General features: G+C 58.6%; 47 protein-coding genes and 1 other annotated feature (1 of these 48 cut by a window edge). Of the genes, 30 read left to right on the top strand and 17 right to left on the bottom strand.

All coding sequences use genetic code 11. The features are described from left to right. The first annotated feature begins 69 nt into the window (after nt 1-69). Nucleotides 70-312 (top strand): IS3 family transposase, encoded by a 243-nt coding sequence (locus BM063_RS17840; protein ID WP_092040967.1) that lies wholly within the window; start codon nt 70-72, stop codon nt 310-312. A gap of 494 nt (nt 313-806) precedes the next feature. Here the strand turns inward: BM063_RS17840 and BM063_RS07335 are convergent, their stop codons facing one another. The 5 genes from BM063_RS07335 to BM063_RS07315 form a co-directional block, all read right to left on the bottom strand. Next, on the bottom strand, nt 807-1682 hold the full coding sequence (locus BM063_RS07335; protein WP_143085268.1) for a hypothetical protein: 876 nt from the start codon (nt 1680-1682) through the stop codon (nt 807-809). A 683-nt stretch (nt 1683-2365) separates the two neighbouring features. Continuing rightward, on the bottom strand, nt 2366-3493 hold the full coding sequence (locus tag BM063_RS07330) for an ABC transporter ATP-binding protein (RefSeq protein WP_092037411.1): 1128 nt from the start codon (nt 3491-3493) through the stop codon (nt 2366-2368). Further along, nucleotides 3490-4389 carry a carbohydrate ABC transporter permease gene (locus tag BM063_RS07325; RefSeq protein ID WP_092037408.1) on the bottom strand — a complete coding sequence of 300 codons (900 nt, stop codon included), beginning with the start codon at nt 4387-4389 and terminating at the stop codon, nt 3490-3492. Before BM063_RS07325 ends, BM063_RS07330 begins: the two co-directional genes overlap by 4 nt. A 14-nt stretch (nt 4390-4403) precedes the next feature. Continuing rightward, nucleotides 4404-5315, bottom strand: coding sequence for a carbohydrate ABC transporter permease (locus tag BM063_RS07320; RefSeq protein WP_092037406.1), 912 nt, complete (start codon nt 5313-5315; stop codon nt 4404-4406). A gap of 63 nt (nt 5316-5378) precedes the next feature. Then, the gene (locus BM063_RS07315) at nt 5379-6743 is read right to left on the bottom strand and encodes a sugar ABC transporter substrate-binding protein (RefSeq protein WP_245752140.1); all 1365 of its coding nucleotides are present in this window, start codon (nt 6741-6743) and stop codon (nt 5379-5381) included. 284 nt (nt 6744-7027) lie between these two features. Here BM063_RS07315 and BM063_RS07310 point away from each other — a divergent pair, with 284 nt between their 5' ends. Further along, a complete protein-coding gene (locus BM063_RS07310; protein WP_092037404.1) occupies nt 7028-7426 on the top strand; it encodes an IolE/MocC family protein in 399 nt (132 codons plus the stop codon). A 160-nt stretch (nt 7427-7586) separates the two neighbouring features. Beyond that, nucleotides 7587-8069 carry a hypothetical protein gene (locus tag BM063_RS07305; protein ID WP_092037402.1) on the top strand — a complete coding sequence of 161 codons (483 nt, stop codon included), beginning with the start codon at nt 7587-7589 and terminating at the stop codon, nt 8067-8069. Nucleotides 8070-8297: 228 nt separating this feature from the next. On the opposite strand, the gene BM063_RS07300 is transcribed toward BM063_RS07305, so the two are convergent. The 4 genes from BM063_RS07300 to BM063_RS07285 all read right to left on the bottom strand — a co-directional run bounded on the left by BM063_RS07300 (nt 8298) and on the right by BM063_RS07285 (nt 11819). Beyond that, nucleotides 8298-9110: a sugar nucleotide-binding protein gene (locus BM063_RS07300; protein ID WP_092037400.1), complete on the bottom strand. Its 813-nt coding sequence runs from the start codon at nt 9108-9110 to the stop codon at nt 8298-8300. Between the two features lie 25 nt (nt 9111-9135). Then, nucleotides 9136-10293, bottom strand: coding sequence for an acetoin utilization protein AcuC (locus BM063_RS07295; protein ID WP_092037398.1), 1158 nt, complete (start codon nt 10291-10293; stop codon nt 9136-9138). Continuing rightward, nucleotides 10290-10943, bottom strand: coding sequence for a CBS and ACT domain-containing protein (locus tag BM063_RS07290; RefSeq protein WP_092037396.1), 654 nt, complete (start codon nt 10941-10943; stop codon nt 10290-10292). Before BM063_RS07290 ends, BM063_RS07295 begins: the two co-directional genes overlap by 4 nt. A gap of 243 nt (nt 10944-11186) precedes the next feature. Next, nucleotides 11187-11819 (bottom strand): GNAT family N-acetyltransferase, encoded by a 633-nt coding sequence (locus BM063_RS07285; protein WP_092037394.1) that lies wholly within the window; start codon nt 11817-11819, stop codon nt 11187-11189. 181 nt (nt 11820-12000) lie between these two features. On the opposite strand from BM063_RS07285, the gene acsA reads away from it, so the two are divergent. Beyond that, nucleotides 12001-13722: an acetate--CoA ligase gene (gene acsA / locus BM063_RS07280; protein WP_092037392.1), complete on the top strand. Its 1722-nt coding sequence runs from the start codon at nt 12001-12003 to the stop codon at nt 13720-13722. Between the two features lie 333 nt (nt 13723-14055). Here acsA and BM063_RS07275 read toward each other — a convergent pair whose 3' ends face one another. Next, a complete protein-coding gene (locus tag BM063_RS07275) occupies nt 14056-16341 on the bottom strand; it encodes a transglycosylase domain-containing protein (protein WP_092037389.1) in 2286 nt (761 codons plus the stop codon). A gap of 99 nt (nt 16342-16440) precedes the next feature. Beyond that, nucleotides 16441-16660, top strand: a binding site (T-box leader). Between the two features lie 96 nt (nt 16661-16756). Between BM063_RS07275 and tyrS the strand changes: the two genes are divergently transcribed. The 18 genes from tyrS to BM063_RS07180 all read left to right on the top strand — a co-directional run bounded on the left by tyrS (nt 16757) and on the right by BM063_RS07180 (nt 35404). Then, the gene (gene tyrS, locus BM063_RS07270) at nt 16757-18013 is read left to right on the top strand and encodes a tyrosine--tRNA ligase (protein WP_092037447.1); all 1257 of its coding nucleotides are present in this window, start codon (nt 16757-16759) and stop codon (nt 18011-18013) included. 59 nt (nt 18014-18072) lie between these two features. Further along, nucleotides 18073-19041 carry an SDR family oxidoreductase gene (locus BM063_RS07265; RefSeq protein WP_092037388.1) on the top strand — a complete coding sequence of 323 codons (969 nt, stop codon included), beginning with the start codon at nt 18073-18075 and terminating at the stop codon, nt 19039-19041. A gap of 169 nt (nt 19042-19210) precedes the next feature. Next, on the top strand, nt 19211-19390 hold the full coding sequence (locus BM063_RS07260) for a hypothetical protein (RefSeq protein ID WP_143085267.1): 180 nt from the start codon (nt 19211-19213) through the stop codon (nt 19388-19390). 826 nt (nt 19391-20216) lie between these two features. Continuing rightward, nucleotides 20217-20627 carry a G protein-coupled receptor family protein gene (locus tag BM063_RS07250; RefSeq protein WP_092037384.1) on the top strand — a complete coding sequence of 137 codons (411 nt, stop codon included), beginning with the start codon at nt 20217-20219 and terminating at the stop codon, nt 20625-20627. Between the two features lie 21 nt (nt 20628-20648). Continuing rightward, complete coding sequence (locus BM063_RS07245) at nt 20649-21323, top strand: PspA/IM30 family protein (RefSeq protein ID WP_092037382.1); 675 nt, start codon at nt 20649-20651, stop codon at nt 21321-21323. 216 nt (nt 21324-21539) lie between these two features. Beyond that, entirely contained in the window at nt 21540-22412 is an 873-nt protein-coding gene (liaG, locus tag BM063_RS07240; RefSeq protein WP_092037380.1) for a LiaG family protein, read from the top strand. 28 nt (nt 22413-22440) lie between these two features. Beyond that, the gene (gene liaF / locus BM063_RS07235; RefSeq protein ID WP_092037378.1) at nt 22441-23235 is read left to right on the top strand and encodes a cell wall-active antibiotics response protein LiaF; all 795 of its coding nucleotides are present in this window, start codon (nt 22441-22443) and stop codon (nt 23233-23235) included. Beyond that, on the top strand, nt 23232-24293 hold the full coding sequence (locus BM063_RS07230; RefSeq protein ID WP_092037376.1) for a HAMP domain-containing sensor histidine kinase: 1062 nt from the start codon (nt 23232-23234) through the stop codon (nt 24291-24293). The genes liaF and BM063_RS07230 overlap by 4 nt, the downstream gene beginning before the upstream one ends. After that, nucleotides 24290-24922 (top strand): response regulator transcription factor, encoded by a 633-nt coding sequence (locus BM063_RS07225; protein WP_092037374.1) that lies wholly within the window; start codon nt 24290-24292, stop codon nt 24920-24922. Before BM063_RS07230 ends, BM063_RS07225 begins: the two co-directional genes overlap by 4 nt. A gap of 197 nt (nt 24923-25119) precedes the next feature. Next, a complete protein-coding gene (locus tag BM063_RS07220) occupies nt 25120-25791 on the top strand; it encodes a futalosine hydrolase (RefSeq protein ID WP_092037372.1) in 672 nt (223 codons plus the stop codon). Next, nucleotides 25788-26618: a 1,4-dihydroxy-6-naphtoate synthase gene (locus tag BM063_RS07215; RefSeq protein ID WP_092037370.1), complete on the top strand. Its 831-nt coding sequence runs from the start codon at nt 25788-25790 to the stop codon at nt 26616-26618. The genes BM063_RS07220 and BM063_RS07215 overlap by 4 nt, the downstream gene beginning before the upstream one ends. Nucleotides 26619-26839: 221 nt before the next feature. Beyond that, complete coding sequence (locus tag BM063_RS07210) at nt 26840-28954, top strand: multicopper oxidase family protein (RefSeq protein WP_092037445.1); 2115 nt, start codon at nt 26840-26842, stop codon at nt 28952-28954. A gap of 159 nt (nt 28955-29113) precedes the next feature. Beyond that, nucleotides 29114-29512, top strand: coding sequence for a hypothetical protein (locus tag BM063_RS07205; RefSeq protein ID WP_092037368.1), 399 nt, complete (start codon nt 29114-29116; stop codon nt 29510-29512). Nucleotides 29513-30060: 548 nt separating this feature from the next. Then, complete coding sequence (locus tag BM063_RS07200; RefSeq protein ID WP_092037366.1) at nt 30061-31611, top strand: ABC transporter substrate-binding protein; 1551 nt, start codon at nt 30061-30063, stop codon at nt 31609-31611. An 87-nt stretch (nt 31612-31698) separates the two neighbouring features. After that, nucleotides 31699-32646 (top strand): ABC transporter permease, encoded by a 948-nt coding sequence (locus tag BM063_RS07195; protein ID WP_245752138.1) that lies wholly within the window; start codon nt 31699-31701, stop codon nt 32644-32646. A 34-nt stretch (nt 32647-32680) separates the two neighbouring features. Further along, nucleotides 32681-33520 (top strand): ABC transporter permease, encoded by an 840-nt coding sequence (locus BM063_RS07190; protein ID WP_092037364.1) that lies wholly within the window; start codon nt 32681-32683, stop codon nt 33518-33520. Next, nucleotides 33517-34515, top strand: a complete 999-nt coding sequence (locus BM063_RS07185; RefSeq protein WP_281246687.1) for an ABC transporter ATP-binding protein — start codon at nt 33517-33519, stop codon at nt 34513-34515. The genes BM063_RS07190 and BM063_RS07185 overlap by 4 nt, the downstream gene beginning before the upstream one ends. Nucleotides 34516-34615: 100 nt before the next feature. Beyond that, a complete protein-coding gene (locus tag BM063_RS07180; protein WP_092037362.1) occupies nt 34616-35404 on the top strand; it encodes a DUF1028 domain-containing protein in 789 nt (262 codons plus the stop codon). A gap of 72 nt (nt 35405-35476) precedes the next feature. Here the strand turns inward: BM063_RS07180 and rpsD are convergent, their stop codons facing one another. After that, the gene (gene rpsD / locus BM063_RS07175; protein ID WP_092037360.1) at nt 35477-36076 is read right to left on the bottom strand and encodes a 30S ribosomal protein S4; all 600 of its coding nucleotides are present in this window, start codon (nt 36074-36076) and stop codon (nt 35477-35479) included. A 237-nt stretch (nt 36077-36313) separates the two neighbouring features. Then, the gene (gene trmB, locus BM063_RS07170; RefSeq protein ID WP_092037358.1) at nt 36314-37066 is read right to left on the bottom strand and encodes a tRNA (guanosine(46)-N7)-methyltransferase TrmB; all 753 of its coding nucleotides are present in this window, start codon (nt 37064-37066) and stop codon (nt 36314-36316) included. A 467-nt stretch (nt 37067-37533) separates the two neighbouring features. Between trmB and BM063_RS07165 the strand changes: the two genes are divergently transcribed. The 6 genes from BM063_RS07165 to BM063_RS07140 all read left to right on the top strand — a co-directional run bounded on the left by BM063_RS07165 (nt 37534) and on the right by BM063_RS07140 (nt 44373). Beyond that, complete coding sequence (locus BM063_RS07165) at nt 37534-38502, top strand: sugar phosphate isomerase/epimerase family protein (protein ID WP_092037356.1); 969 nt, start codon at nt 37534-37536, stop codon at nt 38500-38502. A 117-nt stretch (nt 38503-38619) separates the two neighbouring features. Continuing rightward, nucleotides 38620-39651: a Gfo/Idh/MocA family protein gene (locus BM063_RS07160; RefSeq protein WP_092037354.1), complete on the top strand. Its 1032-nt coding sequence runs from the start codon at nt 38620-38622 to the stop codon at nt 39649-39651. A 22-nt stretch (nt 39652-39673) separates the two neighbouring features. Beyond that, nucleotides 39674-40729: a Gfo/Idh/MocA family protein gene (locus tag BM063_RS07155; RefSeq protein WP_092037352.1), complete on the top strand. Its 1056-nt coding sequence runs from the start codon at nt 39674-39676 to the stop codon at nt 40727-40729. A gap of 78 nt (nt 40730-40807) precedes the next feature. Then, complete coding sequence (locus tag BM063_RS07150) at nt 40808-42082, top strand: ABC transporter substrate-binding protein (protein WP_092037437.1); 1275 nt, start codon at nt 40808-40810, stop codon at nt 42080-42082. Between the two features lie 145 nt (nt 42083-42227). Continuing rightward, nucleotides 42228-43532, top strand: coding sequence for an ABC transporter permease subunit (locus BM063_RS07145; RefSeq protein WP_092037434.1), 1305 nt, complete (start codon nt 42228-42230; stop codon nt 43530-43532). A 13-nt stretch (nt 43533-43545) separates the two neighbouring features. After that, nucleotides 43546-44373 (top strand): carbohydrate ABC transporter permease, encoded by an 828-nt coding sequence (locus tag BM063_RS07140; protein ID WP_092037350.1) that lies wholly within the window; start codon nt 43546-43548, stop codon nt 44371-44373. A gap of 127 nt (nt 44374-44500) precedes the next feature. Here BM063_RS07140 and BM063_RS07135 read toward each other — a convergent pair whose 3' ends face one another. From BM063_RS07135 to spoVAC, 5 genes are all read right to left on the bottom strand, one after another. Beyond that, nucleotides 44501-45109, bottom strand: coding sequence for a GNAT family N-acetyltransferase (locus BM063_RS07135; RefSeq protein WP_092037348.1), 609 nt, complete (start codon nt 45107-45109; stop codon nt 44501-44503). A 184-nt stretch (nt 45110-45293) separates the two neighbouring features. Then, nucleotides 45294-46574 carry a Glu/Leu/Phe/Val family dehydrogenase gene (locus BM063_RS07130; protein ID WP_281246686.1) on the bottom strand — a complete coding sequence of 427 codons (1281 nt, stop codon included), beginning with the start codon at nt 46572-46574 and terminating at the stop codon, nt 45294-45296. A 578-nt stretch (nt 46575-47152) separates the two neighbouring features. Beyond that, the gene (spoVAE, locus tag BM063_RS07125) at nt 47153-47503 is read right to left on the bottom strand and encodes a stage V sporulation protein AE (protein ID WP_092037344.1); all 351 of its coding nucleotides are present in this window, start codon (nt 47501-47503) and stop codon (nt 47153-47155) included. 12 nt (nt 47504-47515) lie between these two features. Next, nucleotides 47516-48517 carry a stage V sporulation protein AD gene (gene spoVAD, locus BM063_RS07120; RefSeq protein ID WP_092037342.1) on the bottom strand — a complete coding sequence of 334 codons (1002 nt, stop codon included), beginning with the start codon at nt 48515-48517 and terminating at the stop codon, nt 47516-47518. Then, nucleotides 48518-48994, bottom strand: coding sequence for a stage V sporulation protein AC (gene spoVAC / locus BM063_RS07115; protein ID WP_092037340.1), 477 nt, complete (start codon nt 48992-48994; stop codon nt 48518-48520). Between the two features lie 353 nt (nt 48995-49347). Here spoVAC and BM063_RS07110 point away from each other — a divergent pair, with 353 nt between their 5' ends. Continuing rightward, the gene (locus BM063_RS07110) at nt 49348-49782 is read left to right on the top strand and encodes a YhcN/YlaJ family sporulation lipoprotein (protein ID WP_177199037.1); all 435 of its coding nucleotides are present in this window, start codon (nt 49348-49350) and stop codon (nt 49780-49782) included. A 1123-nt stretch (nt 49783-50905) separates the two neighbouring features. Beyond that, nucleotides 50906-51052, top strand: partial view of a histidine phosphatase family protein gene (locus tag BM063_RS07095; protein ID WP_177199036.1) — the beginning only. It continues 453 nt past the right edge of the window; 147 of the gene's 600 nt are visible here — the first part of the coding sequence; the start codon lies at nt 50906-50908; its stop codon lies off the right edge, out of view.

The raw sequence follows: 51052 nt of genomic DNA, 5'->3' as shown, positions 1-51052 counted from the left end.
GCGGACGTGTCTGGAACCATCCTTCACAGTGACCGTGGTTTCCAGTACACGTCCCATGACTACCATCACATGCTAGCTCAGTTTGGCCTCAGATCCAGCATGTCAAGAAGAGGCAATTGCTTGGACAATGCCCCAATCGAGAGCTTCTTCTCCCACTTAAAGACAGAAGCTCTCCAACACCATCATATCCAAGATACTGAGCAGGCTCAAATCCTAATTCAAAGGTATATTCGTTTTTACAACGAGGAGCGGCTTCAACTGAAATTAAACAAGCTGACGCCTGTAGAATACAGGCGTCAGCACGCCGCATAAGCCGGGTGTTTTTACGTGTCTACATTTTTGGGGCTTGACCAGTATGGGCGAGGGGTTGTTTTCCCCTCTGCTCGGTGTTTTCAATGCTCGGGGCGGGGGTTTGACGCCGACCGGACCGGTGCAGCCGATTTCAAGCGGTGTGGGAGCATCTCCCGGGAGGGATGACTCCTTGCCCCGGAATCAGCCCGGTGGGCGTCGGTCGGAAATCCTTTGGTCCTTTTCCGCATCGTTGGCGTGAAGAAGATACGCGTTCGGGCGGATGCCAACCGATCATATCCGCCGGGGGAAAAGCGTTTTCCCGCCGGATGGTTTTGGCCGCATTTTTGCCGTGCCCGGAATGAGGAATCTTCAAAGTCCGCTTACACACCGCGTTTTTTCGCCGGAGCCGCATGAGGTCGGCTTCCCGCCGAGGGAGATTTCCCCGCAACGGACCAAACCGGGTCCCCGGGCCCGCAGGCCGGCGGAAGCCCATTCCTTTTTTCGATCCGTGCTTATTATGATCCGCGAAGGGCCCTGTGGGCGCGGTTCGGCCATTCCATTTTGGGATGAAAATTGTAATGCAAGGCTTGCGTAAACAGTGCCGCATTCGCCCATTGGGTTTTAAACATGAGAGGCTTTTCCCGCAGCCATTCCCGGGGATCAACCGGAACCGAAAAATCCGTATATTCTTCAAATGTTCCGTCAAATCCGGCCGGCCAGAATTTCTTCAAGGGGTGGGCGGGCATCCGCCCTCCCGATTTCACTTGTTCATAGTTTTTCCTCAGCCACTTTCGTAAAGGAATTCCCGTCAACGGATCGCGCATGCTTTCCCAACCGCAAAGAAGGGACCCGTGTTTTCCCCACTCAACCCGGATGATGGCCCGTTGGCGGTTGTTGTGCGCTTCTTTCACGGCAAATTCCGATTCGATGATCCGGGAGTGGAACCAGCACATCACCTTCACGACCTCTTCCCTTTCGGGATCATATTGGATCCAGATCGCTTCATGATCGCTCGGTTCACAGTCATCCGGAAAATCGTAATCATCTTCCCAAAATAAGTGGTAACCGATCAAAGGGGAGGTCGGGTGATGAATTGCAACCACATCCCGGAGCGGAAAACATTCCTTTGAAGTGGTCAGGAGAAGGGGGCAAAATTTCTGTATCCATCGCTTTTCCTTTTCTTTCAGCTCCATCGGCGGCTCCATTTCCAATACCTGACGATACAGCTCTCCCGCCCGGCGCAGATGTCCGTCCAAATGGTAGAATTCGGCTTGGCATGACACATAGGATGGATTCTTCGGATCGGCCTGTTTCAACAGTTCAAGCTGGGCGATCGCCAACGGATAAAAGTCGGATCGGGAAAGTTTGCCCTCGTTCATATATCTGATCAACTTCTTATTTCCTCTCAGATATTCGTATAAAAACGAATCGATCAAAACAAATTCCACCCCATGATGCCTTATTTTCGGTGGTTTCTCATACGGACCAGGGGTCTGAACTCCTCGGAGGTGATGGAATAGACGACCAGGTCCGAAAATTGCTTCATTTCATGAGGCATCAACCGTCCAAACCGGAACGGGCGAACATCTCGGGGAAGCGTATTCCGCGAGAGATTCCCTGCAATGGGTGGTGACGATGTATTCCGCAGCACTATCCTCGGTTTGCGCTGGCGTTGAGCGGAACCTGTGACGTGAGCCGCTTCTTCCTTTTCACAGCCGGAAATGATCCCATCATTGCGCATTCCGTGTTTAGATCATGGGTTCAACGGAAAGATCCGCCCTCACCTCCAAATTGATGACCCGCTGATGCTCTTGAATGAGCGATAAAACGTTTTCCAGCCGATCCCCCCTTTCCGGAAAGCCTTCCAATGCCTTAAAGTTCATAGCGCCCCCTTTTGTTTGCAGGTGGATGCGGGATCATTATGTACGAAGCGAAATCCCGTCTTTGCGTTTACATCCACTTCAATGATTTTCGCTCCCGTATGTATGGGGCGCCGCGAACCGCCGGAGATGCGACGGGGACTCCTTAACTGCGCGATAGGACTGTTGATCGCACTTCTTGCCGCATCTTCCCTTTAAGAGCTGACGGCAAATTCATCGAACTGGTCCTCGTTGAATTCCTGTTTCCTCAGACTTTCTCCGGTGTTCGGATCAAAGAGGTGAATCGAAGGGATGGGGGCGGACAATTCGATTTTGCCGCCGCGCTCCATCTGCTGGGCCGGTTCGGCAAAAAAGCGGATCTGGTCGGTGCCGACTTTCACATTTACCATCAGGGAATGTCCGACCGGTTCCACCAGGTTCACGACTCCTTCGATCGTGATGTCTCCGTCCGTGCCCAGTTTCAGGTCGTGGGGACGAATCCCCACAAGCACATCCTGCATCTTTCCGTTCGATTTGACAGCCAGGCCGTTCAGCGGGTGAACTTTGTCATTTATTTGGATGAAGTGTTTCCCGTCCATTTCCACCAATTTTCCCGAAAGAAAATTCATCGGAGGCGTTCCCACAAACTGGGCCACAAAGTAATTCTTCGGCCGGTTGTACAATTCCATGGGCGTGCTGTACTGAATCAGTCGGCCGTCTTTCATGACCGCAACCCGGTCGGCAATCGTCATCGCTTCTTCCTGATCGTGGGTCACCATGATGGTCGTGATGCCCAGTTCCTTTTGAATCCGGGATATTTCTTCCCTCATTTCGATTTTTAACCGGGCATCCAGGTTGGAAAGCGGTTCATCCAACAGGAGCAGTTTGGGCTTTTTCACGATGGCCCGGGCCAGAGCGACCCGCTGTTGCTGTCCGCCGGAAAGCTGGCTGGGCTTTCGGTCCAGCAGATCGCCCAATTGCACCATTTCGGCCGCTTTTTTGGAACGCTCAATGCGTTCTTCCTTCGGAACCTTTTGCTGTTTCAGCGGAAATGCGATATTTTCCAAAACCGTCATATGCGGGTATAAGGCATAGCTCTGGAACACCATCCCGATATTTCGATCCTTCGGTTCCACATCGTTGACCAGTCGGTCGTCAAAATAGATGCCTCCGCTTGTGGGTTTGTAAATTCCCGCGATCATCAGCAAGGTGGTTGACTTCCCGCATCCGCTCGGACCGAGGAGAGCCACAAATTCCCCGTCTTCGATCGTCATGCTCAGGTCGTTGACGGCATGGGACTTCTTGCCGAAGGTCTTGCAGACATTTTTCAGTTCTATTTTCATACCCGCTTTCCTCCTCCGATCGCCACCTGCATCAGCGATTTTTGGGTGAAGATGAAGAAGATCAGAACGGGGATCATATAAAACAGGGAGACAGAACTCAGGAGGCCGTAGTTGATCAAATTGGGGTCGTTCAACAGCTTCTGCAAATAAGTGGCCAGGGTGATGTTCTCATCGCTGATCACAAAGGAATAAAGCAGCAGGAATTCCGACCAGCCGGCCAGGAACGAAAAGATGCTGACGGCCGCAATCCCCGGTTTGACCATCGGGATGACAATCGTGTACCAAACTTTGAAGCGGCTGCATCCATCAATCATGCCGGCCCATTCCAAATCCCAGGGCACGTCATCGAAGAACCCTTTGATGATCCAGGCCGTCATGGGAATCTGCAAGGCGGTCTTGGCCAGAATGACGCCGTACAGCGAGTCGTACAGGCCGAGGAAATTGAGGATAAAAAACACGGCGATCAAAAGCGCAATGCTTGGGAAGGCGTGCAGGATCAGCGTCAATTTCAGCAGACTTTGCCGTCCCGGAAAATTCATCCGGGACAGGGCGTATCCCGCCATCACGCCGATCGATACCTCAAGGACGGTCAGCAGTCCGGAAAACATCAGCGAATTCCAGGTGGCCTTCCATATGTTTGGCAAAACGGAGCCGCCCGCCGTTTCCACGTTTGTCCACAGGAATCTCCAGTTTTCCAGGGTGAAATCGGTTGGAACGATCCCGTACTTCATCTGGGTGGAAAAGGAGTTCAAAAACAGCCACAAATACATGAGGATGATCGGAAGGGTGGTGATTCCCAGCACCCCATAGGCGATGATATAAGGGAGCCTCCTTTTCCATCTGGACAAAAACCCTGCCCTGGAAGCCGCAACCCGACTTTCACATGCTGCTTCCATGATCCGACTCCTTTCTATTCAACTTTGGAAGCGCCCATCATCTTTTCCATGCCGAATACTTTCCAGAGGATGAAACACAGGATCAAAGCGACGAAAACCAGGACGAGGGATATGGCGGATCCGTATCCGTATTCAAAGCTCTCAAAGGCTTTGTGGTAGGAATACAGGGCCAACACTTCGCTTTCCACTCCCGGTCCGCCCCCGGTCAGCAACAAAATGTATTCATAAGAGGTCAGCAGCGACAGGAGTTGCCACATGGTCACGAACATCAGAGGCCAGCGAATGGCGGGAAGGATAATGTCTTTGATGATGGACCATTGGGAAGCGCCGTCCACCTTTGCGGCCTGAAAAAGGTCCGTGGGAATCGATTTGATCGCCGACGAAAAGATGATCATTCCGAAGGAAGCCCCGATCATGCCGTTGGCCAGGATGATCGCCGTCTTCGGGTGGCTTGTCAGCCATTCCCCCGGGGGCAAATCCATCAGCGCCCTCAAACTGTTCAGGACGCCATAGGGACTGGGGTCGAGAAACCACAGCCACAGCAGAACGTAAACGACCGGAGGAGAAATTCGCGGAAGCATCCAGATGGTCCTGAACAAAAGCCCGATATTCTCTTTCTGGATAAAATAAGTGGTCAAAAGGCCCAGGGCCAGCCCGAAGAAGACATTGATCAGCAGGGTGAAGAAAACATAGATGAAGGTGTTTTTGAAGATTTCAATGATGTTGGGATCCAGCAGCATTTTCTTGAAATTGGAAAGCCCGATGAAATTCCACTCCAAAGCCGAATCCATGCCCGTGAAGGCGTTGACGGCGATCAAAACCACCGGCAAAAAGTAGAAAACGAAGACGAGGATAAGGAAGGGGGAAAGCATCAGCCAAGGCAGGCTTTTTTTCCGAATCCCGCCCGAAACGACGCCCTTTTCCATTCCGATCCTCCCCTTATCGGTTGTATCCGCCAGGAGATTCCTGGCGGATACAAAGCCGAAGGATTATTCCACGATTTTCAGATCTTCCCCGAGATCCACCTTGAGCTGGGAAACCATCGATTGGACCGCCTCATCCGGCGTTTGCTTTCCGAGCTCAACGGCCTGCAGCGCATCCCAGAACACATTGCTGTATTTGGTGAAGCCTTCGTGGTTTGGCAGGAATGTGGTGTATTCCGTCATGTAGTTTACGCTGCTCAAAGAAGTGTTGGCTTGAAAGTCCGGATCCTCGGCGCCGCTCTTCGTGATGGGAAGATGGAAGGTTTTCACATTGTGCTCCGTTTGCAGCTTGGGATCCGCCACGAGCTCCAACAACCGCTTCACCAAATCCGGATGTTTTGTTTTGGCATTTACCGTGTAAACCATCGGGTGAGACAGGGTGACGGGCTTTCCGCCCTTTTCCGCCGCCGGAACGAGCATCATGCCGAAATGCTCGTTAATCCACTTTTCATCCACTTTTCCCAGTTTGTCGTGGAAATTGTCGGAGCTCCAGTTAAAGACATTCCAGATGCCGCCGTAATAGAACAGGGTCTGTCCGTTGACCACGATCTTGTGGACGTTTTTCCATTCCATTGCGATCAAGTTGTTCGGGATCAATTTCTTTTGCGCAATTTCATGGAAGTAACCGAGCTGCTTCCTGACGGCTTGTTTGTCCAGAACAATCTTGTTTTCCTTCTTATCGTAGAGGGTTCCGCCGAACAGGTAGTTAAAGTAGTGGAAGTCGGGTCCGTTGACCGGCCGGTGCACGATGCCATACTTGGCCTTTCCTTCTTTTACCGCTTTTTCGGCCAGTTCGGTCATATCCTTCAGGGTGAATTCACCCTTTTTCACTTTTTCGGGGAGGTCATCGATTTGTTCATCGGACCAGCCCATTGCCTTCAAAATGTCCTTGTTGTAAAAGACGGGTCGCACTTCGGTATCCTGCAGTGCTCCCCAAATTTTTCCCCGGTAAGTGGCGGATTCCCACAGCACGGGGAAAACATCCGCATACGCTTCCGATTTTTTCAATTCGTCAAGGGGCATGATATACTTTCCGTCGGCCAGCCATCCGATGTTTTCATGGCCGGTGGTATATATGTCAGGCGCTTTGCCGGCCTTGAAGGCGAGCATAAACTGTTTGGCGTAATCTTCCCAACTCACTTCCAGTTGTTTGGTGACGACCTTGACCTGAACGTCTTTTCCCTGGGATTTCAGTTCCTCGTTCAATTTTTCGGATGCTTTGACCAGATTCGTCAGCCTTGTCACTTCTGGGCCCTGCGTCCACGCCGTGATGGTCACCACGCCGGAATCGCCCTCGTTTGCTTGGCATCCGGGAAGGATGGTTCCCGCTGCAAACAGCAGCAAAACCAAAACGACGAGTCCCTTTTTCACGCGAATACCCCCTTTGAAAAATATTGAAAGCGATTCCAAACGAGTCAGGTGATCCAAAAATTGGCGAATATCCTTTAAATAAGCGATTTGTACTATCTCCCCAAAAAAGAATAATGGATATTCCGGGTGATTTGCAATAAAGGATGTTAAACGTTTAGCCAGAAAATCGAACCTCTCCGCCGATTTATCCGGCTCATCCACCCTTGAATATTGAGTGGGTTAAACGCTTACTCATCCACGGAAAAGGCGTGTCCCGTCATCCCTGTCAAAGAGGTGGTTGGCCGGTGTCGGGATTTTACAATGTGCGGTTGGGTATTTCGCCGATCAACTGGATCAACAATGACATGGACGACCTGGGGGATTTTTACGAAGCGGAGGCCGTGTTGGCCGACATGCGGGAACTCGGTTTCTCCGGAACGGAAATGAGCCGCAAGTTTCCGGAGGATCCCGAAGCGCTGAAGCGCCTCTTGGCCCGGTACGGCCTGGTATTGTCGGGAGCGTGGGTCACGGTGCAGTTCAGTTCGGGGTGGGAGCGGGAGGAAGATTTCGCCCGTTATGAGTCCCACATCCAGTTTCTGCGCAGCATGGGATCGGATTATGCCGTGGTGTGCGACGGGGGGATGAGCGGCACCGGCAAAGCGGGGCTTGCCATCCGGAAGAAGCGGTCCTTCCCGTCCCGATGAGATATGGGGAAAGAGGTTAACGAGGAAACAAATAGTATCAACGGGGATATTAAGGTCCCCGTTCAAAAGAATGGCGTGCCTTAGATTTTGGCTTTTGCCGGGAGTGGGACAATACAATTCGGGATGAAAACGGGAACCCAGCGAACTAGGAGGATATACCATGATTGCGGAGTTCTACGAAAGCTGGAGATCTATACGAAAAAAGGCCAGAGGGAAGCTTTCCCATGAACAAGCCAGACATTTTCATGAAAATGAAAGGCCCTATGTCGTGATCATCTCTGACAAAAATAGACCTCAATATATTGTGAAAATGACCTTTAACAAGAAAGGTTTTTGTGGTGTGCTTTATCTAAACGAAAACTTGGATTCTGAGCTGGTAGAAGCTTATGTATTAATTGGCCAACAATTATTCCTGAAAAATGTACAGAAAAGGTATTTTGACGGAAGAGAAATTAGTCTTGTGACCTATCTTTACGAGGTGGATGGACGGTATCGGAAAAACTTTTTCATTGGTGGCAAGGAAACGGACGACGTGGAATACGGAACCTGCGATGTATCCAACCATTTTCGCGAAATGATCCAATTCATGAATTACGACTCCATTTTGCCTGAAGAGGCCAGGCGCGGTTTGAGCGGGGGTTGAGGAAGAGCGTTCGCGGAGATCAACCGATAAGCCTGAAAGGGACACCCGGATGATTTTCAACCGGGTGTCCCTTTGTTGACGGATGCGGGTTCCGAGCTGAAAAAAGCGCGCCGGGAGGCTTCGATTTGTGGGCATTTTGGATGTTTTTCTAGGCGGGAAAGGCTGGCTTTTAAGTTTGGGGGAAGGGGAACGTTCTTTAAAGAGTTCCTCACTTCCAAGAATGGAAACTCAGCTTCGAAAGTGATCCAGAATGTCATCATGGGTGATCCGCAACTCCTCGGGCCAATCCCGCTTGGACAGGACGGCGAGGATGCGGTCGGCGGGGTGGGAGATCGCCTTGACGCGCTCCTTCGGGTAGCCCAGGCGGAAGACCAGTTCCCGGTAGAATTCCGCCTGGCTCATGATATCCACGGATCCCAGATGAAAGATTCCCTCCGGCCTGTGGCGGAGGAGGAAAGCGATCTGCCGGGCCAGCATCTCGTCGGTGTGGCGGTTGGCGAAGAAGTTGTCGTGGTATTCGACGATTTCGCCCCGTTTGAGCCGTTCCATAAGCTGCGTCACCCGGGGAACGTCCCTGCCGAAGACCGCCGGAAAGCGCAGGATGCGGAGGCGGCTTCCCAGGACGGATGCCATCATCTCTTCGCAGGCGGCCTTGAAGCGGCCGTATTCGCTTTCGGGAGCGGGGGCTTCCTCCTCCGTGTGGGGCTTCTTTGCGGAACCGTCGAATACCGCGGAAGTGGAGCAGAACCACACGTCACAGGAAGACCCCTTGGCCAGTTCCGCCACGGCCCGATGGAAGCGAAGCTGTTTCTCATAATCCCCCCGCAGCGCCAGCACGACCGCGTCCGGCCGGATGCGTTCCCAAAGGAGCTCGAGCTTTCGGAAATCCTCCAGATCCAGACGGTGGCACCGTTCGGCGGGGAGAGGAGGCCTATTGCTCCGGCAGGTGCCGTGAACGGTGTACGCGTTTTCGGCCTCCAACAGGCGGACGAGGGCCTTGCCCACGGCGCCGCTTGCGCCGAAGAGGAGGAGGCGGGGCATCGGGATCCCCCCTTTACGGACGGATTTACAAGTGGTTTTTGATCATTTGCAGGACCTGGTCTGTGGTGCGCCGGTTTTTTTCTGTAATCTCGGCCCGGCGGGGGATGGGGGAAAACAGTCCGTCCGGGTCGTGCAGGGTTTGGGGCAAGTCGACGGGACTTTCCGGTTGCCACCGCTTGAGCCATTCCGCCGGGATGTCCGCTTCTTCCGGTGCGCAGTCGTTCATTTCCGCCCACAACCAGGTCCAGGCCCGGGGGACGACCCGCCACATGTCGTAACCGCCCCCGCCGACGGCGATCCACCGGCCGTCGCACAATTCGTGGGCCAGCTGGTGGACGGTCCGGGGGATTTCCCGGTAGATCCGCATCGTCGCCGACAGATGGGTGAGGGGATCGTACCGGTGGGCGTCGCAGCCGTTTTGCGACAGGATCACATCGGGGCGGAACCGGCGGGCCGCCTCAGGCACGACGCGGAGAAAGGCGTCCAGCCAGGACTCGTCCTCGGTGAAGGCGTCCAGGGGAAGATTGATGCTGGTTCCGAATCCCGGCCCCTGACCCCGTTCGTAAACGGAACCGGTGCCGGGAAACAGGTATTTGCCCGTTTCGTGGATGGAGATGGTCATGACCTGCGGGTCGTCGTAAAAGGCCCATTGCACCCCGTCTCCGTGGTGGGCGTCGGTGTCGATGTACAGAACCCGGGCGTCGTACTCCTTCCGCAGCCAGGCGATGGCCACCGCCGCATCGTTGTAGATGCAAAAACCGGAGGCGCGCCCCCGGAGGGCGTGATGAAGCCCGCCCGCGAGGTTGAGGGCGTGTTCGCACTTCCCCGACATCACCTGTTCGGCGGCGACGAGGGTGCCGCCGACGACGGTGGCCGCCGCCTCGTGCATGCCCGGAAAGACGGGATTGTCTTCCGTTCCCAGTCCGCAGGCTTCCAGACGCTCCGTGGAAAGGGCGCCGCCGGGAGCTTGTTTCACCGTTTCGATAAAGCTCTCCTCGTGCGTGCGGGCAAGTTCCTTGTCCGCCGCCCTCCGGGGGGCAATCAACTGATCTTCTTCAATCCATCCGAAGGACCGGATCAGGTCGAGGGTGAGCTGGATTCGTTTCGGCTGGAAAGGGTGGCTATCATGAAAGCGGTACCGCAGGAATGCATCGCCGTAGACCATCAGGGCCGAATGTTTCACTTGGATCCCTCCGGCTCCTGGTCTTCCACAGGTGGCCACAGGACTCGGTGACCGGCCGCCCGGAGCTCCCGGACAATGTCGTCGATCAGCATCGTCTCCGCCCGAAAGACGATGCGCCGGGTGTTTTCGCGGGTTCCCGGATGCATGATGACGCTCAGGAGATTGGCTTTGTGCTGGCGGAACACCCGGGCCGCATCCGCCAGCATGCCGGCTCGGTCGGGCACCTCGATTTCCACCCGTTGACTGGGCCTGTCGACGCCGAAAAGCTCGATCAGGGTGTGAAGGACATCGGTCTGGGTGACGATGCCGACCAGCCGCTCCTCCTGAAGGACGGGCAGGCAGCCGATGCGGTGTTCATACATGAGCCGGGCGGCGTCTTCGATGAAATCGAGGGGATGGGCGGTGATCACCTCCCTTTTCATGATGGACGAAATCGGCTGTTCGAGAGTGTCGTCCTGGGGGTTTTTCTCCAGGATGGAGGGGCAGGCTTCCCGCAGATCGCGGTCGGTCACAATGCCCACGAGCCGGTCCCCATCCGTCACGGGAAGGTGGCGAATCCGGTGTTCCTGAAGCAGTTGAAGGGCCTGTTTCAGCGTCGTGTCCGGTCCGGCGGTATGGACACGGCGGTGCATGATTTCTTCGATCAGCATGATGAAATCCCCTTTTGCTCGTTTTCCGAAAAGCTGTTTTCTTTGGCTATATTCTACCTTTTCAACCCGAAGAAATAAAGGCGGGCGGAAGATTCGGAACATTTCAGGCGCGATGCGAAGGACGAGAGGACCGCTTTGGGCATGCGGGAAGCTTGCGGAAATAAAAAGCAAAAATCCCGCGGCTGTTTGAGCCGGGGTTATTTCCAAAAGAGAGGTTAAATTTTTCCTTCCATTCAGAATGATTTAATAGAAATGCCGGTTGATGAAGCGGAGCCGGTCAAATTTTTCGATGGATTCGAGAGGGACGTTTTTGCCGATGCGGGCCATCAGGCAGTTGGCGGGATGGGAGGTGATTTCCGGGTCGTCGGTGGCGAACCACTCCATGCCGACGCTGCCCATCACCTTTTCCATCACTTTGCGGTATTCCCAAACGGACAGTCCCGTTCCCTTGAGGTCCCAGTGCCAGTAGTATTCCGTGGAGATGACGATGTAGTTTTCCATTGCCGGATCGGCGAAGGCGGTTTTCAGCATGGCCTTGGCCACTCCGTATTTGCGGTAGGGGGGCGCCACCTCGATGGCTCCCAGTTCCAGCAGGTCCTCCATGTTCCCTTCGGACCAGCGTTCCAAGGGATCGGGATAGAGAAAGGAGACGTAACCGACGATCGTGTCTTCCGTCCGCGCGATGATGATTCGCCCTTCGGGAAGACGGGCGATCTCGATCATCGCCTTTCGCTGCTGTTCCGGCGGCCGAAAGGCCACCAGCCCTTCGTGGAAGGGGTATCGTTCGATGGTTTCCGGGGAAACGGGCCCTTCCGTCACCAGGCATTTTCCGTTCGCATTCAGAACTTTGCGGTGGTACCGTTTGACGTGCTCCATGGGGCCGAACCGCCACCTCCCGGGAGTGCTTTGTGTGGTTTCATTATATAGAAAGCATGCGGGGATTCCTAGCTTTTTAAATAAAAGGGGATCATATAAATTAAATCGGAAATTGCGAATGTTTATATGTGTGTTATAATGATTGGTGATGAAGCCGTTTTCAACAAGGAGGGAAACGGAGATGGATCATTCGGAACGGATCAAGGTGATGACAACAGGGAACAACATGAAAGATTATGAGGAGACTTACCGCAATTTTGATTGGAAAGACGTTGAAAAGGTTTTCTCCTGGTATGAAACCGGAAAAGTGAACGCCGCCTATGAAGCGATCGACCGGCATGCGGAATCCGACCGTCGCGACAAGATCGCCCTCTACTACAGCGATGCGAACCGTGAAGAACAATACACGTTTTTGGAAATGAAAGAGAAGTCCAACCGTTTTGGAAATGTTCTTCGGAAGTTGGGCATAAAAAAAGGCGACCGGGTTTTCATCTTCATGCCGCGCACTCCGGAGTTGTATTTCAGTTTTCTCGGCGCGATCAAGATCGGGGCGGTGGTCGGTCCCCTCTTCGAGGCCTTCATGGAAGCGGCTGTCCGGGACCGGCTGGAAAACAGCGAGGCGGTGGCGCTCGTCACCACGCCGCAGCTATTGGAACGGGTGCCGGTGAAAGACCTGCCTGCCCTCAAGCACATCATTCTGGTGGGCGAGATCGAAGGGGAGCTGGGCGAGGGGTATTACGATTTTCACAAGGAGATGGAAGCGGCTTCCCCGGAACTGGAAATCGAGTGGGTCGACCGTGAGGATCCGATGCTGATCCACTACACTTCCGGTTCCACCGGAAAGCCGAAGGGCGTGCTCCATGTCCACAACGCCATGATCCAACATTATCAGACCGGGAAATGGGTGCTGGACCTGCAGGAGGACGACATTTACTGGTGCACCGCCGATCCGGGATGGGTCACGGGAACCTCCTACGGCATTTTCGCTCCCTGGCTGAACGGCGTGACCAATGTGATCCGGGGAGGACGGTTCAATCCGGACGACTGGTATCGGACCCTGGAAAAATACGGTGTGACCGTCTGGTACAGCGCGCCGACGGCTTTCCGGATGTTGATGGGGGCCGGCGAGGAGATCGTCAAGAAATACGATCTGTCCCGTTTGCGTCACATTCTCAGCGTCGGAGAACCCCTTAACCCCGAAGTGGTCCGCTGGGGACTGAAAGTGTACGGGCGCCGCATTCACGACAACTGGTGGATGACGGAAACGGGCGGCATCCTGATCGCCAACTATCCGTGCATGGAGATCAAACCGGGTTCGATGGGACGTCCCTTCCCGGGGATTCAAGCGGCGATTCTGGACGATCAGGGGAACGAACTGCCTCCCTACCAGATGGGGCACTTGGCCATCCGCACTCCTTGGCCGTCGATGATGCGGGCCATCTGGAAGAACAAGGCGAAATACGACGAATATTTCCGCATTCCCGGATGGTACATCTCCGGCGACTCCGCCTATATGGATGAAGACGGCTACTTCTGGTTCCAAGGACGGTTGGACGATGTGATCAACACCTCGGGTGAGCGGGTCGGTCCCTTCGAAGTGGAAAGCAAACTGGTGGAACACCCGGCGGTGGCCGAAGCCGGAGTGATCGGAAAACCGGATCCCGTCCGGGGCGAGATCATCAAGGCGTTCATCTCCCTGAGGGCAGGATACGAACCCTCCGAGGAGCTTAAGAAGGAGATTTATGAGTTCGTGAAGAAGGGACTTGCCGCCCACGCCGCGCCGCGGGAGATCGAATTCAGGGATAAGCTGCCCAAGACCCGCAGCGGAAAGATCATGCGCCGCGTGCTGAAGGCTTGGGAGCTGGGCCTGCCCACGGGAGACCTGTCGACGATGGAGGATTGACGAAGCGATGAAGGCGCAGGGATTTCCCTGCGCCTGTTGTTTCGACGGCCTGAAGGCGGATCGGAAGCTTTAGAGGGGGCCGGTCCGCAGGTCGGAGGGGATGGAAGCCGCGTCGATTGCTTTGAGATCCAATGTCCGGAAGGAACTGTCGGGCGGTGGAGACCGCCTTGTCCCGATCTGATAAACGGAAAGGCGAAAAGGGTGCCGCCCCGCTCGGCGGCACCCTCCTCATGGGGAAAGGGATATGGAAATGGAAAAGAGGGGCTGGAGTCCGCCCCTCTTTTGTGTTTCGGCATCATCCGCATGTTTGCGGGTGGGAAATGGGAAACGGGTTTAACCCGTGTTTTCGCTCTGATTATTGTTCGGCGGCTGGGGAATGGGAATCTGGCGGTTTCCGCCGTCACCTTCCCCGGGATTGTCGGGTCCGGGTTGGGGCTGGGGCTGGGGTTGGGGCCGGGGTTGCTGCTGCTGTTGGTTGTTTTCCCCTTTATCCTTGTCCTGTTTCTCAAACTCCTTCTGCCGTCCGCACTCGAAGCATTTCTGCTGGCTCGGCAAGCCGCCGGGGTTTTTGAAGCGGAGATGGCGCGGCGACAGATTGGGGTCTGCCTTCAGCACCGCTTGGAAAATCGATCTCCACACGATTTTGGCGCGATTGCTGTTGGAGATCCGGTGGTTGTAATCGTAGCCCACCCAAACGCCCATTGCCACCTTGGGGGTGTATCCGACGAACCACAGGTCGTACTCGTTTTGGGTCGTGCCCGTCTTTCCGGCCAGATCATATCCTCCGAATCCGCTGCCGATATATTGGGCGGTACCGCCCCGCACCACCGCCTTGAGCATGTCGGTGAGCATGTATGCCGCCTGGGGCGACATCACTTGCACCGGATCCGGCTTGTGTTCGTAAACGGTTTTTCCGGAGGAATCGACGATTTTCTCGATCATGTACGGTTCGTTGAATTGGCCGCCGTTGGCGATCATCGCGTAGCCGGCGGTCATCCGCTCGACGGTGAAACCGTAGGTGAGACCGCCGATCACGGAAGCTTCGCCGTCATAGGGATGTACGGGGAAGTTCATCTTGCGGAGGTAGCTGAAGCCGTTCTCCAGGCCGACGGCGCGGAACACCTTGATCGCCGGGATGTTGTAAGACCACTGGAGCGCCGTTTTTGCCGTGACGGGCCCCTTGTATTGGCCGGTGGCGTTTCGGTATACCTTGGACGATCCCCGGGCTTTCAGGGGTTCATCGATGATGATCGAATTGGGGGTGATCACACCGCGGTCGAGGGCCGGCCCGTATCCGAGGAGCGGTTTCATCGCCGAACCGGGCTGACGCGGTGAATTGAGAGCGTGGTTTTTCTGTTCTTTGTCAAAATCCCTTCCCCCGACAAAGGCGAGGAGCGCCCCCGTTTCCACGTCGATCAATGTGGCGCCGACTTCCTCCGTCGCGTTCTTCAGCGTCACCCATTTGCCGCCCAGCTTTGTCCGGTATGTGATGGGCTGGGCGTACAGGTTGGGGTTCTTGGCGGCCTTGTTCATGGCGTCATACAACTTTTTGTCGATGGTCGTGTAGATGTGATAGCCGCCTTGCTGCACCTTCTGGATATATTTTTGAAGCGTCGCCTGATACTGCCCTTTTTTGCTCAATTCCTTGGGATCGAGGCCGTCCGCCCTCATCAGCGCCTCCGCCGCCCGTTCCTCCACGGCCATCATGATGTAGGGGTAGCGGCTGTAGGCGTTTTGCTTCTTTTTGGTGAGGGATCCTTTGATGTCGAAGGAGCGGGCCTCCTCATACTGCTGCTGGGTGATTTTCCCGTTGTCCAGCATGTTGTCGAGGACCATTTTCATCCGCTTCTTGCCGCGTTCCAGGCCTTCCTTTTTAAAGGGGTTGAAGTCGTTCGGCCGCTGGATCATGCCGGCGAGATAAGCGGCCTGGGCGATGTTCAGGTCCTTGGCGTCCACCCCGAAAATCCCCTGGGCCGCGGCTTGCACGCCGTACAAGTGCTGGCCGCCGGAACCGGTCCCGAAATAGAGGCTGTTCAGGTAGGCGTTCAGGATTTCCTCCTTGCTGTACATCCGCTCCAATCGCAGAGCGAGGAGAATTTCCTTGGCCTTCCGGTCATAGGTTTTCGAATAGTTTTCCAAAATGGCCCGCTTGACCAGCTGTTGGGTGATGGTGCTTCCCCCGGTGACCACCTTCTGATTGGTCAAATCCTCGTAGACGGCACGCAGGAGGGAGCGCGGGACGATGCCGGAGTGATTGTAGAATTCCCGGTCTTCGGTGGAGATGAGGGCATCGATCAGATATTGGCTGACTTCGTCATTTTCCACCAGTTTGCGGTCCCCGATCAGCGTCCGAACCGAACCGATCAGGCTTTTATCCCGAAAATAGGCGTAGCTGGTTTGATGCCAGCCCGAAAGCTTTTGGTCGAAATAATTCTTGTCCCGAACCGGTTCATCCTTGACCAGGGCGGCCACGTACCCCGCCGCGACACCGGCGGCTCCCAGGGAGAGGGAAAGGAGGACGACCAGACAGATAAAAAGCGTATAAAAAAAGCCCTTAAGGACGCGTTTTTTCCCCGTCCGGTTTTGATCCGGAGGAGACGGAAAATCTCCCTTTGCCATCGCTTGCTACCCTCCTCATTGTACGGTAATATTATACCATAGCAAGGGAGGGGCGGATCACTTAAAATCACGGGGATAAAAAATTTTTTCATCCATGTGAGAAAGGCGAAGAACGGGCCCAGTAGCCGGCGGTCGGTTCCCTTCAGAGAGCTGGTGGTTGCTGCGAACCAGCGGTCCCCGTCGTGCGAATTACACCCGGGAGCCTTCGCGTTTCGGCGGATGCCGGAGCGCGACGGGGGGTTTTCCCCGTTATCCGAAGAGTGGAAAGCGCTCGGCGCTTTCAATAAGGGTGGTACCGCGGGAAAACCCCGTCCCTTAATGGGACGGGGTTTTATGATTTCCGGAAGCGGGAGGTCCCGGGTCGATCGGCCCGAAGCGACTCAAATCAACGGAGGGAAGGTGATTCCACGTGTCGATGGAAACCGAGATGCGCCCCGAAGTGCGGGAGGAGGTGGAGCGGCAGCTGGCCATTCTTCGCCGTGGAACGGCGGAGATCATTCCCGAGGAGGATCTGGTCGGGAAGCTGCGCCGCTCCGTTGAGACGGGCAAGCCCCTCAAGGTGAAGCTGGGACTGGATCCCTCGGCGCCGGATATCCACATCGGGCATACGGTGGTGCTTCACAAATTGCGCCAGTTCCAGGAACTGGGGCATATCGTCCAACTGGTGATCGGCGATTTCACCGGGCGGATCGGCGATCCCACGGGAAAATCGGAGACGCGGCGCCAATTGACGGAGGAAGAGGTGAAAGCCAACGCGGAGACCTATACCCGGCAGCTGTTCAAGATTCTCTCTCCTGAGCGGACGGAGGTCCATTTCAACAGCACGTGGCTGAAACCCCTCACGTTCATGGAAGTGACGGAGCTGGCCTCCAAGTGCACGGTGGCCCGCATGCTGGAGCGGGACGATTTTGCCAAGCGGTACCACAGCGGTCAGGCCATCAGCGTCCACGAGTTTTTCTATCCCCTGATGCAGGGCTATGATTCCGTCGCCCTGAAAAGCGATGTGGAGCTGGGAGGAACCGATCAGAAGTTCAACCTGCTCATGGGACGCCAGCTGCAGCGGGAGTACGGCCAGCCGGAGCAGGTGATCATGATGATGCCGCTCCTCGAGGGGCTCGACGGGGTCAAAAAGATGAGCAAAAGCCTGGGCAATTACATCGGCATCGACGAACCGCCCAAGGAGATGTACGGAAAGACGATGTCGATTCCCGACGAGCTGATGCTGAAGTATTACGAGCTGGCCACCGACCTTCCACCGGAGGAATTGGACCGGATCAAGGAGGGGCTGGAGAAGGGCACCCTCCATCCCCGGGACGCCAAGATGCGCCTGGCCCACACCTTTGTCCGGATGTATCACGGACAGGAGGCCGCCGATGAGGCAGAGCGCCATTTCCGCACCGTCTTCCAGCAGGGAAAACTGCCGGAGGAGATCGACGAGGTGGAGATTTCCGCTTCCGAATTGAAGGACGGGAAAATGTGGATCGTCCGTCTGCTGAACCGACTGGGCCTTGCCGGCTCCAACGGGGAGGCGCGTCGCTTCATCCAGCAGTCGGCCGTCCGGATCGACGGGGAGAAAGTGACCGACACGGATGCGGAACTTCCCGTTAGTGACGGGATGGTGGTCCAGGTCGGAAAGCGCCGTTTCGCCAAAGTCAAATTGGTTCAGGGATAGCAGGAGGGGAGATCCCGCTCCGTCTCCCTTGACGCATCTTCAAGACGGGAGATGATCCGATGCGTGGGTACTCGTCCTACGAGGCGGGAGGAACTCCGGGAACCTGCTTGGTGATCGGCGCAAGCGGCCGGGTGGGAAGCCGGGTCGTCGTCCGGTTGGTGGAGCGGGGGCGACCGGTTCGCGCTTTGGTGCGTCCCGATTCCTCCATCCGGCGGCTGGCTCCCGTCCTTTCCCGGGTCCGGCTGGTGGCGGGAGATGTGAGAAATCCCGATGCCCTGGCCGAAGCGGTCCGGGGCGTGCACCAGGTGATCTGGACGGCGGGGATTTCTCCGCTTCGTCCCGGCAGGCCGGAGGAGATCGAACGGGTGGAGGTGGAGGGTGTCCGACACCTGATCGAAGCCTGCAAGCGGGAGTCGGTCGCCTATATCACCTACCTTTCGTGCATGTATGCGTCGCAGGACGCCCGGTCGGCCCTGTTTCGGGCGAAGTGGCGGGCGGAGGAGGCCGTCCGCGAGTCGGGCGTTTCCCATTCCATTTTGCGTTCGTCCGTCATCATTCATCCCGGCAGGAGATTCTATTTGCAAATTCCGGCCATCCACTGGTGGGAAAAGGCACCGGGGATTCCGCACGCGCTTCCTTCGGTCCGGACCAGCCCGATCGCCGTCGACGACGTGGCCTCCTGCCTGATCGACGCTTCCCTCAACCCGCGCGTTCGCGGACGGACCGTGGAGATCGGCGGGCCCGAGGCCCTTTCGCCCTCCGATTGGATCCGTTTGGCCGGCGAGGAGCGGGGGAAACCCTTCAAGGAATGGGCGGTTCCGCCCTCCTTGGCCGAGGCGGGATTGTGGCTCGGCTCCCGGCTGTTTCCCGATCGGATGCCTTCACGGGAGGTTTTTCGCGACATGGTTGAACGGGATGCCGTGGTGGATCCCGAAACCATGAAGGAGCTTTTTCCGAACGTCTCCCTGACGCCCGTCCGCGAACTGATCCGCCGGATGAAGGAGGATGCCGATCTTCCCCCCGGTTAAATGGCTGGCATGGCCGCCGAAGTGCCGGAGGAAAGCGGATTTTTCGCCGGACGGCCCCGCTGCACGGCCGGGGCCCGACCTCAAGGATTTTTCCTTGCCTGCGATCTCAGGCCGCCGAAGGAGGAGGCGGCCTTTTTTGTTTGGCGGCGGGGCCAAGGAGGAAGGCCGCATGGACGAGGGGTCAGCGGGCGGAGGGGGACGGCCCGGATCGGTTTCCCACCTTCGGAAAATGGAAGACTGTCGAGTGGGAGAATTCCAAAATGAGGAAATCCCGGGGTGGGACCAGTGCCTCTGGGTCGCCGCGGAAGGGTTGGGCGGAACGATGGGCGGATGGATGCTGACGGATTGAAGGGGGCCTTTCCGCCGGAGATACCCGTAAATCATGGGGATTGAATCGATCCCCGGCCGCCACTGGCGGCCTTTTTTGATGAGAAGGATGGTTCGGGCCTCATGGGGGAATCGCCCCGGGGCGCTTCGGGGGCCGAACATAGGGAAAGGAGGCCTTCAACACGGGGGGAGCGCGAGCAGGCCGCCCGGGATGGGCTTTCCGTTTCTTTTCGCATGCCGCCGATTTGGGCCCCGGCGGCAAAATTTTCCGGCGCGAAGGATCGGGATCGCGACGGCCCGTCTTCGGTCGATTTCCGTCGCGCCCGGCAGGAGGATGCGGACAGGGAGAGCCGCAACCTTGAGCTCGTCGCGGTCAGGCGGCACCGCGAAAAACCCCCGGTGACCGCCGGCGGGGCTCCCATCTGCCCAAGGGTTGGTTTGCGCAGATGATGCGGGAGAAATCCTGATCGACGCTCCTGGCCTTGCTTACGATCCGCTTTGCAAATCCCTTCCCGCCCGGCCGGTTTGCGGCGGTCCGCCCCCGTTTCAAGATCCGCGTCCTTTCGGGGACCGCCTCGCCGGGGCGCCGGGCGGCAGGTTGCCGATACGGCCTTCAGCAGGCGCTGTCTTCGCTGCAAATTATGGCTGTGCAAAATGATCCTGGCCCCTTGCCCTAAAAAGCGGCCGGTGCCGGCCGCATCCGGAGCCCATCGGCTGATGCCGGGGCGGCCCTGCGTGCCGGACCAGCAAGGAAAATAGGACCCGGGTCGCAGAGGAAATCGAACCGGGGATCGTTCCGGGAATCCGGAGGATTCCTTATCCTGGAGGCAGAGGAAAGGGGGGACAGCATGAACGGAAAAACGGCGGCAGGCCTTGTCCTGATCGCGGGCGCGGTGGTGTTCCTCATCGGCGGTGATCTGGGGGGATTGTTCGCCTTATTGTTGTCCGCGGGGCTGCTCGTATACGGCTGGAGAAAGTGGAAGGCGTCGGAAACGGGCGGCGGCAGGGCGGTCGGAATCGGGGCGCTGATTGTCGGCGGGATACTGCTGCTCAACTGGATTCCGTTCCTGATCGGGCTGTTGATCGCGGCCGTCTGCATCTATTTCGGTTGGGCGCTGATCCGTCAGGGACGGGAGCCTTCGGGTTTTGAGCGGGAACCGGGCGTGGAAGCGGAGGCGGCCGGTCAGAAGCCCCGGTGGGAAGACGACTTTGAAAGCGAATGGAAACGCTTCTTGGAGCGGCACAAGGAAGACAATTGAAGGAAGAAAGGGGAATTGGCGATGATCAAACGGGTGAGGGACATTGTTGTCGCGACGGTGCATGAAGTGCTGGATCATTTGGAAGATCCGAGGGCGATGATCAAACAGTATCTCAGGGATGTGGAAAACGAGATCAACAAGGCGAAGGATGCCATCATCCGGCATCAGGTGATGGCGGAGCGCTTTGAACGGCAGGCGGAGGAGGCGCTCCGGATGGCGGCCCGTCGCAAGATGCAGGCGGAGCAGGCGCTGGAGGCAGGGGAAGAGGAGCTGGCTCGAAAAGCCCTCTCCGAAATGAAGCATTGGGAGGCCAGGGCCGACCAATACCGGACATGCGCCGACAAGACCGCCGGACAGGTTCGGGAGCTCAAGGAACAGTTGAGCCGGTTGGAGAAGAAGTATCAGGAGCTTCGGGACAAGAAGGATGCTTTGATCGCGCGGGCCAACGCGGCCAAAACCAAACAGCGCATCCACACGACTTTGCACAAGATCGATTCCGAAAGCGCGATCAGAGGTTTTGAGCGGATGGAAGAGCGGATCGCGCAGATGGAACTCCAGGCCAATGCCCATGCGGGAGAAAATGCCGGAGGCTCCTACCTTGCATATGCCGACGAAGTGGAAAAGGAACTGGCGAAGATGCGCTCCCGCCGCTCCGGATCCGCGCAGTCTGACGGAGGTCAAATGCCCGGGAATTGAGGGGAAGGCCGCGGGCGGCTGACAAATGGCAGGGGGACCGGTTTTCCGCCTTGTCTTCCCGCGGCGCGGGTCTGTCGGCGAAAATCGGCTCCCCTTCTCCCAAATGATGGGATGTGCCGGCCGCATCGGCCGCCACCGGACGTCCCCTCCCTTTGGGGATTTTTCCGGGGTGTTTTAAGATATAATGGGATCATGACGGATTGAAGAGGCGATTTTATGAAAAAGCTGGCCGGATTGTTCTTTATCCTGCTGGGGGTGATGGTGTTTATCAGCGCCCTGGCCAACAGCGGCGTCGGCCGATGGTTCACCCTGGGAAACGAGGCGACAGAGGCGGTTTCCTCCAGGGGAATCCACCGGATCGAAGTGCGGGGTTCCGCCCTGGATCTGCGGATTCTTCCCGGCGATCGGGAAGAGGTGTCGGCGGTATTGCGCGGCGGCCGCAAGGACGCGCTGTCCGTCAACCGAAGCGGGGATACGGTTTCCATCAGTGTCGGCAAACGGTGGTTTCATTGGATTTTCATGGGGGACCGCCTCCGGCTTGACCTTCACATTCCCCGGCATTACGCCCACAGCCTGATCCTCGATGTGGATTCCGGAGATGTGCAATTTCACGGCCCGTCCAAGAATCGGCCGATGGTCTTGGAGGAGTTGGAGCTGGAACTCGACTCGGGGGACGTCGAGCTGAGCCATCTCAAGGCCGGGCGAATCCGCCACCGAAGCTGGTCGGGCAATGTCAACGCGCGGCACGTGTCGGCGGAGGAAGCGGATTGGCGCCTGACATCGGGAAATTTGCGCCTGAGAAACTATTCGGGAGCCCTCGGGGTGGAGATGACTTCCGGCGATTTGGAGGTTCAGATGGATCGGCTGGCGGGTCCGGTGGAGGCCACGCTTACGTCGGGGGACGTTTCCTTGGATTTGCCGCGGGGCGCCGGCTTCACCCTGGACGCAGGGGTGACCAGCGGTGACATCCACGTCGATTTCCCGATGAGGATGGTGGAAAGACGCGAGCGTCGCGTCAGCGGTTCCCACGGAAGCGGCGAGCATCCGATCCGGCTGCGGACGACCAGCGGCGACATCCGGATCCGGTGACCGGGCAGGGTTCAAAGGAGGGAGCATCGTGCGGCGGTTCCGAAACCAGGCTGTCGGGTTCGCCCTGTTGTTTATCGGGATCAGCGTCGTGGTGGGCCTGATCGATTTCGGTTATGCCCTGCTCGGGCCTTTGTTTCTGCTTGGCGTCGGATACATCGCCTATCAGCATCTTCACCGCTGGATCGGATACTTCTTTTTCGGGTTGGCGGCGATCGCCTTTTTTCACGGGGTGCTGGGCATCAACGTGTTCGGTTTTTTGTGCGCCGCATTCTTCATCTATGTGGGATACTGCCTGCTGACCGACAGGCCGGTTCCCTTCGTCGGCCGTTTTCGGAAGCGGCGGGCGGATGATCCCCTCGACGGGAATTTCTTTGGGGAAGGCGAGGCCCGGGGAAAAGGGAGCGATTCTTCATCGTCCTTCCGGGCGGAAGAAGCCTTCGGGCGGTCGGGAGGGGCGGGCCCCGCCCGCAGCGCCTTGATCGGCAATATCCGCATGGAAGGGCCCTTTGAGCTGGAGGATCTCCAGCTCTCCCACGCCCTTTGCGACGTGACCCTTGATCTGTCCAAGGCGGTCATTCCCGACGGGGAGAGCACCATCGTCATCAGCGGCCTGATCGGCGACGTGGATATTTACGTGCCCTACGACATGCCCGTTTCGGTGGTGTCGACGGCGCTCATGGGGGATCTCAAGATCCTGGAGCGCCGGCACAGCGGTTTCGGCTGCCGGGTGTACGCGGCAACCCCCGGATTCGGTCACGCTCCCCGCCGGGTGAAAATAGCCGTTTCCCTGTTGATCGGCGATGTCGATGTGAGGGTCCTATGAAAGGGAATCGATTGACCCGGATTCAGTGGCGGATCATGCGCTTTGCGCTGTGGATCTGTCTGGCGGTGTCCGCGTTGGTGCTGGCGGCCGTCCTTGCATATTACCGGCTGGATCCGGCCATCCTGTGGGCTGGCGAACCGTTTTCGGTTCCCCTGATCCTGCTGGTTTTGCTGCTGGTGGCGGCGGTGGGCGTCCTGTCCGGCTATTGGTTCGGCAACCGGCTGAAGAAGCGTCTGGAAAACCTGCTGGAATCCGCCCTCAAATACGAACGGGGGCAATTTTCCCACCGGATTCCGCCCCTGGGGGACGACGAGATCGGCCGGGTGGCCGAGCACCTGAACCGGATGGCCCGTCGGGTGGAGCAGCAGGTGGCTTCGCTGCAGAAATTGGCGTCGGAGAAGGCCCAATGGCGCGAGCAGATGAAACAGGCGGTGGCGACCGAGGAGCGGCAGCGGCTGGCGCGGGAGCTTCACGATGCGGTCAGCCAGCAGTTGTTTGCCATCTCCATGCTGCTGTCCGCCGTCCGGGAGAACCTTCCCGAGGATCATCCCGTGCACGCAAGGATCGCGACGGCGGAAAAGGTGGCGGGCGACGCGCAAAATGAGATGCGCGCCCTGCTGATGCAGCTTCGTCCGGCCACCCTGGAGGGGAAAGGGCTGAAGGAGGGACTTGAGGAGCTTTTGTCCGAGCTTGAAGCCAAACAGCCGCTGAAGATCGATTGGGAAATTGGCGATCTTCCCGACCTGCCCAAGGGGATCGAAGACCATCTGTTCCGGATTGTGCAGGAGTCGCTGTCCAATGTGCTCCGTCATTCCCGGGCCACTTCGGTGACCTTGCGGCTTACTGCCGCGCCGCGCCAGATCCATCTCAAAATTGTGGATAACGGCGTCGGCTTTGACATGAACAAGATGAAGAGAACCACCTACGGCCTGCAATCGATTCAGGAACGGGCCAACGAGATCGGCGGCGTGGCCGAGGTAATCTCTTTTCCCGGAAAGGGGACCCAGGTGGACGTGAAAATTCCGTTGGTGGTTGAAGAAGGGGAGCAGAAGCCATGATCCGGGTGCTGCTGGTGGATGATCACGAAATGGTGCGGCTGGGCTTGTCCGCCTACCTGGACACCCAGACGGATATCGAAATCGTCGGGGAAGCCTCCGACGGGAAAGAAGCGGTTCGGCTGGCGGCGGAACTTGAGCCGGACGTGATCCTGATGGATCTGGTCATGGAGGGAATGGACGGCATCGAGGCGACCCGGGAGATCTTGCGTGTGACGGACAAACCGAAGATTATCGTCCTCACCAGTTTCGTCGATGACGACAAAGTGGTGCCCGCCCTGGAAGCGGGGGCGCTCAGCTATCTGTTGAAAACCTCCCAGGCCCGGGAGATCGCGGAGGCGATCCGGGCGGCGGCGCGGGGGGAATCGGTCCTGGCCTCCCAGGTGACGGGAAAAGTGCTCTCCCGGATGCGCCGCCATCGCGAACCGGAACCCCATGAAACCCTGACCCCCCGGGAGATGGAAGTGCTGAAACTGATCGCCGAGGGAAAATCGAACCAGGAGATCGCGGATCAGCTGTTCATCGCGGTCAAGACGGTCAAGACCCACATCACCAACATCCTTTCCAAGCTGGGAGTGGAAGACCGGACCCAGGCGGCGATTTACGCCCATCGACACAACCTGGTGGATTGATTCGCCGAGGGGATGTGCCGCTTCGTTGCCCTTGGATGGGGCGCGGCGGCGCATCCCCTTTTTTCGCCGGAACGCGGCGGGCTGGCCGGCCGTCGCTTTTCCCCTGGAGCGCTTGCCGGATGGAGTGATATACTGAACGGGGATTGTCCACACGGGTTTTTCATGGGCGGAAGGTTGGAGGAAGGGGGCATCAGGCAGTGGAACAGGGTGCCGGAAATTCGGCGGACGGGGACGTGCTGATCGTGACCGCCGTGGAGGCGGAGAGGAACGCGCTTCTTCGCGGCCTGGGGAACGGTTCACCCTTTGATGTGCTGGCGGGAGGCGTCGGCCCCGCGGCTGCGGCCGCCAGCGCGGCGGCGCGGATGGCCCGGCGAAGATATCGCTTGGCGATCTGCGCGGGCATCGGCGGCGGATTTCCCGGCCGGGCCGAGGTGGGCATGCTGGTGGTGGCCGATGAGGTGGCGGCTGCCGACCTGGGGGCGGAAGCGCCGGAGGGATTTCTCCCCCTGGAGCGGCTGGGTTTCGGCAGCAGCCGCATTCGGACGGATGCCGAAAGGTCGGACCGCCTGGCGGAGGCCCTTCGGGGCGCGGGGCTGCCGGTGGTGGTGGGCCCGGTGCTGACGGTGTCCTGCGCCACCGGAACGGCGGAGACCGCGAAGGCGCGGGCGATGCGGGTTCCGGGGGCGGCGGCCGAAGCGATGGAGGGCTTCGGCGTCGCCGTCGCCGCCCAAAACATGGGAATCCCCTTTCTGGAGATCCGCGCCGTCTCCAACCCGGTGGGTCCGCGGAACCGGGGGGCCTGGAAAATCGAAGCGGCATTGGAACGACTGGCGGAGGCGGGTGCCGTCATCAGGGAGGTGTTCGGATGAAAATCGCCTTTTCTCCTTGTCCCAACGATACCTTCATTTTTTATGCCTGGGTGCACGGTTTGATTCCCGGCGCCCCCGACTTGGACGTCACCTATGCGGATATCGACGTGACCAACTATCTGGCCACCCGGCCGGACGGGCCGGATGTGCTCAAGGTTTCCTGCGCGGCCCTGCCCTGGGTGCTCCGGGATTACGCCCTGCTGCCCTGCGGAGGCGCTTTGGGCAAAGGGTGCGGGCCGCTCATCCTGACCAAGGAGGCTGCGGAACCGGCCTCTCTGGCGGGCAAACGCGTCGCGGTTCCCAGCGACCGTTCCACCGCGTACCTCCTGTTCCGATTGTGGGTCAGCCGCCATGTGCCCCGGGGCGTGGGCGAGATCCGGGTGATGCCCTTTCACCGGATCATGCCCGCCGTGCAGGCCGGAGAGGTGGATGCCGGACTGGTGATCCACGAGGCGCGCTTCACCTATCCTTCATACGGACTGCATATGCTGGTCGATCTGGGCGAGTGGTGGGAGAAGGACACCGGCCTTCCGATCCCGCTGGGCGCCATCATCGCCCGTCGCCATTTGGACCGGGATGCGATCGCCGGCTGGATCCGGGCTTCGGTCCGCCATGCCTGGTCCCATCCGGAGGAGCCGATGGAATACGTCCTGCGACACGCCCAGGAGATGGATCCGGAAGTGGCCAAAGCCCACATCAATCTGTATGTCAACGAGTTTTCCGCCGATCTGGGAAGGGACGGATACGGCGCCATCCGCACCCTGCTCTCCCGGGCGGCGGAGGAAGGACTGGTGCCGAGTTGGGATCCGTCGACCCTCGAAGGGTGACCCGGAAATCTTTGCGGAGCCCGCGTTATACGCCCGGATGGGGTTGCCGGGTTTTCGGTCCCGGAAACGCCCCCGGGACGGAGCGCCCCGGCAGCCGGACGGAGATCGCCGAAACAAATTCAGACCCGGGTCTTACGGGATTCGGGACTGCGGTTCGTTTCATGCGGACCGCTTTTTTTTTATCTTGGAGCCATGGACGGAACAAGGGGAGATATCAGGTGATGGACGCGATTCTTTTTTCATCCATATGGGGTTTTGCGTTTTTCCTATTGCTCGCCATGGTTCTCCTGTGGGGGCTGGCCGCGAACCGCATCGGGCGGCTCCCCTTCCGCTCCTCGCGGGAAAAGCTGAGAAAAAGCGCGAGGAGAAGTCGGGTTCTTCTGTGGCTGGCGTTGGTGACCAGCCTGCTGTTGGTGGGGCTTGCGGCCATGACGCTGGTCCGGTTCGGCTGGATGTTCGTCCGGGAATGGGCGGTGTTTGCCCTCCCGGCGATTCTGATTACGCACCTGGCCGTGATCCTCTTCACGCTTCCCAGGCTGAAGCGACTGGCCCGGGATCGCCAAGGAACGGGGCCCGTCAGCGGGGAGGAGCGGGGAGCGGTCGCCGCGCCGCGGGTGGCGGTGCCGGTGCAGACGGCGTTTGTCGCAGCGGTTCTTTTCAATATCCAGTTCTGTTTTTATCCCGTTCTCACTCTGTTTCCGATCCGCCTCACCCTCTTCTGGGCGGCCTTTCTGGGGCTGGGGGCGTTGCTGTGGGGCCGCCAGCGCCGCCGGGAACAGAGGTTGCGCCGGGAGGCGAAGTCCCCTTCGGTCGGGTTCCGCCTGATGCGGGGCGCGGCGACTTTCGCCTGCATCGCGGCCGGAGGCGTGATTCTGTTCGTCCTGTCCATGCAGGCGAGCAAACTTCCCGATCGCATGAGCATGATGAATCATGAGCGCATCGATTACGGAGGCGGACCGGCCGTCGGACACGGGGGCGGCGGGCATTCCCGCCATGCCCATGCCGGACATGGGAAAGAGGCGGTCAGCGTGACGGAGCTGACCGGTCCCCGCACCGTTGAGCCGGATCGCCGCTACACCCTCGTTGCGCGCAAGGAGAAGGTGCGCCTGTCCTCCGGAAGAACCGTGGAGGCCTGGACCTTCAACGGGCAGGTGCCCGGCCCCGAACTGCGCGCCCGGAAGGGGGAACTCGTGGAAGTCACTCTGATCAACGAGGATATCGAAGAGGGAGTAACGATCCACTGGCACGGGGTGGACGTCCCCAACGCCGAAGACGGGGTGGCCGGCCTCACCCAGAACGCCGTCAAACCGGGAGAGCGGCACACTTACCGGTTCCGGGTGGAGGAGACGGGAACCCACTGGTATCACTCCCATCAGACCTCCTCGATTCAGGTGAAGAAGGGATTGTTCGGTCCCCTGGTCCTGCTGCCGGAAGAGGAGGAGACGGAGAAGGACGAGGAGTTGGATCTTTCCTTGCTGTACCATTTCTTCGGGAACCGGGAGGTTTTGAACGACGCCGACACACTGCAGCACCGGCGGGTCGTTCCGGGAACCGAGGTGCGGCTGCGCCTCGGGAACGCCGACAGCTTTCCCCGATTCTTCACGCTGGTCGGAACGCCCTTTAAGGTGGCGGCCATCGACGGCAACGAGGTCCATCGCCCCGGCGAATTGAAGAATGTGCTCCTGTCGGTGGCGGCGGGGGGACGCTATGATGTGACCTTCACCATGCCGGATCGGCCCGTGAAGTTGACGGCGGGGACCGGCCCCGACGATCCCGGGATTTTGTTCACCCCCGACGGGAAGGGGAAGGCGCCGGAGGCGCCCGACCCTTTTGACCTTTCGCTGTTCGATCCCGCCGGCTACGGCGAACCGGGGGAGGTTCCCTTGGACCTGTCCGGCGGCTTTGACCGGGAGTTCACCATGGTTTTTGACTTCGGGATGGGATTTTTCAACGGCCGCTTTCGGAACCTGTGGCTGATCAACGGTGAGAAGTTCCCCCACACCCCCACGTTCATGGTTCAAAAGGGGGACCTGGTGAAGACGACCTTCATCAACCGCAGTCCGATGGATCATCCGATGCACCTGCACGGACACCACATGCTGGTCCTGAGCAAAAACGGAAAGCCGGTCACCGGCAGTCCCTGGTGGACGGACACCCTCAACGTCGCCCCCGGGGAGAGCTATGAAGTGGCGTTTCGGGCCGACAACCCCGGAATCTGGATGGACCACTGTCACAACCTGGACCATGCCGCCGCCGGGATGACGCTCCATTTGAGCTATGAGGGCGTGACCACCCCGTTTCACGTCGGCGAAGCCGTCGGCAATCATCCGGAGTGAGGCGGGATGAGCGGCACCGGCAAAGCGGGCTTGCCATCCGGAAGAAGCGGCCCTTCCCGTCCCGGTGAGATATGGGGAAAGGGACCGCATAGGTCCGGTCGATGGGAGGAGAACCTAAAGACTGTGCGACATCTCTGGATTTTACAGGAGTGAAAGCCCATGGTCAGCGTTCAATCAAAACGGGAATGGCTTCTCATCCCGGGCTTGGCCGCCCTGGCGCTGATAAGGCCGATTATGAGCATGGTCGGCCTGTCCCGGGCCATCGGCCAACCCTTCGCCAGCATCGCCGTCACCCTGCTCATTTCCCTCGTGTGGCTTGCGGTTGCGGTCCGGGCCCGCTTCTCCCGGCCGATCGTGACATTGACGCTCACCGGATTGGTCTACGGCATCTTCGCCGTCCTGATCAGCGCGGTGCTCTCTCCCATCCTGACCGGACAGCTGCAAGGACCCGCCACCAATGTTTTCGCCTTCGTGAGCGTTCTGTTGACCAATGCCTTTTGGGGACTGGCCGTCGGGGTGATTGCCCGGGCCGTGATGCCCCGGGATGAAAGGGATTGAAGCATCAAAGGTTGAGAAAAAGGCCGCATCAGAGGAGGCCGAATCTTGATTGCCCTGGGTGGATGTCTCCCTACACGCCGGCATTTCCGCCGGGGAACCTTTTCAGAATCCGGATTTCCGGTGCAGTTGGATGATGATGTTTTGTACAGATGCGCGATCGTTTTGGTCGACACCCTCTTTTTAGCGGTCATCTCCTGTTTCAAAAACTGGGCAAAAAAGAAAAAACCCCGGTTTGGCCGTAGGAAAAGCGCGAATATCCTGAAACAAGGAAGGATATGGGAGGACCGGACAGCTGAGAGAAGCAGGGGCGCTCCAAGGGGAGGATGCCCCTGCTCTTTCCTTCTCTCCCCTTTGGATTCTTTTTCCTGTGTTTGTTATCATTAAGGGGCATACGCCTCAAAACTTTTTGATACCCCGATGCACGACCACTCGACTTCCGCTGGGGTGGTTTTCACAGGTAGTAGAGGCATTTGGCGTAGGAAAGGCAACAGAGGCGCTTATTAGTCGCAATTTACATAATTATCCGTATATTTAGAAGGAGGTCTTTCATGAGAAAAATTTGGGTGTTTTTGCTCGTCGCGACGATGCTGGTGTGGACGGGCTGTTCCGGCTCCTCCTCCCGGGAGGCCGACTCGGGAGGGGAGGGGGGAACGCCGAAGCCGGGCGGAACGATCCGCATCGCTCTGCAATCCGACGGAAAAACCCTGGATCCCCACAAGGCGACGGATGCCGCTTCGATGCACCTGATTGAGAACATGTACAGCCGCCTGATGCGATATACCGAGAAATACGGGGAAGTGGAAGGAGAATTGGCGGAAAAGGTGGAGGTGTCGAAGGACGGGAAAACCTATACCTTCACCCTTCGAAAAGGGGTTCGATTCCATGGAACCGGCCGGGAACTGACTTCGGAGGACGTCAAGTACTCCATCGAGCGCATCATCGACCTGGGAGTCCGCAGGGATCACTTTTCCGCCGTGGACAGAATCGAAACCCCCGACTCCCATACGGTGGTTTTTCGCCTGAAACAGCCGATGGCTCCTTTCCTGACCTACCTGGCTTACCCGATGAACGCCATCGTGGACCGGGAAACGGTGGAGAACCATGACGGCAGCTTGGACCGGGCCGATGCGGGCAGCGGCCCCTTCCAATTGGATGAGTGGAAAAAGGATCAATATCTGCGCCTGAAAAAATTTTCCGGGTATTACCGCCCCGACAGGCCCTATCTGGATGAAGTCGTCTTCCGCCCCATTCCCGACGAGACGGCGAGGATGACGGCCCTGCGCAACCGGGAGGTGGACATGATCCTGGATGTTTCCGCCAAGGAAGCCCGGATGCTGGAGCAGGATTCCTCGGTCGAGGTGGTGTCTGTACCGGGAACCTTTTGGGAATACATTGGTCTCAACACGAAGAAGCCGCCCCTGGATGACGTGAAAGTGCGTCAGGCGATTGCCCATGCGGTGGATCGGGAAGCCATCAACAAGATCGTCAAATTGAACCGGGCGACGGTGTTGAAGGGAGGCAACATTCCGCCCAATCACTGGGCTCATGCTGATTTCACCCTGTATCCCCGGCGGGATGTGGCCAAGGCCAAACAACTCCTGAAGGAAGCCGGCAAGGAAAACCTCGAGCTGACGCTGAAGGTGGGCTCCGATTTTCCTTACCAGGTGGACGCGGCGCAAATCATCAAGCAGCAACTGAAGGAAGTGGGCATCGATGTGAAGGTATCGGCCCAGGAATCGGGGATCTTCTTTGACGCCCTGGGGAAAGGAGACTTCGACATGACCGTTGTCGGCTGGCTCGGCTTTGTCGATCCCGATGAATTCACCTACAACCTGTTCCATACCGGAGCGCCGTGGAATCAGCAGGGATATTCCAACGAGCAAGTGGATGCGCTTTTGGAAAGAGGAAGGACTGTCGGTGACCGGGAAGAGCGGAAGAAGATCTACCGTCAGGCCCTGAAAATCATCGCGGAGGAAGCTCCCATGGTCTTCTTGTATGTGAATGAGCGGACGGCGGCCCTGAACGGAACCGTGAAGGGATTCGACGTTCACCCCACGGTGACCACCCTTTCCTTGGAGGAAACCTGGCTGGACCGGTAGCGGGACGGTTGGGGATCAGCCGTCGAACCCTTGTCGGCGGTTGATCCCCTTTTTTGATGGATGGAGCATGACGCGGATCCGGGAGGGATGATGTTGGCGAAGTATCTATTGAAGCGCATTGCCTTGTCGATCCCGGTGCTGTTCGGCATCTCCGTTCTGGTCTTTCTGTTGGTTCGCCTGGTTCCCGGGGATACGGTCACGGTGATGCTGGGCGCCCAGTACAACGAGGAACAGGCGCAGATGCTGCGGGAGAAGTACGGGCTCGACCGGCCTGTCCACGTGCAGTATGCCCTGTGGATCTCCAACCTGATGAAGGGGGATTTCGGCCACTCCACTTTCACCGGCCAGCCGGTCCTGACGGCGATTCTGGAGCGCCTTCCGGTCACGCTGGAATTGACGGCGATCAGTGTGCTGTTCGCCCTGGTTGTCGGCATTCCCCTGGGCATTCAGGCGGCGGTTCGACGAAACCGTTGGATGGATTATCTGGCGACGGTCTTCGGCCTTTCGGGGATTTCCATACCGGGGTTTTGGCTCGGAACGCTGCTGATTCTCCTGTTTTCTCTCAAATGGGGTTGGTTTCCCTCCGGAGGGTATGTTGCGATCTGGGAGGATCCCCTCGGGAATCTGCAGACGATGGCCATGCCCGGAATCGCCCTGGGGACCGCCGTGGCGGCGGTGGTGATGCGCATCACCCGTTCGTCGATGCTGGAGGTGCTGGACCAGGAATATATCAAAATGGCCCGGATCAAGGGGGCGCCGGAGCGGATCGTCGTTCGGCGCCACGCCTTGCGGAACGCCCTGATCCCGGTGGTGACGGTTCTCGGCATCCAGGTCGGGTATCTCCTCGGCGGCTCGGTGGTGATTGAGCAGATCTTTTCCCTGCCCGGTGTGGGTCAGCTGGTCTTGCAGGCGATCACCAACCGAGATTACGCGCTGCTGCAGGGCAGCATCCTGTTTATCGCGGTCTCTTTCGTGGTGATCAATCTGCTGGTCGACCTGCTGTATACCCTGATCCATCCGCGGATTCGGTATTGACACTTCCGCGTCGAACGCAGAAAGGAGGGAAATCGTGCGGGAGATCGGGTTGCGTTTGCGCCAAAACCGGCTGGCGCTGGCCGGACTGGTCCTGATTCTGATCTTTTTGCTGATGGCGGTGTTTGCCCCGCTCATCGCCCCGTACGATCCCTATCGGATCGACGAAAACGCCGTATTGAGTCCGCCGTCGGCGGAACACCCGTTGGGTACCGATTCCTTCGGCCGGGATGTCCTGAGTCGGATGGTATACGGGGCCCGCATTTCCTTCAAAGTGGGACTCATTTCCGTCGGTATCGCCCTCGCGGCGGGGGTGTTGATCGGAGCGGCGGCCGGCTATTACGGACGGTGGGTGGATGCGGCCCTGTCGCGGGTGATCGATGTCCTGTTCTCCTTTCCGGACATCCTGCTGGCCCTGGTGATCATGGCCGTCCTCGGTGCCAGTCTGACCAATGTGATGATTGCCATCGGCATTGTCTACACCCCGATCTTCGCCCGAATCACCCGCGGCGCGGTGTTGGAGATCAAGGGATCTCTCTTCATCGATGCGGCACGGGTTCTCGGTGCCGGCCGGTTGACCATTCTCCGACGACACATTCTGCCCAACGTGATGGCCCCCATCATCGTCCAGACCACCCTATCCCTCGCCTTTGCCATCCTGGCGGAAGCGGCCCTGAGCTTCATCGGCCTCGGAGTGGAGCCGGATACCCCTTCCTGGGGAATCATGTTGAATGAAGGAAAAAATTGGATGGAAGCGGCGTGGTGGATCGCCGTATTTCCGGGAGCGGCCATCACCTTGGCGGTGCTGGAATTCAACGTGCTGGGAGACGGTCTCCGGGATGCCCTGGATCCCCGGCTGAGGGGGGAGCGCCTGTGACGAAACGATCCAAAAAGGGGGATGAGCCGGTGGATGCGATTCTGGAGGTGAAGGGACTCCGGTGCTCTTTTGACACCCGCCGGGGTACGGTGCGGGCCGTTGACGGGGTGGATTTTCAGGTGAGGAAAGGGGAAATGATGGCTCTGGTCGGTGAATCGGGGTGTGGAAAGAGCGTGACGGCCCAGGCGATCATGGGCCTCATCGGTCGGAAATCCGGTGAACGGGTGGAGGGGGAGATTTGGTTCAAAGGGGAGAATCTGCTGGAGAAGAGCGAGGAGGAGTGGTGCCGGATCCGCGGCAATGCAATCTCCATGGTTCTGCAGGATCCGATGACCTCCCTCAATCCCTCGCACCGGGTCGGCAGACAGGTGGGCGAAGTCCTCGAGCTTCACCGGAAGAGGAGCCGTGCCGCCGCCTGGTCTGCGGCGGTGGAGATGTTGGGGAAGGTGGGCATCTCTTCTCCGGAAGTGCGGGCGAAACAATATCCTCATCAGTTCAGCGGGGGGATGCGCCAGCGGAGCGTCATTGCCGCAGCCTTCATCGGCCAGCCGGAATTGTTGATCGCCGATGAGCCGACCACGGCGCTGGATGTCACCATCCAGGCGCAGATTCTGGATTTGATGAGGGATCTTCGGGAGCAGACGAAAGCGGCGATTCTCCTTATCACCCACGATCTCGGCGTGGTGGCGGAAACCTGTGACACCGTCTCGGTGATGTACGCGGGAAGGATCGTGGAGCAGGCCCCCGTCAAATCGCTGTTTGCCTCCCCCCGCCATCCCTACACCCGCGGCTTGCTGGCTTCCCTCCCCAAGCCGGAGGGAGAAAAAGATCTGACTCCGATTCCCGGACAGCCTCCCGACCTGTCGGAGCTTCCGCCGGGATGTCCCTTTTCCGATCGTTGCCCCCACGTGGTGGAGCGTTGCCGGATCGATCGGCCATCCCTCCGTTCCGTCGGCGGGCACCGGGTCGCCTGCTGGTTGGCGGAAGAGGACTGATTTTGTCTCCTTCCCTCTGCGGCGGATCAGGCATATGCATATACCAGGGGAAACGGAGGGTTTCCTCTGGTGCTTGCCGCCTGATTCGAGGTGATGCCGCATGTTTCTCCACACCTTTTCCGTGGTCGCCCGTTGCAGGGAAACCGGCCGCTTCGGCGCCGCAGTGGCTTCCCATTTCCCGGGGGTGGGCGCCTACGCTCCCTACGTCCGGTCGGGTGTGGGAGCGATGGTGGTTCAGGGCTGGGTCAACCCTTCTTTCGGACTCCACGGCATGGAGATGCTGGAGCGGGGAATGTGCAGCGAGGAAGTCCTGGAAAGGCTGCTTTTTCGGGATCCGGGCCGGGAGTTGCGGCAACTGGCCATCGTCGATCGCAACGGAACGATCGCCGTTCACACCGGGGCGGAGAATGATCATGTGAGGGGACATCTGACGGGGGAGGACTTTGTCGTCATCGGGAACTGTCTGGCAACGGAGACCGTGCTTTCCGACATGGCCGAAGCGTTTCGGAAAAGCGTGGGTCCCCTGGCGGAACGGCTTCTCGCCGCCCTGATCGCCGGGGATCTGCAGGGAGGGGACCGGCGGGGAAAGCGGTCCGCGGCCGTTCGGGTTGTGGCGTTGGCCGGTTTTCCCTACGTCGACTTCCGGGTGGATTACCACCCGGATCCGGTCTTCGAACTGGATCGCATATACCGGGAAAACAAAGGGCTGCTCATTGACCGCTACGAGGCATGGGTCGAATCCGTCCGGAACGGAGTCCCCTTTCCGAAATCTATACCTCCTCTTTCCGCCACGGGGGCTTCCTTCCTGAAACCGGATGCGGAAGCGTCGGGATCCCGCGGAGGGGCCGATCCTTCGGATCGGGGTCCGGGAGGAGGACGTTTGACCTGAGGCGGGAGAAAACAACAATCCGCCGACCCAAGCGGGTCGGCGGATTTTTTTCCGGAAACCGCATATCGTTTTTTAACGCGAATAATACTCGATGACCAGGGTTTCGTTGATTTCCGCCGGCAGTTCCTCCCGTTCCGGCAGGCGGACGTACGTACCCTCCATCTTGTTTTCGTCGTAGGACAGGTAATCGGGGAGGTAATCCCGATTTTCCAGGGCCTCCTTCACGATGGCGAGGTCCCGGCTTTTTTCCCGGAGGCTGATCACATCGCCCGGTTTGACCTGATAGGAGGGGCGGTCCACCTTTTTCCCGTTCACGGTGACGTGCCCGTGAACGACCAGCTGGCGAGCCTGCGGACGGGTGCGGGCGAAGCCGAGCCGGTAAACCAGGTTGTCCAGGCGGGACTCCAGGAGTTTCAGAAGGTTTTCCCCGTGGACGCCCTTCAGCTTGCCGGATCGGATATACAGGTTGCGGAGCTGTTTTTCGCTCACGCCGTACATGAAGCGGATTTTCTGCTTTTCCTGCAGCTGAAGACCGTATTCGCTCAGCTTGCGCCGCTGTCCGGGACCGTGCTGCCCCGGGGGATACGGCCGTTTCAGCTCCTTGCCCGTGCCGGAAAGGGAGATGCCGAGGCGGCGGCTCAATTTCCAACGAGGTCCTGTGTAACGTGCCATTGAAAAGTGACTCCTTTCATCATTTGCGTAATTGCAAATGACAGGGTGGCTGGTCCGCTGGAACTTGCCCGCGCTTTCCGGATGGCGGCGAAAAGCGGGACACCCGGTGGCCAAGCCATCGGGGCGGAACCAGTGAGGGTGATCCATCACCTATCCTTTGCAAGCCATCCTCAAGTCCCCTAGGAGCGGGTCCATTGAGCCATACAAATCAATATTATAAGGGTTGGGCGGGAAAAGTCAACGCCTTGGATGCGGGGCGTCCAGGGAGCTTTTCGCATCGTCGGATGTCGAATGGGAGGGTCGGCGCTCCACCGGCGAAGTTTCCGGGTTTTCCGCTGGAGGTTCCTCCTCCGGGAGGGGTTCCGCCAAAACGTAGTAGATCGGAAGGCCCCTGGAGACGAATTTCTCTTCGTATTCGGTCATGATGTTTTCTTCCGCATAGGGGCTTCGGTGCAGATCTTCGCTCTTTTCCAGCACGCGAAAGCGGGCGTTTTCCAGCTCCTCCAACGTGAACAGGTACAGGTCGCGGCTGTCCGTCTTGAGCAGAATTTCGCCGCCGGGCTTCAGCACCTGCCGGTACAGGGCGAGAAACCGCCGATGGGTCAGCCGGCGCTTGGCGTGCCGGCGCTTGGGCCAGGGATCGCTGAAGTGGAGATAAAGGCGGTCCACTTCGCCCGGGGCGAAGATTTCGGCGAGGCGGGACACGTCCGTCCACAAAAAGCGGAGGTTTTCGCATTCCGCCTCATCCGCCTTTTTCAAGGCCATCAGCAAAACTTCCTCGATCCGGTCCACGCCGATCCAATTGACGGACGGTTTGAGGGCGCAAACGGTCGAGAGAAAACGCCCCTTTCCCGTTCCCAGTTCCACGTGAATCGGATTGTCATTGCCGAAATGGGCGCGCCATTTCCCCCGCATCTGTTCCGGTTCGTTGACGACCAGGGGGTGGCTGCGGACCATCTCCTTGGCATGGGGTTTTCGTCTGAGTCTCATGCTTTTCGCTCGTCCTCCGTTCGCCTTCAATAGATTTATATGCTCGGATCCAAGCCGGGGGCAGTCCGAAGGGATCATCCCCCATTGTAGCGGGAAATGGGGAAGAGGGCAAAGGTCGGGCGGCCTCCGATGTCCGGGAATATTTTGACAAACTTTTCAGTCTTGTAAACCCGCCGGGGAGTGAGATATTCTAAAAATGTGTAACCCCTTTCAGGGAAGGGCGGGGGACCTGTGCCGGAAATCCTTCGCTTTTTTGCAAAAATCGGCGTCGATTCATGACAAAAAAGAGTTTGACATTTCGCGGAATCCTATCGTATGATTCACGCGAAGCATTTTCCCGCACTACATGCCGGTTGGGGGGGGATCGGATCCTTTTGGGGAATCCCAGGTGTTGCCGTCGTTTTTGGAAAGCGGCTTCATTCGCTTGGCAAAAGCCAAAACCTTGATCAAAGGGGGAGGATCGATCGATGAAACTGGGTGTGTTCACCGTTCTGTTTGCGCAGAAGCCCTTTGAGGAAATGCTGGATTACGTCAAGGAAGCCGGACTGGACGCGGTGGAGCTGGGGACCGGAAATTATCCGGGGAATGCCCATTGCAATCCGGATGAGCTGTTGTCAGATGAGAAGAAATTGAAGGAATTTAAGCAAACGGTTGCACAAAAAGGGCTGCAGATCAGCGCATTAAGCTGCCACGGAAACCCTTTATCGCCTGATAAATCGTTTGCACAACAATCCCACGAAACCTTTGTAAAAACCGTTCAATTGGCTGAAAAACTGGAGGTTCCCGTGGTCAACTGCTTTTCGGGGACGCCGGGGGACCACGAAGGGGCCAAATACCCCAACTGGCCGGTGGCGCCTTGGCCCAACGAGTATCGGGAAGTTTTGAAGTGGCAGTGGGAAGAGAAACTGATTCCCTATTGGAAGGAATGGGGAAAATATGCCGCCGATCACAACGTGAAGATCGGTTTGGAGCTGCACGGAGGATTTCTCGTCCACACGCCGGCCACCCTGCTGCGCCTGCGGGAGGCCGTCGGCGAGGTGATCGGCGCCAATCTGGATCCCAGCCATCTGTGGTGGCAGGGGATCGATCCGGTGGCCGCGATCAAAATTTTGGGCAAAGAGGGAGCCATTCACCACTTCCACGCCAAGGACACCTATATCGATCAGGACAACGTGAACATGTACGGTCTGACGGACATGCAATCCTATGCCAACCTGCAGGAGCGCGCTTGGCTGTTCCGCACGGTGGGGTACGGACACGATCTGAAGACCTGGGCGGACATTTTGAGCGCGCTGCGCCTGGTCGGTTACGATTACGTGGTCAGCATCGAGCACGAGGATGCCCTCCTGTCCATCGAAGAGGGCTTCCACAAGGCGGTGGAAAACTTGAAACAGGTCATGCCCAAAGAAACTCTCGGCGAGATGTGGTGGGTGTAATTTTCGCCAACCAGATGCGGTGCAGGGCGGAGAAGAAGAAGGGGTGCGCCGCACCGGGGATGCGGCGGCGCACCTTGCTCCATACAGGATATGAACCAGCAGAGGAGGAAAGGCGACATGGCAAAAGTGAGGGTGGCGGTGATCGGATGCGGCAGCATCGCCAAGCATCGGCACATTCCCGAGTTTGCCGAACATCCGGAGGTGGAATTGGCAGCCTTTTGCGACGCGGTGGAGGAGAGGGCGGCGGCCTTTGCCCGCCGGTACGGGGGTGACGCCTACACGGATTACCGGGAGCTGCTCAAGCGGCCGGACATCGACGCCGTCAGCGTCTGCACGCCCAACGTGTATCACGCGCCCATCTCCATTGCCGCCGCCGAGGCCGGCAAGCACGTCCTGTGCGAAAAGCCGATGGCGACATCCCGGGATGAGGCCCAGGCCATGATCCGGGCCGCGAAGGAGCGGGGCGTGGTGCTGATGATCGCCCATAACCAGCGGCTGATGCCGCCCCATGTGAAGGCGAAGGAGATTCTGGAAAGCGGCTCGCTGGGACGCGTCCTCACCTTCCGAACCGCCTTCGCGCACGGCGGACCGGAAAGCTGGAGCGTCGAGGGGAAGGGCGGATGGTTCTTCCGCAAGGAAAAAGCTTTCCTGGGGGCCCTGGGGGATCTGGGCATCCACAAAGTGGATCTGATCCGCTGGCTGCTCAAGGATGAAATCGTCGAGGTGGGCGCCTTCGTCGACACGCTTCACAAGGAAGATACGGACGTGGATGACAACGCGGTGTTCATCCTCCGCACCGCCAAAGGAGTGATGGGCACCATGGCGGCCAGCTGGACCCATGTTCCCGGCGAGGACAACAGCACCGTCCTTTACTGCGAAAAGGGTCTGATCCGCATCGGAGCCGATCCGGAGTATCCGTTGATCGTCGAGCGGGCCGACGGCCAGGTGGAAAAACACCGGGTGGGGCCCATCGCCACCAACGAGGAAGGCGGGCAAACGAAGAGCGGCGTGATCGACGCGTTTTTGGAGAGCATTCTCAACGGGACGCCTCCGCTCATTCCCGGGGAAGAGGGGATGAAGTCCCTCGGCGTCATTCTGGCCGCCCTGCAGTCGGCGCGGGAGAAACGGATCGTCGGCGTGGAACTGTGACGAATTGGAGTGGAGTGAAACCATGCGGAAGAAGTGGCGTTTCGGGATTGTCGGGGCAGGCGGCATTTCCGAGTTGCACTTGAAGACGTTGGAAAAGGAGCCCCGCGCGGAAGTGGCCGCCATTTCCGATGTGGCCGTCGAGAAGGCGCGGGAACGGGCGGAGAAGCACCGGATTCCCCACATTTACCGGGACTACCGGGATTTGATCCGGCGGGAAGACGTGGATGCCGTTCTCGTCTGCGTGCCCAACGATCTTCACGCACCGGTGGCGATTGAGGCCCTCCGCGCGGGCAAGCATGTGCTCTGCGAAAAACCGATGGCCATCAACGGGGATCTGGCCCGGCAGATGGCGGAGGTCGCCAGGGAAACGGACCGGGTGCTGATGATCGGTCAAAACAACCGCTTCCACAGCGAGGTCCTCCTGCTGAAGGAACTGATCGAAAAAGGGAAATTGGGCCAGATCTATCATGCGAAGACGGGATGGATCCGCAGGAACGGCATTCCCGGCTGGGGAAGCTGGTTCACGTCGATGGAAAGGGCCGGCGGGGGCCCCCTGATTGACATCGGCGTCCACATGCTGGACCTCACCCTGTGGCTGATGGGCTTCCCCAAGCCCCTCGCCGTCTTCGGCCAGACCTACGGGGTGTTCGGTCCCCGGAAAAAGGGGTTGTCCAGCTACGGGTCGATCGACGAGCGGGGAGTCTTCGATGTGGAGGACCTGGCGGTGGCGATGATCCGGTTTGAAGGGGGAGTCACCTTGACCCTGGATGTCAGCTGGGCCGCCTACGTGGAGCGGGATCGGGTCTTCGTCAACCTGTTCGGCAGCGAGGGCGGCGCCGCCGTCGATCTTCAGGACCGGAAGATCGCCCTGTTTCACGAGGAGGGAAACACGCCGGTGGATTCGGTGATCCGGCCGGCCCGCCGAGATGACCGCCTCCATCTGTTGAAAAATTTCATCGACAGCATGGAAGGGACGGCCTCTCCCATTTGCACCCCGGAACACGGGGTGTATATCCACCGGATTTTGGATGCCATCTATCGTTCGTCGCGGACGGGCGAACTGGTGAAACTTGACTAAAAGGGGGTGATGGCCGGGAGCGAGGGACGCGGGATCGCTGAAAGACGGAAAATCCAAGCTGCAAAGGGGGAACAAGCCATGCACTTATGGAAAAAAATCGGTGTCGTCGGAGTGGCGTTGGCGTTGATGCTGACGACGGTCGCCTGCGGCAGTTCCGACAGCGGATCGGATGAGGGAAAAGGCGAGCAGGTGACCATCGTGTACGCCCGGGGTAAGGATGACACGGGCTCCACTGAGAAACTGATTGAAGCCTTTGAGAAGAAACACCCGAACATCAAGGTGAAGTTCAAGGAGATGCCGACGGACACCGGCGTCAGCCACGATCAGTACGTGACGATGCTTTCCGCCCAGTCTTCGGAAATCGATGTGTTCGACATGGACGTGATTTGGCCGGCGGAATTTGCCCAGGCCGGTTACGTGCAGGATCTGGACCGTTTCATCCAGAGGGACAATATCGACATGAGCAAGTACATCCCCGGTGCGGTGGAGGCGGGGAACTTCAACGGAAAGCAGTGGGCGATGCCCCGATTTATCGACGCGGGACTTTTGTATTACCGGAAGGATATTGTGAAGGATCCCCCCAAAACCTGGGATGAGCTGATCGATCTCGCCAAGAAGCACAAGGGCGAGAAGGGCACCAAATCCGGCTTCTTGATGCAAGCCGCCCAATATGAAGGTTTGGTCTGCAACTTCATCGAATTCGCCGGATCCTACGGCGGCCGGATCCTGGACGAAAAGGGGAATGTGGTGATCAACTCCCCCGAAACGGTAAAGGGTCTGGAAAAGATGATCGAAGTCGTCAAATCCGGCGCGGTGCCGGGCAACATTCTGGCGATCAAGGAGCCGGAAACCCACCAGATGTACAAGGAAGGGGAATCGGTGCTGGCCCGCAACTGGCCGTACATGTTTGCGATTCTCCAAAATCCGGATGAATCCAAGGTCGTGGACAAGGTGGGAGTGGCCCCTCTGCCGAAGGGGGACAAGGAATCCGCCGCGGCGCTGGGCGGTTGGATGATCGGAATCAACAAGTATTCCAAGCACAAGGAGGAGGCCTGGGAGCTGGTGAAGTTCCTCTCGGGACCGGAGGGGCAGAAGATTTCCGCTCTTCACAGCCACTCCCCGACGTACCTTCCGACCTATGACGATCCGGAAGTGCAAAAGGCCAACCCCCTCTATGCCGATGAGAACTTTGTCAAGGGGGTAAGCGCGGCGATTCCCCGTCCGGTGTCCCCGGAATATCCGAAGATCTCCGAAATCATCCAGGTCGAAGTTTCCAAGGCGCTGGCCGGGAAGCAATCCGCGAAGGAAGCCGTGAAGAACATGGAGAAGCAGCTGAAGGAAGTGGTGAAATAAGGTTTTCCTCTGCGGGAGGAGGAAGCCGCATCCCCTTTGAAGGGGGCGGCTTCCACCCTCTTTCCCTGCCTCGCGCGCCCAGGCGCGGGGACATTGCGACTCCGCCCTTGATCTTGAGGAACAGTCAAAGTTGGTGAAAGAATTCATGGAAAAAAAGCGGAGAAGTTTGTCCGAAAAACATATCGGATACCTGTTGGTTCTGCCGGCACTCGCTATCATCCTCGTGATCGCGATTTGGCCGGTGCTTCGCTCCTTTTGGATGAGTCTTTACGACATTCGGCTGAACGATCCGACAAAGCTCCAGATCCAAAGCGGCTACGGGATCGACGTGGAGCGCTACGCCGACACGGTTCCTTACCTGATGAACGCCCTGGATGGCGAAATCCGGCAGGCGCCGGAGGATGTCAAGGATCAGCTCCAGCGCATCAAGAGAGACCTGGAAGAGCTGAAAAACGCCGTCGAGGGCCATCGCCAGGTGTCCGAGCGGCTGGATCAAGTGAATGAATTGCTGAACAATTTCCAACCCGTTCCGGAAAAGCTGAAATACGCCAAGGTGGATGAGGAGCTCGCCTTGGAAACCCGACAGAAGCTGGAAAAGATCCATGCCGAAATCAAGGAGATCGACTCGGACAAATTGCAGAAACAGAGCGATCTTCTCGGACTGGTGAACGGCTGGCGGGAAACCATCATCGAGCCCAACTTTGTCGGTTTCAAATATTATCTGGAGTTTGCCAACAGCCCCCGGTTGTGGAACGCCCTCGCCAACACGACGGTGTTTACGGTGATCTCCGTCTTCCTGGAACTGGTGTTGGGACTTTGGATCGCCGTCCTGATCAACAAACAGTTCAGGGGGCGGGGGATTGTCCGGGCCGCGGTGTTGGTTCCCTGGGCTCTGCCCACGGTCATCGCCGCCTTGATGTGGAGGTTCCTCTTTGACGGTCAAAACGGCGTGATGGCTAAGATTTTCACGGAGATCGGGCTGATTCCCAACATGGGCGTCCTTTTGACCACCAAGTTCTGGTCGATGTTTGCCGTCATCTTCGCCGATGTCTGGAAAACGACGCCCTTCATGGCCCTGCTCCTTTTGGCGGGCCTGCAGACGATTCCCCAATCCCTCTATGAGGCGGCGGAAGTGGACGGCGCCTCCAAAACGCAGCAGTTTTTCAAAATTACGCTGCCGATGCTGAAATCGACCATCCTGGTGGCCCTCCTGTTCAGGACCCTGGATGCCTTCCGGGTGTTCGACCTGATCTATGTGTTGACCGGCGGAGGACCTGCCAATTCGACGGAAACGATCTCCGTTTTCGCCTACAAAACCATGTTCGCCCAGCTGAACTTCGGAGCCGGTTCCGCCCTGTCCGTCATCGTTTTCATCTGCGTGGCGTTGATCAGCATGATCTTCGTCAAACTGCTCGGTTCCGATCTCATCAGCGACGGGCGCAAACGGTGAGGGGGGTGATTGGATGCGGAAAAAAGCAGGTCCAGGATTTTACGTATTTTTGGTCGGCTTCGTCTTTGTCATCCTCTTCCCCTTTTTGTGGCAGTTTCTGGCATCCCTGAAGCCCCCCGGCGAGCTGTTCGGGGAAAGCGCCTTTAAGCTGTTCGCGTCCAATCCGACGCTGGACAACTATGTGCGGGTCTTTACGCAGCGTCCCTTCGGTTCCTATCTGTGGAACAGCTTTGTCGTGGCATCCCTGACCACCATCTACTGCGTGTTCGTGGCGGCCATCGCCGCCTATGCGATCGCCCGCCTGCACTTTCGCGGGAAGACCCTGGTGCTGGGTCTGTTCCTCATGGTGTCGATGTTCCCGCAAATCGCCACCATTGCCCCCATTTACCTTTTCGTGAAATCGGTCAATCTCACCAACTCCTACCTGGGGCTGGTGATTCCCTATACCACCTTTGCCTTGCCCCTGGCGGTTTGGAACCTGACCGCCTTTTACCGGCAAATTCCCTATGACCTGGAGGAGGCCGCCCGGGTGGACGGAGCGACCGTGATGCAAACCTTCTGGAAGGTGATCTTCCCCCTGGCGGTTCCCGGTACCTTCACCACGGCGATCCTCGTCTTCATCGCCGCCTGGAACGAGTTTTTCTTCGCCCTGACCATCAACACCGAGGAGACGATGAAGACGGTGCCGGTGGGCATCGCCCTGTTCCAGGGCCGCTACACGATTCCCTGGGGTGAGATTTCCGCCGCCTCCGTCATCGTGACGATCCCTCTGGTGATCATGGTTTTGATCTTTCAACGCCGGATTATTTCGGGGATTACGGCCGGTGCCGTCAAGGAGTGAATTGGCGGTCTCGGCTTAGCGTCGGAGAAAGCGATGTTTCGCCGCGCGGAGCCGGGGCGAAAAAACGCCTCCGATTCCCGGGCTTTGGGGTTTGCGGCGATTTGAGGCCACCGCTAGGTGGCCTTTTTTATCTTCCGGGGAGTTCCGACGGGCCGCCGGCCGGGAGACATTGCGTCTCCTCCTCGCCTTGTTTCCGCCTCTTCCATTCCTCGGCGGTGATGGCGAAGAGAAGGTGGTCGTGAAACCTTCCCTTAAGGTATGCCGCTTCCCGAAGCGTTCCCTCCATCCGGAATCCGAGGCTAAGCGGTATCGCCTGGCTGGATATGTTGGCGGGGGTGCAGCGGATTTCGATCCGGTTGATCGCCCGCTTTTCGATCAGGTAATCGATCAGGGCGGCGGCCGACCGGCGCATGATTCCCTTCCCCACGAATTCTTTTCCCAGCCAGTATCCGATTTCCGCCACCCGGTTCCAGGCGTCGATCCGCTCAACGGTGATGGACCCTGCTAGCATCTCCCGGAACCATATGCCGAAGTGGGCCTCCGTGCCGGCGGAAAAGCGGCCCAGGGACCGGAGGATGTAGTTTTCCGCGTCGGATTCCACCCGCATCCGATCCACCCAGGGAAGCCACGGTCGCAAATGATCGCGATTGGACGCCACCAGCCGAAACATTGCCTGCGCGTGGCTCATCTCCAACAGGCGGAGCTGAGTGCAACGGTCGACCGGAATGGTGAGCACGTCCCATCCCCCTTGCAGCCAGCAAGCTTCGCTCCTTCAGTATGCGCAATCCCCGGGGCAATCATCGGCGCCCGGCGGCGGAAACCGAAGGAAGAATCGAGAGGGGTCAATCCGGTTTCCCGAGATGGATGTCGCCTCGAAAAAAAAGCGCCTGCCTTCGCCGGCAAGCGCCCGATTGACGGAGTCACCGCTGGAGAACGGCCTGGTGCTCCTTGATCCAGCCCCGGGCCACCATCGCCTTGACGATCCGGGCGATGGACACCATATAGGCGGCGGTCCGCATGTCCACCTTTTTCTCCTGATGCATCCGGTAAACGTTGTGGTAAGCCTCCACCATTTTTTGTTCCAGTTTGCTGTTCACTTCCTCTTCCGGCCAGTGATAGTTCATGAGGTTTTGAACCCATTCGAAGTAGGAGACGGTGACGCCGCCGGCGTTGGCCAGGATATCCGGGATCACGTGAATGCCCTTGTTGTAGAGGATCCGGTCCGCCTCCGGCGTGGTGGGGCCGTTGGCCGCCTCCGCCACGATTTTGGCGCGGATGCGGTCCGCATTTTCTTCGTGGATCTGATCCTCCAAGGCGGCGGGAATCAGGATGTCCACCTCGAGTTCCAGAAGTTCCCGGTTGGTGATTTGCCGGGTGTGATCGCTGAAATAGTCGGTGAAATGGATGACCGATCCGGTCTTCTCCTTGATGTTGACGGCTTCCTTCGGATCAATCCCGCCGGGGTTGAAGATGCCTCCCTGCGAGTCGCTGATGGCCACGATCCGGCAGCCCAATTCCTGCAGAAGAAGAGCGCTGTAGCGGCCCGCGTTGCCAAAGCCTTGAACGGCGACGGTGGCTCCTTCCAGGGGAATCCCCAGTTTCTCCGCCGCTTCCCGGATGGTGAAGACGCAGCCGAGGGCGGTCGCTTTATCCCGTCCCAGGGAACCGCCGATAATCGGATCCTTGCCGGTGATGACGCCGGGGGTGAAGGATTGGCGCATGCGGCTGAACTCATCCATCATCCAGCCCATGATTTCGGCATTGGTGTACACGTCCGGCGCCGGAATGTCCTTTTCCGGTCCGATGATGGAAGCGATCGCCTGGATGAAGCCCCGGCTCACCCGTTCCAGTTCCCCTTTGGACAACTGTTTCGGATTGCAGACGACGCCCCCCTTCGCTCCTCCGTAGGGCAGGCCGACCACGCCGCATTTAAAGGTCATCCACATCGAGAGGGCCTTGACTTCGTCCATGGTCACATCGGGGTGAAAACGGATGCCTCCCTTGGTCGGCCCGATGGCGTCGTTGTGCTGCGACCGGTACCCGTGAAAGATCCGGGTGCTGCCGTCGTCCATGGTCACGGGGAAGGAAACGCAGAGAACGCGCGTCGGATGCAGGAGGATTTCCGTGACGTTGCGATCCAGCCCGAGCAGGTTGGCTGCGTGGGCGACCTGTTGTTGAGCCATTTCAAAGGGATTGTGCATAGATCGACCTCCATTCATTCTTATTTGATTTATGTAAACTTCGGGGAACTTGCAACCTGCGACAGCTTTCCGGTCTTTGTCCTTCATGAAATTTTTTTATTTAACATGACAAGATTGAGAAAAGAGAGATATTCACAAACAAAAAGCGCATATTGCCGTTCCGCACGCCTCCGGCCGTCCCGCAGGGCCTTGGCGGGAGGCGGGGGTCGGGATTCACAAAGATTTCATAGGGATATTATATCGTTGATGATTCGGCTGCTCCACCCCGATCCTGCGTTCGGGGGGAGTTGCGGAAGTGAAGAAAAATGCACTTACATGAATAATGATTCCGCTTTCATGGCAGGGTTTTTTAAAAATAAAAAATATGTGACCGTCTCCCGTTTTCCGTAAATGGCCCTGAATCCGTCCCATGCGCGGCCGGAGGATCCCGGGACGGCAGGGGGAGGGAGGAGGGAGGGTTCCGGCGTCTGCGAGGGTGCTTGTCCACGGAATGCGGGCCGCCTCTCTATTGGAGGCGGCCGGGATGGATGATCAGCAGGGGGAGAAAAGCGGGGCGTGGAAAGCTTCCGATCGAGAGATCAGCCTTTCGGCCGGAAGATCAACGCCGCCAGGAAACCGAAGATGATGGCAGAGGAGATACCGGCGCTGGTCACTTCGAATATCCCGGTGATCACTCCGATCAGCCCGTGCCTCTCCGCTTCGGCCATCGCGCCGTGGACGAGGGCGTTGCCGAAGCTGGTGATGGGCACGGTGGCACCGGCTCCCGCGAAATCGATCAGCGGCTCATACAGATTGAAGCCGTCCAGCAGGGCTCCCACGACGACCAGGGTGCTGGTGGTGTGGGCAGGCGTCAGTTTGAACACGTCGATCAGAAGCTGTCCGATGACACAGATCAATCCCCCGACCACAAAGGCCCAGAAAAAAATCATGCCTGTTCCCTCCTAACCGGATTGGATCGCCACCGCGTGGGCGATGCAGGGAATGCTTTCCTTCTGTTGGTAGCTCAAGGGGGAAAGAAGGGCGCCCGTGGCCACGATCAGGACCTTGTTCAGTTCTCCCCGGCGCATCCGGTTGAGCACATGCCCGTAGGTGACACAGGCGGAACTGGCGCAACCGCTGGCACCGGCCTGAACGGGTTGGTCCTCCCGGTAGATCATCAATCCGCAATCACCGAAACGGTCCGGGGGAAGCTCCAGCCCCTGTTTGGCCAGCAACTCGGCCGCAAGGGGATGGCCGATCCGTCCCAGGTCCCCGGTCAGGATCAGGTCGTATTCCGCAGGGGAGATGCGCAAATCGCGGAAGTGGGCCTCGATGGTGTCCGCCGCCGCGGGGGCCATCGCCGCTCCCATGTTGAAGGGGTCGGTGATGCCCATGTCGACCACCCGGCCGATGGTCGCCGCCGTCACCCGGGGCCCGTTTCCCCCGGAAACGACCACGGCGGCGCCGGCTCCGGTCACCGTCCATTGGGCCGTGGGCGGCTTTTGGGAGCCGTATTCCGTCGGATAGCGGAATTGCTTTTCGGCGGCGCCGTTGTGGCTGGCGGTGGCCGTCAGCACCCGGTCGGCATAGCCCGCGGATACCATCAGAGCGGCCAGAGCGAGCCCCTCCATCGAGGTGGAGCAAGCCCCGAACAGGCCGAGATAGGGAATGGCCAGGGTCCGGGCGGAGAAGCTGCTGGTGATGATCTGGTTCAGGAGGTCGCCGGCCAGGTAAAACTGGATGTCTTCCTTTTGCAAGCCCGCCTTTTGGATGGCCTTGTCGCAGGCCTGTTCCATCAGTTTTTTCTCCGCCTTTTCAAAGCTGTCTTGGCCGAGCCACATGTCGTCAAAGAGGAGATCGAAATCCGCGGCCAGGGGGCCCTGCGCCTCAAAGGGACCGCCCACGGCGGCGGAAGATGTGATCGTCGGGGGGTTGTCGAAAATCCACGTTTGCCCCTGAAGCACTCACATCCCCCCCAATCCGCGGAGGATCACCTTGACGGTCGCGATGATGAAGGCGGAAAAGACCCCGAAGACGATGACCGATCCGGCCAGTTTGAACATGTTGCCCCCCACCCCGAGGACAAAGCCTTCGGACCGGTGTTCAATGGCCGACGAAGTGAGGGCGTTGGCAAAGCCGGTCACCGGGATGATCGTCCCCGCGCCGGCCCATTGGGCGATGTGGTCGTAGACGCCGAGACCGGTCAGCAGGGAGGAGAGAAAAATGAGCGTGGCGACAGTGGGATCTCCCGCGGTTTTTTCGGTGAAATCGAAAAAACGCATGTAGAAGGTGGAGATCAGTTGGCCGAGGAGACAAATCGTTCCCCCCGACAAAAAGGCCAGGATGCAATTTTTTAACACGGGACGGCCCGGATCCCTTTTTTTGGCGAAGTCCTGGTATTCCTGTTGAGCGGGGGTGTTGTTTTGGTTTGTGTCGGACATGTGTGTTCACCTCAGCTTCACGAAGGAAGGGAATTGACTTGGACCGCGCGGACACTTGGCCGCCGGGCTGCGGACGGAGAAGGAGAGCCTGAAGATCCGTCCGCGCGCCTTCGTTCGACTGCCCTCAGGTCGGAGAGCTGTTTCATCAGGGCGGAGGCCGGCTGCATCAAAGGGATCCACCTTCATCCCGGCCCCCGCTTTCGATCCCATCCCTGGAACCCGCGGTTCCTTACGGCCGCGGCACCTCCCATTTTGCGGCCGCTTCCTACGTATAACATGATGAGGAATCCGGCCGGTTTTTATGCAGAGGAAGTGTCCATAATATCTTGCAGGGAAGAAAGGAGGTACAAGGGTTGAAAGGGTTTTTGCCGACCTGTCTCATCCTGGCCCTTCTCCTGACGGGATGCCAAGTGGCGGAAAAGCCCGGGGATGATCGACAACTTGCCCAGTTGCCGGTCATCGACCGGCCGGCCTTGGAGGAGACGAAACAAATCGCGAAGGAAAACCGCCGGGTGGATGAGGCGGTGGCGGTGGCGCTGAAGGATGAACTTTATGTGGGATTGAAGGTGACCAACTTCAATCGTTTCTTTTTGCGGAGCATCCGCAAGGATGTGCACGAAAGGTTGAAGGATCGGTTCCCGGGACGAAAAGTCCATGTGACCACGGACAGCAAGGTGTTTGACGAGCTGTCCCGGCTGGAGGGCCGGGTTCGCAAAGATCCGTGGGGGATGGACCGGGAGGATTTGAGGCGGAAGCTGTACAAGATTCATGAGGATATGAAGGGATGAGGAAACAAAGAGGCCCTGTCAGTTGGGAAACCGGAGCGGCAAGCTGATCCGGATGTGACGGACGGTCGGACGACAGGCAAATCCCGGGATGGGTCTGGGATGAAGGCCGGGTTGAGGGGGGACGCGCCTCCTCCGGGACAAGGCGGGCATTGCTTTCCCAAGGGGGATTGGGGAGCGGCGAAAAAGACAGGCGGCGCGGCGACGGCCTCCTTCGGCTCCGCCCCGGCCGGGTTTTTGTCTCGGGCCATTTGCCGGCCGTCTCAAGATCCGGTGAAGGGGCATCCCGTTTGACCGGGGAGCGGCGGAGAAATGCAGTTTCTCAGCCGGCGGGGACGCCGGCGTGACGAAAGGACGCGAAGCCTCTTTTCTCCCCTCCGTACATCCGGGGATCGCCTTCCGGGCGGTTTCGGGCGGTTTCACGATGCGGCGGGGTTTCCGTCTTCGAGGGCGGCTTGGCCGCCTCTTCTCATCCTTGCTTGGCGAAGGTTCGCGGACGGACGGAGAATGCATAATACTCCCGGGAAACCGTCCTTTTTTGACGCTTCTTTCCGGGGATGAAAATCCCCTTGAATTCCCGTGCCAAGCGGGGAGCGACACGGAAATGCGCATTTTCTTCGCATTTTTTGGTTTTTTGCGGCGGCCTTTGGCGGGCGATGGGGCAGCACCCTCCGCCGCGGGCTCCGGGACGCTCCGCCCCGGGATTCCGGGAGGTTGCCCGCGGACGGGGCCATGGGCGAAAAGGAACATTTTGAGGCATGGCTTTCCCTGCAAAAGCCGGCTTAAGTTTTCCGGGTGCCTGCGGCGCGGGATTTGCGGCGGCGGATGGGAAAAGGGGCGGCGATGAACGAGTGCCCGGCGAAAGCCGCGCTAGGGACCCGCAATTCGGAAAGCCCGCCGAGTGCCCCCTTGGGGACGCATCTTCTCTGCAAACACATTTTCCCGAAAGGTCGGCATCCGGCCTCCCCGCCGGTTCGTGCCTTCTCATCCGCTTCCTCCCCTTATATGAAGAAGCGTTGAAAAAGGGAAAGAATGCGCCGGTTTGAAGCATATGAAAAGAAAGGAACGGGAAAACCCGCGTGGTAAAATGGGGTGCGGGGAGGAGAAAAAAGGAGGGGAGAGAAGGGTGGAGACGCACGTCTATCTGGTCCGACACGGGGAAACGGCCTGGAACCGGGAACGTCGATTTCAGGGCCATCAAGACGTGCCCTTGAGTCCCGCGGGCCTTTTCCAGGCGGAGCGGCTGGCCCAACGCCTGAAGTCCGAAACGTTT

Origin of the sequence: Planifilum fulgidum, from assembly GCF_900113175.1 — a bacterium.
Classification (GTDB): Bacteria; Bacillota; Bacilli; order Thermoactinomycetales; family DSM-44946; genus Planifilum; species Planifilum fulgidum.
Note: the sequence above shows the minus strand (reverse complement) of the source record. Positions and strands in the feature narration are given on the sequence as shown.

Excerpts from the sequence above, each read along its gene's own strand:
- BM063_RS07215 (WP_092037370.1), top strand. The coding sequence starts at position 25,788 with ATGAAAATCGCCTTTTCTCCTTGTCCCAACGATACCTTCATTTTTTAT.
- tyrS (WP_092037447.1), top strand. The coding sequence starts at position 16,757 with ATGGAAACCGAGATGCGCCCCGAAGTGCGGGAGGAGGTGGAGCGGCAG.
- BM063_RS07245 (WP_092037382.1), top strand. The coding sequence starts at position 20,649 with ATGATCAAACGGGTGAGGGACATTGTTGTCGCGACGGTGCATGAAGTG.
- BM063_RS07320 (WP_092037406.1), bottom strand. The coding sequence starts at position 5,315 with ATGGAAAAGGGCGTCGTTTCGGGCGGGATTCGGAAAAAAAGCCTGCCT.
- trmB (WP_092037358.1), bottom strand. The coding sequence starts at position 37,066 with ATGAGACTCAGACGAAAACCCCATGCCAAGGAGATGGTCCGCAGCCAC.
- BM063_RS07130 (WP_281246686.1), bottom strand. The coding sequence starts at position 46,574 with ATGCACAATCCCTTTGAAATGGCTCAACAACAGGTCGCCCACGCAGCC.
- BM063_RS07250 (WP_092037384.1), top strand. The coding sequence starts at position 20,217 with ATGAACGGAAAAACGGCGGCAGGCCTTGTCCTGATCGCGGGCGCGGTG.
- BM063_RS07290 (WP_092037396.1), bottom strand. The coding sequence starts at position 10,943 with ATGCTGATCGAAGAAATCATGCACCGCCGTGTCCATACCGCCGGACCG.
- BM063_RS07285 (WP_092037394.1), bottom strand. The coding sequence starts at position 11,819 with ATGGAGCACGTCAAACGGTACCACCGCAAAGTTCTGAATGCGAACGGA.
- BM063_RS07180 (WP_092037362.1), top strand. The coding sequence starts at position 34,616 with ATGTTTCTCCACACCTTTTCCGTGGTCGCCCGTTGCAGGGAAACCGGC.
- BM063_RS07195 (WP_245752138.1), top strand. The coding sequence starts at position 31,699 with ATGATGTTGGCGAAGTATCTATTGAAGCGCATTGCCTTGTCGATCCCG.
- BM063_RS07210 (WP_092037445.1), top strand. The coding sequence starts at position 26,840 with ATGGACGCGATTCTTTTTTCATCCATATGGGGTTTTGCGTTTTTCCTA.
- spoVAE (WP_092037344.1), bottom strand. The coding sequence starts at position 47,503 with ATGATTTTTTTCTGGGCCTTTGTGGTCGGGGGATTGATCTGTGTCATC.
- BM063_RS07330 (WP_092037411.1), bottom strand. The coding sequence starts at position 3,493 with ATGAAAATAGAACTGAAAAATGTCTGCAAGACCTTCGGCAAGAAGTCC.
- BM063_RS07325 (WP_092037408.1), bottom strand. The coding sequence starts at position 4,389 with ATGGAAGCAGCATGTGAAAGTCGGGTTGCGGCTTCCAGGGCAGGGTTT.
- BM063_RS07275 (WP_092037389.1), bottom strand. The coding sequence starts at position 16,341 with ATGGCAAAGGGAGATTTTCCGTCTCCTCCGGATCAAAACCGGACGGGG.
- spoVAC (WP_092037340.1), bottom strand. The coding sequence starts at position 48,994 with ATGTCCGACACAAACCAAAACAACACCCCCGCTCAACAGGAATACCAG.
- BM063_RS07155 (WP_092037352.1), top strand. The coding sequence starts at position 39,674 with ATGCGGAAGAAGTGGCGTTTCGGGATTGTCGGGGCAGGCGGCATTTCC.
- BM063_RS07230 (WP_092037376.1), top strand. The coding sequence starts at position 23,232 with ATGAAAGGGAATCGATTGACCCGGATTCAGTGGCGGATCATGCGCTTT.
- BM063_RS07205 (WP_092037368.1), top strand. The coding sequence starts at position 29,114 with ATGGTCAGCGTTCAATCAAAACGGGAATGGCTTCTCATCCCGGGCTTG.
- BM063_RS07200 (WP_092037366.1), top strand. The coding sequence starts at position 30,061 with ATGAGAAAAATTTGGGTGTTTTTGCTCGTCGCGACGATGCTGGTGTGG.
- BM063_RS07225 (WP_092037374.1), top strand. The coding sequence starts at position 24,290 with ATGATCCGGGTGCTGCTGGTGGATGATCACGAAATGGTGCGGCTGGGC.
- liaG (WP_092037380.1), top strand. The coding sequence starts at position 21,540 with ATGAAAAAGCTGGCCGGATTGTTCTTTATCCTGCTGGGGGTGATGGTG.
- BM063_RS07150 (WP_092037437.1), top strand. The coding sequence starts at position 40,808 with ATGCACTTATGGAAAAAAATCGGTGTCGTCGGAGTGGCGTTGGCGTTG.
- BM063_RS07140 (WP_092037350.1), top strand. The coding sequence starts at position 43,546 with ATGCGGAAAAAAGCAGGTCCAGGATTTTACGTATTTTTGGTCGGCTTC.
- BM063_RS07300 (WP_092037400.1), bottom strand. The coding sequence starts at position 9,110 with ATGCCCCGCCTCCTCCTCTTCGGCGCAAGCGGCGCCGTGGGCAAGGCC.
- BM063_RS07305 (WP_092037402.1), top strand. The coding sequence starts at position 7,587 with ATGATTGCGGAGTTCTACGAAAGCTGGAGATCTATACGAAAAAAGGCC.
- BM063_RS17840 (WP_092040967.1), top strand. The coding sequence starts at position 70 with ATGCTAGCTCAGTTTGGCCTCAGATCCAGCATGTCAAGAAGAGGCAAT.
- BM063_RS07265 (WP_092037388.1), top strand. The coding sequence starts at position 18,073 with ATGCGTGGGTACTCGTCCTACGAGGCGGGAGGAACTCCGGGAACCTGC.
- BM063_RS07145 (WP_092037434.1), top strand. The coding sequence starts at position 42,228 with ATGGAAAAAAAGCGGAGAAGTTTGTCCGAAAAACATATCGGATACCTG.
- BM063_RS07165 (WP_092037356.1), top strand. The coding sequence starts at position 37,534 with ATGAAACTGGGTGTGTTCACCGTTCTGTTTGCGCAGAAGCCCTTTGAG.
- BM063_RS07160 (WP_092037354.1), top strand. The coding sequence starts at position 38,620 with ATGGCAAAAGTGAGGGTGGCGGTGATCGGATGCGGCAGCATCGCCAAG.
- acsA (WP_092037392.1), top strand. The coding sequence starts at position 12,001 with ATGGATCATTCGGAACGGATCAAGGTGATGACAACAGGGAACAACATG.
- rpsD (WP_092037360.1), bottom strand. The coding sequence starts at position 36,076 with ATGGCACGTTACACAGGACCTCGTTGGAAATTGAGCCGCCGCCTCGGC.
- BM063_RS07260 (WP_143085267.1), top strand. The coding sequence starts at position 19,211 with ATGGACGAGGGGTCAGCGGGCGGAGGGGGACGGCCCGGATCGGTTTCC.